Raw genomic sequence first — 57,671 nt, 5'->3', positions numbered from 1 at the left:
CTGGTGAATGACTTTATCTGCCCTGATAAAAAGTAGTCGCCCGCGAGGCACTGTCTAGCCGCTCGCATGCAAATAGCTAGTACTCACAGCGCACCAGGCACAAACTGGTCAACCAATTTCCGTAGAAATTCCTGAAATTTACAGTTTTCACCCGGCGATGATGCAAAAATCGGTGCCTCAGATTTTCTATCCAGGCGCTCATATAAACCGGGCGCTCAGTCTGAATACCTGTAATCTGATATCGGTCGATGTAATGCTAAAAACTCAATACTATTTTTCCTCCGTCACTTCTTCACTCAAGTTCACCACCATTGCCGCCAGCTGTATGTTGTTGTCCGCCTGCCAGAGCGAGCCGCAGCATCCCGACACGGCCCGCGACGATGCCGTACACAGTGCCCAAGTTGTTCCAGGTTCACTGATCGACCTGAGCCACTGGAAAATCACCCTGCCCATGGACAGCAACGGTGATGGCAAAATTGACGAAGTAGGCCCGCCACAGATTTTGCGCCTGTATGAGCCGCGTTTCTTTTACGGAAACGACAGGGGTGAGGTCGTATTTACCGCCCCCAACAAGGCCATCACCACAGCCAACTCCACCAATACCCGCAGTGAACTGCGGCAGATGATTAACCCGCAAGGCGCCAAGACCAAAGCGCCGGGAAACAACTTTGCACTGGCCGCGCACCCTCAGGCAGCGAATTTTGGTGCGGTGGGTGGACATCTTTCCGCGACTCTCGCGGTCAATCACGTCGCGGTGAATGCCGCGCATCCCGACAAGCCCCCTGCGTATTCTGTCGTGGTCGGCCAGATACACGCGGGCAAGGATGAAAGCCTGCTCAGCCAAGGCTTTGGCTACGGCAACGAGCCACTGAAGATCTACTACAAAAAATTCCCCAACCACGCGTACGGCTCGGTTTTCTGGACCTATGAGCGCAACCTGGCAAAAGACGATCCCAACCGCACCGATATCGCCTATCCGGTGTGGGGCAACACCTGGGAATCCGCGGAAAACCCGGGTCAGAAGGGCATCAAGCTCAACGAGTCGTTCAGCTATACGGTCAACGTGGTCGGCAATATCATGCAGCTGGTATTTGAGGCACCCAACAAACCGCGGGTGGAGTACGCCATTGACCTGTCGAGCAATATGGATGCATTCGGCAAGGTCGATAGTCTGGACAACCCTGCAGGCTACAGCGGCGACTGGTTTTACTTCAAGGCGGGCGCCTACAACCAGTGCAGCAGCAAAGATCAACAGGGCATGTGGTATGCCGGCTGCGCCGGTTCAGGGATATGGGAAGAAGATTTCCGAGAGGGCAATTACGCCCGGGTGAGTTTTTCCTCCATCGTACTGAAGTAGACGATTATCGCCTCCTTCCAGAAACGAAAAAGCCGGTGGGGTTACCACCGGCTTTTTCGCGTATCGCATTTGCTTTAGTAGGCCGCTCTCCGGCGCCACAGACCGCCCAGGGCCAGCAGAGAAAGTAACCAGAAGGCGACACTACCGCCACTGGAACCACCACCACTGCTTCCACCGTTATTTACCGGAGTCTGGCCGCCGGTGCTGATGCCGTCAGAAGAATCGTCGTCACCGCCGTTGTCGGTATCGCCGTCACCCTGGTCGCCACTATCCGAACCACCGTCATCAGCTCCTCCATCGTCGGGAGCTGCGGCTTCCTGCAAGGTAAAGGTGAAGATCTCTTCTTCGGAAGACAGCATCGGATTGCCGTCATCGGTTACCACAACGCGTGCGCTGTACTCACCGAGAGCCATCGATACCGGATCAAAGGAGAAGGAAGCCTGATCGCCGGGTGTTACCGGCAGCTCCTCGGTATACCACTGATAGCTGTGGCTATCGCCACCATTTACATCTTCAACAACGGCGGTCAGCGTGATCTCTCCGGCGTCGTTAATAAATACCGTGCCGTTCTCTCCTGCCTGGGATCCCGTTACCTGCACTGTGGGTGCCACATTATTGTCCGTGACCGTCATGCGGTGGTTGCTGCGCGAGTCGTCAATTGGCATGGCAAAAGCATCGGCGCTACCTGCGATTGCCGAAACCAGCGCGATTGAGAGTACCTCGTCCGCTTCTTGCAGACCGTCGCCTACCACTGGAATTCGCACAGCAGCGTTTTCCAGTGCGTCCGCAGAATCGATGGTGACGAGCAGCTCACTCAGGTTTACACCGTTTTCGCCTTCGGTCACGACATCTGCAGCTGTCGCGGTGCTGTCTGCTTCCACCCAATGGACCAGTATCGAAACCGGATAGGCCGGGGAGGGGCCCGACAGCTCCACAGCCACCGATGCCTCGCGATCTTCACCGGTCGTGGACTCATCCAGAGTAAAGCGCACCTGCGGGTATACATTGACCGTTTGTGACAGGGGCTCAGAGCGATTCCCCGCGTCGTCGACCGCAAACCAATCCAGACTCAGGGCACCACTTGGCACAGACACCTGCTGATCGTCATTGATCGCAAGCAATTCGCCATTCAGCTCTACCTGGTAGTCGAGCTCGTTGTCGAAATTATCGATGGCCTGAACTTCATTCACATTCAGGGTGACCAGAGTGCTTTCGCCAGTGGCCGCTACGCTGATTGCCGCCGGTGCCTTTAGTATTTCCGGAGCGTCTTCGTCTTCGGCGCGCGCGGGGTCCGTTGGGTACGCATCGTCAGCGTTGGCTACACCATCATTGTCGTTGTCATCATCCAAGATGAGCCCGGAGGTAGACTGACAGGCGCTGTCACAATTATCGTTCCAGCTATCTGGCTGGCCGTCGCCATCGGTATCAACCGACGCTGCCGGGTTAGCTGGCAATTCGTCGATATCGTTGGTGACACCATCGTTGTCCGTGTCGTTCAGGGACATATCCAGTGTGAGACTGGAAGCAGACTGACAGACGCTATCGCAGGCGGCCAACCAAGCGTCTGGCATGCCATCGTTATCCGCATCCTCAGCTGCGGCGGCATCGAGCGGGAAGGCGTCTTGTGTATTGGCCACACCATCGTTGTCGTTGTCGTCGTCCAGAGTGAGGCCGGAGGCGGACTGACAGGCCCTGTCGCAATCGTCGTTCCAGATATCTGGCATGCCATCGAGATCGGTATCGATAATGGCCGCGCCACTATCCGGGAATCGATCGAGTACCAGACCACTGGCTGTGCGGCAGTCGACTTCGCAGCCGGCTTTCCAGAAGTCCGGAGCACCGTCACCATCGCTGTCTACGCTAGCAGCGAACTGCTGAGGGAATGCGTCATCGTCGCCCAGTGCGCCGTCACCATCGCCATCTCGATAAACCGCGCCGTTCAACACCAAAGCGGGTAATTCTGTATTGGAGCCAAAGTCCCAATAGCTATTACCGTTATCACTGATTGCATTTGACCACTCAGAATAAAGAGTAACTTCTGAGCAGGTCGAGCTGTCAGCACTGGTTGGGCACTGCAATTCGGCGAGAGTAGCCGAAGTGCCTCCTTGGGAACTGTAGTTTATACCCGAGGTATCTGTTGCCCAATAACTGTTGTTTATCTGATTTTTAATTCCGGAACCTATTAACCCACCTCTAGATGAACGTGCGGACACTTGCGCTGTGCTCAAGATGCCGCCAAGTTGACTGTATATAGCTCGGCCGACCAGACCACCTACATCGTCATCCCCAGCTAGGGATCCCGTCACATAACTATTACGGATCTCGGAGTAGTAGCTATAGCCGACCACACCACCAATATAATCGTCGGTGCCTGCAACAGAACCGGCGATATACACCGCTTTGAACTGACTGTAACTCCCATAACCTGCAAAGCCACCGACGAAATCGTCACCGTGAATAGACATCAGCGGTCCGGTTAATCCAAGCTCCTTAATATTCGCTTTGATTGCATAGCCAAATAGCCCCTGATAGTCCGAGGTTGGGCGAGCGATCATCAGGTTGCGGATTACATGACCGTTACCCTGAAGCAATCCGCTGAATGCGTTACTAGAACTGCTGCCAATCGGTTGCCAACCCTGGCCCTCATTCCAATGAGTATCGTTGCTGTCGAGGGCGCCGTCGCCGTTTGTATCAAAATCCAGATCGGCAATAAGTTCATACCCTTGGCAGTGCTCTTCGAACAGGCCATTTACCAGAATTTTAGGGCAGCCCGATGTATCCAACTCACCTTCAGCCGTGAGCTTCTGGCCTATGCCGTCGAGGCTATAGCGAATGGCATCCAGTTCTGCCCAGTTAGCTACATCAATCAAGCCATTGGAATTCGAATCCGCATCGACAATACCATCGTTGTTGTCGTCATCGTCGATATGATTTTCGATACCATCGTTGTCGGTATCGCTGGGGAAGCTATCCAGTGTCAAACCGGAATCGGATTGGCAGGTGCTGTCGCAACCTTCGGTCCATTGATCGGGTAAACCATCCCAGTCGGCGTCGACTATGGCTGCTGTAGAGTCTGGGAACTGGTCCAGCACCAGGCCGCTGGCGGTACGACATTCGGCATCACATCCAGCCGTCCAGCGGTCAATGGCGCCGTCGCCATCGCTATCGACGCTGGCCGCAAAGAGATTGGGAAATTCGTCATCAGTGTCCAGAGCCCCATCACCATCGCCATCGCGATAAACGGCTCCGTTTAAATACAAACCGGGAAGCTCTTTCACAGTACCAAAATCCCAAAGGCTGTTCACGTCGGTATCCCGATAACCGGACCAGCCTTCATAGAGTGTCTCAGTAGCACAGCCGGTGTCGTCAGCAGTGGTGGGACACTGAAGCTCCACCAGGGTAACCCCTGTGCCACCGTCGCTAGTAGTTATTCCCGATACGTCTTTCGCCCAATAGCTGGTAGTGACAGGAGTTTGATATGCGTCCCCAATCAGACCACCAGCATGGTCACGTGCGGTCACAAATGCGGTGGAAAGACTGCCTGCGACGTGACTATTAGTGCTTACACCGACTAAACCACCAACCTTTCCATTGCCAAAAGCGGAGCCCGTTGTGTAACTGGCGGTAATCCTCGTGTAATCACTATCACCAATCAAACCGCCAACACGTTGATCACCAGCAACGGAGCTAGTAGTGTAGCTTCCCGTGATTTCAGTGTAGAAACTACCACCAACCAATCCACCGACCAAATCACCAGTGCCTGTAACAGAACCATTGGCATAGGTCGCAAAGATCTGACTATATTGGGCGAAGCCCGCCAAACCACCCACAACGCCCCCCCCTTCAATGGCCATTAACGACCCGCTTAGGCCCAGCTCGTTGACGGTAGCATTTTCGAGAACGCCAAATAGGCCCTGATCATCCTGGTTGGGGCGCGCGATCATCAGATTCTGGATCCGGTGACCGTTGCCTTGAAACAAACTCTTGAATGGATAGTCCCAATCGCCAATAGGCTGCCAGCCCTCACCAGAATTCCAGTAGGTATCATTGCTATCGAGTACACCATCGCCATTGGTATCGAAATCCAGGTCGGCAATAAGCTCATATCCCTGACAGCGCTCTTGTAACAGACCGTCCACTATAATTTGCGGACAGCCCGTTTTATCCAGTGCGCTTTCAGCTGTAAGTTTCTGTCCGACTCCGTCCAGACTATGTCGAATGGCATCCAGTTCGACCCAAGAAGCTACATCGATCAAGCCGTTGGAATTCGCATCCGCATCCACAATACCGTCATTATTGTCATCATCGTCGATGTCATTGGTGATGCCATCGTTATCAGTATCATTGGGGAAACTATCCAGCGTGAGGCCGGATGCAGATTGGCAGGTACTATCGCAGTCGTCATTCCATCGATCGGGTAAACCATCCCAATCCGCATCAACAATGGCTGCTGCACTTTCGGGAAATTGATCCAATACCAGACCGCTGGACGTACGGCAGTCGGTATCACATCCCGATGTCCAATGATCGATAGCGCCATCACCATCGCTATCACGACTCGCGGCAAATAGCGTGGGAAACACATCGTCCACCTCATGTGCTCCGTCGCCGTCACCATCTCGAAAAACTCTGCCCTTCAATCGCAGGCCTGGAAACTCGGAATCGCTGCCGAAATCCCAATATGCGCTGCCTTCGGAATCCGTATAACTAGACCAGCCTGTATACAATGTGGTGCTGGCGCAGTCATTGTTATCAGCACTTGTAGGACAGCGAAGCTCAGCGAGCGTAACCCCCGAACCACCACCACGACTTCGGTCTGCACCGGAGGCGTCGGTAGCCCAATAACTGGCACTGGTGGAGCCCCAAATGCCTACCAATCCACCGACGAAGGAGTCTCCTGACACATAGGCCGTGGAAACGTTAGCTACAACCTCGTTACGAGAATCGCTATTCCCCAGTAGACCGCCAACATATTTTGTTCCGCTTACCGACCCGGTGACGTAACTGGCGGTAATCTGAGTGCCATTAGCTGAACCAACCAATCCGCCAACGCTAGATTCAGTGCTATTAACCGAGCCGCTAACATAGGTAGCAGTGATCTGACTGTAGAGAGCATGTCCCGCAATACCACCTACAGAATACCGTCCTTCGATAGCCGTTAACGGTCCGGATAATCCCATCTCCTTGATAGTGGCATTATTGAGATAACCAAATAGCCCCTGATAATCAGTATCAGGGCGAGCAATCATCAAATTGCGGATGACATGGCCATTGCCGCGGAAGACCCCGCTGAATGCATTGCTGGAATTAATACCAATCGGTAACCAGCCTTCTCCCGCATTCCAGTAGGTGTCATTCCCATCGAGTAGACCATCGCCATTGGTATCAAAATCCAGGTCGGCAACAAGCTCGTATCCCTGACAGCGATCATTTAATAGACCGTCCACTATTATTTGCGGACAGCCCGATTTATCCAGTCCACTCTCAGCTGTAAGTTTCTGGCCGACTCCATCCAGACTATAGCGAATAGCATCCAGTTCATCCCAGGAAGCTACATCGATCAAGCCGTTGGAATTCGCATCCGCATCCACAATACCGTCATTATTGTCATCATCGTCGATGTCATTGGTGATGCCATCGTTATCAGTATCATTGGGGAAACTATCCAGCGTGAGGCCGGATGTAGATTGGCAGGTACTATCGCAGCCGTCATTCCATTGATCGGGTAAACCATCCCAATCCGCATCAAAAATGGCTGCTGCACTTTCGGGAAATTGATCCAATACCAGACCGCTGGACGTACGGCAGTCAATATCGCAACCTGGCGTCCAGCGATCAATGGCGCCATCGCCATCGCTGTCGACACTCGCCGCAAATAACACGGGAAATTCGTCAGCAGCATCCAGGGCACCATCACCATCACTATCGCGGTAAACGGTGCCGTTTAAATACAAACCGGGAAGCTCTACCCCGGTGCCAAAATCCCATAAGGTGTTGGCGGTGCTATCCTGATGGCTGGACCAGCCTTCATACAGGGTCTCAGTGGCACAAGAGGTATTGTCGGCGTTGGTGGGACACTGAAGCTCCAACAGGGTAACCCCTGTGCCACCATCGCTAGCAGGTATTCCCGATGCGTCTTTTGCCCAATAGCTCGTAGTGACAGAGGTGCGAGATGCCTTCCCTATCAACCCACCTGCACTTGTGCCTGCGGACACATATACCGTGGAAAAACTGGCTGCGACCTGACCACCGAGAGCATCACCAATCAAACCACCGACATTAACATCACCGAAAACGGAGCCTGTTGCAAAACTGCTACTGATCTCAGAGTCTTTACTGTGACCGACTAAACCACCAACATTATAACGACCCAATACGGTACCCGTGGTGTAACTGGCTGTGATCTCCATACTGAATCCGATACCAACCAATCCGCCCACATTAGCATCAGTACTTGTTACAGAACCACGAACGTAGATCGCAACGAGCAGGCTCTCGTGTACCTGACCTGCCAGGCCACCCACTCTTTGACGCCCTTCAATGGCCATTAATGGCCCGTCGAGGCCCAGATTCTTAACGATAGCTGTATTGAGAGTGCCAAATAAACCCTGCTGGTTGTCATTAGGGCGTGCAATCATCAAGTTCAGAACACGATAGCCGTTGCCGTGAAATATACTGGTAAACGCGTTTTCGTAGCTACTTCCAATTGGCTGCCAGCCCTCACCCTCATTCCAAAAAGTATCACTGCTATCAAGCACCCCATCCCCATTGGTATCAAAATCCAGTTCCGTGGTTAGCTCGAAACCAATGCACCCTTCTGCAGGGCAGCCTTCGCTGCTGCCGTAAAGTGATGTGCCATCGAGGTTGTTGCGGATTTCATCCAGGTCGGACCAGTCGTCGATCTCGATCAGGCCGTCGTCATCGAGGTCGTAGTCTGCGCGGCCATCGGCGGACCAGGCTTGCTGGGCTGAAAGCAGCAGGGAAACGCTTAGGGAAAAGAATAAGAAAATAGCGCGTGGCATTGCACTCTCCGTGTAGGCAGCTATTGGGCTTCCAGCCCGACCAGATGTGATTTCTATTACCGCATGGGTGAGGGCGGTACAAAACAGCTGGCGACCTTAACAGAAATGGCTGTGACGCAGAAAGTTGCACCAGTGGATTTACTGAAAATTGCTTAAATTACTGGCGCGTATTTATTCCTTGATATTTTCACCCTTATTTTTAAGGTGAAAATTACACGAAATTACGCCTAGTTAGCACCAGAGTACTTATTATTTTTTGATTAATTATCGAGAATAATCAGAAGGCAGAAGCATCTATTTTTGAGCGAATATAGGCTGAAATAAAATAAATGGAACGATGGTTTCATTCTTTTATTTTGTAAATTGTAAAACGAATATGGGCCGCAATAGCGACCCATATTTCACGAAATAAATTTTTGAATTATTCCACCGTAACCGATTTAGCCAGATTTCGCGGCTGATCCACGTCGGTACCTTTCAGCAGGGCCACGTGGTAACTCAATAATTGCAGTGGAACCGTATATAAAATAGGAGACAGGCTTTCCGGCGCTTCCGGGACTTCCACTACGGTTACGCCTGCCTCACTGTTGAAGCCCGATTGTGGGCTGGCAAATACAAACAGTTCGCCACCCCGAGCACGTACTTCCTGCAGGTTGGATTTCAGTTTTTCCAGCAGTTCATCGTTTGGTGCAACGACGATGACCGGCATGTCTGCATCTACCAGGGCCAGCGGGCCGTGTTTAAGTTCGCCGGCGGGGTAGGCTTCGGCGTGGATGTAGGAAATCTCCTTTAGCTTTAGGGCGCCTTCGAGGGCGATTGGGTATTCGACGCCGCGACCTAAAAAGAGTGCGTGATTTTTTTCCGCGAAGGCTTCACTGGTGGCTTTTACCAGAGCGTCGAGGCCGGTGAATTTTTCCATCAGTTTCGGAAGCTGGTGCAGGGCATCAATGAGTTCCGCTTCGCGCTCGCTGCTCATGCCGTTGGCTTTGGCCAGTGCAATACAGAATATCTGCAGGGCGACCAACTGGGTGGTGAAGGCTTTGGTAGAGGCGACGCCGATTTCCGGGCCGGCTTCGGTCATCAGGTGCAGTTCGGATTCGCGCACCAACGAGCTGTTGGGTACGTTGCAGATGGTCATGGAGGCGAGGTAGCCGAGCTCTTTGGCCTGCCGCAGTGCGGCGAGGGTATCGGCGGTTTCGCCGGACTGGGAAATGGTGACAAACAGAGTGCCCGGGCGCACGGCAGTTTTGCGGTAGCGGATTTCGCTGGCGACTTCGACCGAGCAGGGGACGCCGGCCCAGTCTTCGATCCAGTAACGGGCAACGAGGCCGGCGTGGTAGCTGGTACCACAGGCGACGATCTGTACCTGTTTTACCTGCGGCAGAATTTCGTTGGCGGCGGTACCGAGGGCCTGGGACAGTACCGAATGTTCGCCGATGCGGCCGGCCATGGTGGCTTCGACCACTTTAGGCTGCTCGAAAATTTCCTTCTGCATATAGTGGCGGTAGCGGCCCTTGTCGGCGGCGTCGTGGCCGCCCTGCAGTTTGTTCACCGGGCGGCTGACCTCTTCGCCAGTCTTGTCCCAGATGGCGATGCCGTCGCGGGTGACTTCGGCAATGTCACCCTCTTCCAGAAAAATAAAGCGGTCGGTGACCTGTTGCAGGGCCATGGGGTCGGAGGCGATAAAATTTTCGTCATAGCCGACGCCGATCACCAGGGGACTGCCGAGGCGGGCGCAAACCAGGCGCTCGGGTTCGGTGGAACAGACCACCCCGAGGGCGTAGGCGCCGTGGAGTTTTTCGGTGGCGGCGGAGACGGCCTGCAGCAGGTCGCGGTTGTCTTTGGCGAGCTCGTGGATCAGATGGACGACGACTTCGGTGTCGGTCTCCGACTGGAATTCATAGCCTTTGCTGATGAGTTCGTCACGCAGTTCCTGATAGTTTTCGATGATGCCGTTGTGCACCAGGGCGAAGTTGCCGGAGGCGTGCGGGTGGGAGTTTTTATCCGAGGGGACGCCGTGGGTGGCCCAGCGGGTGTGGGCGATACCGAGCTGACCGGCGGTGGGGCTGTCGTCGAGGGCGGATTCCAGGTCGGCGACCTTGCCCTGGGTTTTGCGCAGTTGCAGTTTGCCGTCGCCGTTGACGAGACACACACCGGCGGAGTCATAGCCGCGGTATTCCAGTCGGCGCAGTCCTTCCAACAGGATTCCGGTTACGTTTCTTTGGCCCAGGGCACCTACGATTCCACACATAATCTTTAACCTCTTTTGTTTGTGCCTCCGGGTTTTAGTCCGGTGGCGGCGGCGCTGCCGGGTAAGGGTGGGCGAGACACGCCGTGAACCCGTCCATGGGGGCTCTTCTAAAACATCCCTGTTTTAGAAGGTCTCGCCCACCCTTACCCGGCATCGCCGCCTTCTCGTCAAATTTCAGAGTATTTAATAATCTCTGTTTTCTTTAATTCACTTCCGCGCAGATGACTCGCAGTCCTCTGCTTTCGAGTTGCGCACAAACTTTTTCGTCGATGCCGCTATCGGTCACTAATGTGCCGAACATTTCCCAGCTCAATTCCAGATTCGGAATCCGTCGCCCCACCTTGCTGGACTCCGCCATCACCACCACTTCGCGGGCGACATCGGCCATGACGCGGGACAGGCCGATCTGCTCGTTGAAGGTGCAGGTGCCGCGCTCTAGGTCGATACCGTCGGCGCCGATAAAGGCCTGGTCGAAGTCGTAGCCGCGCAGGACCTGTTCGGCGACCTGGCCCTGGAAGGCTTCGAAGTGGGGATCCCAGGTGCCGCCGGTCATCAGCAGGGTGGGTTCGTTTTCCAGTTCCCGCAGCTGGTTGGCGACGTGCAGGGAGTTGGTCATGACGACAAGGCCGCGCTTGTGGTTGAGCTCGGGAATCAGGCCGGTGGTGGTGCGGCCGTAGTCGATGACGATGCGGTTGTGGTCGCGGATCAGCTCGGCGGCGGCGCGGCCAATGGCGCGTTTGGTCTGGGACAGGGGATCTTCGGCCACCAGTTCCCGGGGCAGGGGGATGGCGCCGCCGTGGCGGCGCAGCAGCAGGCCGTTGTCTTCCATGGCCGCCAGATCCTTTCGTATCGTAACTTCTGAGGTTTCGAACTGGCGCGCCAGTTCTTCGACACTGGCTTCACCGGCTTCGTTGATCTGGCTGAGTATCTGATGGCGGCGCTGTTGGGTATTACGCTTGGACATGAGCGTTTGGACATGCTCGCTTAAGTTTCGTTTCGTAATTTAAGCATAGCAAACCGAAACTGAAGTTCACACCTGACTTTTGCTGAGGTGGGCTTTTACGGCTTTCAGGAATCTGGCCAGTTCACCGCCGGTAACCGCGCGATGGTCGGCGGTTATCGACAGGGGCAACAGTTTGCGCCCCCGGGCCTTCCCTTTGTGGGGCAGTACCGCCTTGTGAGCGCGGCCGGCGCCGACGATACACACCAGTGGCGGCACCACCACCGGGGTGGCGAAGCGGCCCGCCAGACTGCCAAAATTGGAGAGGTGGATGGTGGCGCCCTGTAGATCCTGCTGCGGGATGGCACCTTCATTGGCCTGCTGTTTGAAGCGGGCGATGGTTTCCAGCAATTTCTCTTCACCTAGGGCGCCGACGTCTTTGATCACCGGCACGAACAGGCCCTTGGGGGCGTCCACCGCCAGACCTACGTTGACCGGAGATTTCGGCTCCAACACATCGTTTTCAAAGTGGGCATTGAGGTTTGGCTCGTCCGCAGCGGCGAGCGCGATTGCCTTAAGCAGGCGCAAGGTGGCACTGGTTCCCTTGGGCCAGTCGGATATATCCACTTCGTCGAACAGGGTCATGGGGCAGACCTGGTCGCGGGCGCGATTCATGGCCAGCAGCATAGCGCGGCGAGCGGGGGCCATTTCACTGGATTCGGTTGGGGATTTTTTGCGCTCTTTAACGACGGTTTCGTCGCTTTTATCCGCTTTTTCGCTCCAGCGCGGCAGGTTTTCACCGCGCGCCGCGGCGCGTACTTCCGCTTCACTGAAGCGGGCGCCGGACGGATGCAGATCGGCCAGATCAACCTTGAGCCGGCGGGCGAGGGCGCGGATCGCCGGGGTGGCGCAGCGGGGGCGGTTGGCGATGGGGCGCTGTTCTACAGCCAGAGCCTCGCTGCCCTGTTCAATCTTGCCCACCACGGTGCCGCTGTCGCTGTTGAGTTCACTTGCAGGTTTGCTTTCCGGCTCTGGCGCTGAACCCGGCTCCGCACCGGCAAATCCGATCAGCGGCTGGCCGGTTTCCAGTGTCTCGCCTTCCGCGGCAAACAGGATTTCCACTGTGCCGGAATAGGGGGAGGGAACCTCTACCAGTGCTTTGGCGGTTTCCACGGTCACCAGGGTCTGATCCGCTTTGACGCTGTCACCCTCGTCCACATGCCATTCGCGAATCACCGCATCCGGCAGGCCTTCACCCAGGTCGGGGAGCTTGAAGATCTTCATCGGCCTCCCTCCGCTCCGGTTGCGCGAACACCGTCACGAACCCCATCACGGACATAGCCGAGCGCAGAGCGGGCGCCCGCCAGGATGCGCTCGACGCCGGGCAGATAGGCATTTTCCAGCTGGTAGTACGGCATCACCGTGTCGTATCCGGTAACCCGCTGCACCGGTGCATCAAGCAGGTCGAAGGCGTATTCCTGAATTTGTGCAGCGATCTCCGCCCCCAGACCACCAAAGCGCGCGGCTTCGTGGACCACCACGCAGCGGCGGGTTTTCTCCAGGGAGTCGATGATGGTGTGGATATCCAGCGGTTTCAGCGTGGAGGGGTCGATGACTTCCGCCTCTATGCCGTCGCGAGCCAACTGTTCAGCGGCAGCGAGAGTCTCGCGGACGCTTGCGCCCCAGGCCACCAGGGTGAGATCACTGCCCTCGCGCAGGACAAAAGCGCGATCCAAGGGCAGGGCCTCGCCGTCGTCCGGTACCGGCTGTCTGGCCGCGCGGTAGATGCGCTTGGGTTCGAGAAAGATCACCGGGTCCGGATCGCGGATGGCCGCCAGCAACAGGCCATAGGCCCGCGCGGGAGACGAGGGCACCACCACCCGCAGACCGGGAATATGCGCAAAAATCGCCTCGGTACTTTCACTGTGATGTTCCGGCGCGTGAATGCCGCCGCCGTAGGGCGCGCGGTAGACGATGGGACAGCTAAGGCGGCCGCGAGTGCGATTGCGCATGCGCGCGGCGTGGCTGAGGATGTGATCGAGGCCGGGGTAGATAAAGCCCATAAACTGGAACTCGGCCACTGGGCGAAGTCCCTGGGTGGCCATGCCCACGGCAATGCCGGCGATCATGGTTTCGGCCAGTGGGGTGTCCAGCACCCGGTCTGCACCGAAGGTTTTCTGCAGTCCGTCCGTTGCCCGGAATACGCCGCCGTTCGCACCAATATCCTGCCCGAATACCACCACTTCCGGGTTATTTTTGAGCTCGTAGGCCAGCGCTTGGGTGACCGCTTCCACCAGGGTGATCGCACTGTTTTGTTCCGCCATCTAACCCTTTCCCCCAATCACCGTGCCCTGCTGTTCGTCACGCAACTGGTCGTACTGCTCGTACAGCCCTTCCGGCAATTGCGCGTAGAGATGATCGAAGATGGCGGTCACCGGTTCCGGCGCGCGGGATTCCCAGTTATTCAGCGCCGCTTCCATAATCTGTGCCAGCTCGCGGTCCAGGTCCTGCTGCTTGGCATCGCTCCACAGGCCCTGATCCCGTAAATAGGTATCCAGCCGCTTGACCGGCTCCCACTGCCAGGCCTGCTCCAGCTCTTCGGCACCGCGGTAGCGGCTGGCGTCATCAGCGGTGGTGTGGTCGCAGAGTCTGTAACTAATAGCCTCAATCAGCGCCGGACCTTCCCCTTGCCGCGCCCGCTGCATTGCGTCCCGCACCGCCCAGGCAACGGCCACCACGTCGTTGCCATCCACTTGCAGCGCCGGAATACCGGCGGCGATGGCTTTCTGGGCGATGGTCTGGGTACCGGTTTGCGCGGCGCGCGGCACTGATATGGCCCATTGGTTGTTGTTCACCACAAACACCATGGGCAGCTTCCACGCCCCGGCGAGGTTCATGGCCTCGTAGAAGTCCCCCTTGGAAGTGGCGCCTTCGCCGGAGCTGGCAACCGCTACCTGTAGAGGAATGCCCTGCTGCTGGTGGCGATATTTCAGGGCAAAGGCCACACCGGCCCCGTGCAGCATCTGGGTGGCGATCGGTACGCAGATGGGCAGATCCTTCGGCGCGTGCTGGAAATTCTGCCCACGCTCGTCGCCGCCCCAGTTGGCGAGGATTTCTTCGATTGCCACGCCGCGCTCGAGCAGGGCGCCGGTTTCCCGGTAGTAGGGGCAGTAGACGTCTTCGGCCATCAGCGCATTGCCGGTGGCGATGCCGATGGCTTCCTGGCCGAGGGTGGAGGGATAAGTGCCGAGGCAGCCGGTGCGCTGCAGTTTTACCGCGCGATCATCCACCAGCCGGGCCAGCTGCATTTGCCGGTGGCAGTGGGTGAGCCAGTCGGGGGTGGCGAACTCGGGCAGGGGCTGTGTCTCCCGGCCCTGTTTGTCCAGGTACTGGAGATAGGCGATATCGAAGGAAGCCTGGAGCTGCAGGCGAGGTTTATGCATCGGCGGGGTTCCTTGGATTCCGATGCTTTTAGTGTAGTTGGGGGTTTTCGGGGTCTTTGGGTTGTGGGGTTCGTTTTATTCTTCGGCCGTGGCGGCAAATCACCGGGTATTCGTTTTCGAAACCGCTGTGAACCCATCCCTGGGCGCTGCGGCGGCGACGTCCTGTCGCCGACGCTTTCGAAAACGAATACCCGGCACTTTGCCTTCTCATGACCCATGGACTTCGTTAGTGGACCAGGAAAGTTCTTACGAAGTGAATTGGGTTCGAAAGAAGGTGGAGTGCTGGGTGCGGCTTTTCAGGAGCGTCGCAAACAGGATGTTTGCGCCGCAGCGCCCAGGGATGGGTTCACAGCGGTCCTGAAAAGCCGCACCCAGTGATCCACCGCCACCGGGCCAGCTTCAGAGCACCATTCTGCGGGCTTAACTTTTTTTCGTAGGCCGTTGCCAACCACTGATATTGCGCTGCTTCCCACGGGCTACAGCCAGTTCGTCAGCACTCACTTCGTGGGTGATGGTTGAGCCAGCACCAATGGTCGCGCCGGCGCCGATTTCTACCGGGGCAACCAGCGCAGAGTTGGAGCCAATAAAGGCGCCGTCGCCGATTACGGTTTTGGACTTGTTCACGCCATCGTAGTTACAGGTGATTGTGCCGGCGCCAATGTTCACGCCTTCGCCCACTTCCGCATCTCCGATATAGGAGAGGTGGTTTACCTTGCTGCCAAGGCCGATCCTGGCCTTTTTGGTTTCGACGAAGTTGCCCACCTTTGCACCATTAGCCAGCTCAGTGCCCGGGCGCAGGCGTGCAAAGGGGCCGATGGTGCAGGTTTCGCCGACGATGGCGTCTTCGATAATGGAGTTGGCTTCTACCACTGTGCCCGCGGCCAGCTGGCAGTTTTTCAGCAGACAATTCGGGCCGATCTGCACGTTGTCGCCGAGGGATACTTCGCCGTCGAAAATACAGTTGATATCGATGGAGACGTCAGCGCCGCAGGTGAGATTGCCACGCACATCAATACGAGCGGGATCCAGCAGGGTGACGCCGGCAGTCATCAGCGCATTGGCAGTGTCCGCCTGCAGCGCGCGCTCCAGTTCCGCCTGTTGGGCGCGGCTGTTGACGCCGGCCACCTCAAAGGGATCGTCGGCGATCACGCCGGTAATGGCGATGTTCTCGCTGACCGAGCGCGCGATCACATCGGTAAGGTAGTACTCACCCTGGGCATTGTCGTTCGAGAGCTCCGGCAGCCACTGGGCCAGCAAATTGCCCGGTGCGGCGAGGATGCCGGTATTGATCTCGCGGATGGTGCGGATGGCGTTGTCGGCGTCCTTTTCTTCCACAATCGCCTGAACCGCGTTGAGCGAGTCGCGCACGATGCGGCCGTAGCCCTTGGGATCATCCATCACTACCGACAGCAGGGCGGGGCCATTTTCCGATGCCTGTAGCAGATCCTGCAGGGTTGCGGTTTTTACCAGAGGGACGTCGCCGTAAAGCACCAGCACCGTGGCGCCTTCGCGGAAATTCGGTATGGCCTGGGCCACCGCGTGGCCGGTGCCCAGCTGTTCAGTCTGCTCCACAAACTGCACGCCGCTGTCGGCAAATCGCTCACGCACCAGCTCGGCACCGTGGCCGATCACCACGGTAATCGATACATCCCCCAAACCTTTCGCGGCGTTAATCACCCGCCCCAGCATGGGCACTCCACCGATGGGATGCAGTACTTTGGGTAGATCGGAGCGCATGCGGGTGCCTTTGCCGGCGGCGAGAATAACGACATCGATGGTCATGAGATTACCTGAAGGAGTGACAGTTCTTTTGATCGGGCCCGGATTGTCCCGAGTTGCACAGCTTATCGCAACCCGGCACAGGCACTCGGCCGGTCGCCAATCGGCTCAATGGCTATTGTGAATGGAGCTGTACTTGACCCGTCCAACAAATACCGAACCGCCGATGATATTGCCGGCGGTTGCGATGGCGAGAAACTGGAGTACATCAAGCATTCCAATAACCACCAGCATGAAACCCACGGGATAGCTCATTGCTGCCAACAGATACATCAGCTGATGAGATATACCGGCGTGAAGGTGGCTGTAGAACGCCGCGATGAGAAACACACTGAAGCCAATCTCCATGCCCGCTCCGATTGAAGAGAGCAACAGTGACCGGTTATTGCGGTTATATTCCTGCAGGCTCTCGTCCATTTGCTCCGAGAGAATCTGGCGATCACTCTTGGGACGGTCGCGGTGCTTGTAATGACTCATTGGGGGTTCCGAATTGTCTGTGTGCGCCGTTGCAGCACCCATATAACCCAGTTTAGTCAGCGCAATTCCAGGTCAGGACCCGCGCAATCCCCTGTATTACTGCGAATATCACCTGGAGGTTTACAGGTGATAATCCTGCGACTGCTGGATATCCCGAGTTTTCTCCCATTCGACGCAGTTTTATTGCCACGCGGCAATATTTCGGTAATTTGGCAGGTAGTTTTTTATTCGGCGCCGCTCTACCCGGGCGCGACCGACCTCAATGCCCGCAACTCCAATTACCCAGGGAGCCCAAATGATAAAAATGAAAATGCGCAAGCTCGCGCGCCTGATCGGCGGCGCCAGCCTCGCCATGTCCCTGCCGCTGGTAGCGGTGGCGGAAGAAGCCAAAAAAGAAGTAGACAAATGGGATGTGAACAAGCCGCCGTTCGAGTTCAAGGCCATCTCCCTGGATACCCGCGAGACCACCTGGAGCAACCTGGATATCAGCCCCGACGGCGAGACCATCGTCTTCGATATGCTGGGCGACATCTATGAAATTTCGGTAAATGGCGGCGAAGCCACTGCGATCACCAGCGAAATCGCATGGAACATCCAGCCGCGCTTCAGCCCCGACGGCAAGTCCATCGTGTTTGTCAGCGACCGCGACGGTGCTGACAATATCTGGATCATGGACCGCAACGGCGAGAATCTGCGCCAACTGACCACCGAGAAAGAAAACCTGGTACACGCCCCCAACTTCAGCCCGGATGGCCAGCACTTGGTGGCGCGCAAGGGCTTTATGAGTGGCCGCAGTATCCCCGCCGGGGAAATCTGGATGTACCACTACGGCGGCGGTGAAGGTCGGCAGATCAAGGCGCGCATCGGCGGCGATATCGCGCAGAAGAATATCTCCGACGCGGTTTTCTCCCCGGATGGCCGCTACATCTATTACGCCATCGACACCACCCCGGGCACGGTCTGGGAGTACAACAAGAACTCCACCCAGCAAATCTTCGCCATCAACCGCTATGACCTGCAGGACGGCAAGGAAGAAACCTTTGTCTCCGGCCCCGGCGGTTCCATCGCCCCGGTACCGTCACCGGATGGTGAAAAGCTGGCGTTTATCCGCCGCCAGGACGACCAGACCTCCATGTTTGTGAAAGACCTGAACAGCGGCCTGGAAAAACCCATCTATACCGGCCTCGAACGGGATCTGCAGGAGACGTTTGGCTCCCACGGCAACTACGTGCACTACGACTGGATGCCGGACGGCAAATCCCTGATCGTGTGGAGTGGCGGCAGGTTCCTGCGCATCAACGCCGATGGCAGCAGCCTCGAGCGGGGCGCACGCGAGATAGTCGCGCATATCAAGACCGAGAAGAAGGTGGCCAATGCGGTGCGCTTCCCGGTGGATGTAGCCCCGGAACAGTTCGACGTGAAGATGATCCGCTGGGCGCAGAAGTCTCCGGACGGCAAGCAGATCGCCTTCCAGGCCCTGGGTAAAATCTACGTTCAGGACATGAACAGCGGTGAACGTCGCCGACTGACCCGCCAGGATGAGCACTTCGAGTTCTACCCGAGCTGGTCACGCGACGGCAAGCAGATCACCTACGTGACCTGGGACGATGAGAAACTCGGGCAGGTGCGCGTGGTATCCGCACGCAGTGGTCGCGGCAAGACCATCACCGATGAACCCGGCCTGTATGTGGAGCCGAGTTTCTCCCCGGATGGCGAAACCGTGGCCTTCCGCCGCTTTACCGGCGGCTACCTGCTGAGCCCGGAATACTCCCTTGAGCCCGGCATATACCTGGCGGACGCCGACGGCGACTGGCAGCGCCGCATCAGTAAATCCGGCTACGAGCCGCACTTCGGCGCCGATGGCGACCGTATCTACTTCTCCGAGTATGTCTACGGCGATGGCGGCAAGCGCGTGTTCAAGAGCGTCGATGTCAACGGCAAGGACGAGCGCGAGCACTTGCACGGCGCCGAGATCACCTCCTTCCGCCTGTCCCCGGACGGCCGCTGGGTCGCCTTCACTCAGGACTTCAAGGCCTTTGCCGCACCGTTTATGCACACCGGCAAATCCGAGTCCATCGGTCCCAACGCCACCGCCGTAAAAGTCACCCAGGTGTCCAAGCGCGCCGGTGAAAACCTGCACTGGTCCGGCGACAGCGAGACCCTGGGCTGGGCCCACGGACCGAAGCTCTATGAGCGCGAACTGAAAGACGCGTTTGATTTTGTCGCCGGCGCCCCGGAGCAATTGCCGGAGCCGGTGAGCGAAGGTATCGATCTCAGCTTCAAGCAGCCGTTCTTCAACAGCGACAAACTGGTGGCGCTGACCGGCGGTACCGTGGTGACCATGCGCGATGCGGAGTCCGCCCAGGAAGTGATCGAAAACGGTGTGGTGCTGTTCCGCGGTAATCGCATCGTGGCAGTGGGTGCGCAGAGTGAGGTGGAAATCCCCACCGGTACCCAGCGTATCGATGTCACCGGCAAGACCGTTCTGCCAGGGCTGGTGGATGCCCACGCCCACGGTGCCCAAGGCCGCGAGGAGATCATTCCGCAGCAGAACTGGAACCTGTATTCCAGCCTGGCGTTCGGTGTGACCACCATTCACGACCCGTCCAACGACAGCAGCGAGATCTTCTCTGCTGCGGAAATGCAGAAGGCCGGCATCATCAATGGCCCGCGTATTTTCTCCACCGGCACCATTCTGTACGGCGCCAAGGGCCCCGGCTACAAGGCCAAGATCAACAGCCTGGAGGACGCCGAGTTCCACGTGAGCCGCCTGAAGGAAATGGGTGCGATTTCCGTGAAGAGCTACAACCAGCCGAGAAGGGAGCAGCGCCAGCAGGTACTGGAAGCGGGCCGCAAGCACGGCATCATGGTGGTGCCGGAAGGCGGCGGTAAGTACCAGCACAACATGAACATGATTGTGGATGGCCACACCGGTGTGGAGCACTCCCTGCCCATCGCCAATATCTATTCCGACGTGGAACAGATGTGGAGCCAGACCAGCGTGGGTTATACCCCTACGTTTGTGGTGGCTTACGGCGGCCTCTCCGGTGAGTACTACTGGTACGACCGCACCGAAGTGTGGAAGAACGAGCGCCTGACCAGCTTTACTCCGGACTTTATCGTCAACCCGCGCTCCATCCGCCGCCCCACCGCGCCGGATCACCACTACAACCACGTGGACGTAGCCAATCACGCAAAACAGCTGCGTGACAAAGGCGTCACCGTGCACATTGGCGCCCACGGCCAGCGCGAAGGTCTCGGTGCGCACTGGGAAATGTGGATGATGGCACAGGGCGGTTTCACCCCGTGGGAAGCCTTCCGCGCCGGCACCATCGATGGCGCCCGCTACCTGGGTATGGATAAGGACATCGGCAGCCTGGAGCCGGGCAAACTGGCGGACATCATTGTGGTGGACGGCAATCCGCTGGAGGACCTGCGCCTGTCCGAGAAGGTGAAATACACCGTGATCAACGGCAAGGTGTTCGACGCGGCCACCATGAACGAGGTGGAAGGCGACGAGCGACTGGCGTTCTTCCACGAGCGTTTGCCGGTGAGCGCCATGCCCACACCGACCGCGGAAGCGATTCAGGAGAAGCAGGAACGGCACCACTGGGTGCACTGATTGTTCGGATCGGTTTATCCAACAAAAAGCCCGCCGTGAAAACGGCGGGCTTTTTTATTTTCGTCGCTCGAGCAGCGCTTCTGCACGTGCGCGAAGATCTTCAGAGTGACTCCAGGCCACAACCCGCTCCAGGTATTCCCGGGCCAAAGCGTCCTTTTCAAGATGCGCAAGGTAAAACCCCAGTGTGGCGTTCAGGTTCAGGTGACTGGGTTCCTGGTGATAGGCGCTCAGCATGATCTGCAGGGCGTCTTCGCTTTCACCTTTGAGTTGGTATGCGGTCCACAGGGTGCGATAGCCGGGCAAATAATTGGGACCCATCTGCACGGCGATTTTTCCGTACTTCACCGCCGACTCATAAAAGTCCTCATCCCATTCGCGGGTCCGCGTCAATGCCTGCAAGCGCAGCAAATAGAATTGCGCGAGATTGGCGGCGGTGAGGTGGCTGATCTGGCCGTGCTCGCCAATTTCCTCCACCACTTTTTCACCGAGTTTGTAGTTCTTTTTTTCCGCTTCAATCACCGCCATGGCGGTCAGGTTTTCCGACCAGCCCAGGCCCTGTTGCTCGCTGCGCTTCAGATACTCCAAGGCGAGCTGTGGTTTGTCGAAATCCATGGCCTCGGCGGCAAGCAGAAACAGCTGCTCGTTTTCGGTCAGTTCGCGGCGCGGGATGGAGTAGGTGTACTCGGGGATCTCCAGTTGGTAGCGCTGAATATCATCACGCATATAGGCGAGCATTTCCCGTCCAATCACTTCGATAGATTTCCCGAAATGTTCTTCGAAGATTGCAAAAGGATTTTCACCTGCGGCCACCGCCTTGAGGTAGCTCGTAGTAGCGGCCCGGTAGTCCGGGTGGCCAGCGGTGTGGCCTAACTGTAAATAGTGAGTAAGCAGCCAGGCGCTGGCGTAGTAGTTGTTCCTGTAGCGGCTGTTGTCTTCGCCATTTTGCGCAGCAAGCGGAGGAGGGGCCAGGAGCTGCTCGATGGTCAGGGGATCATTTTCTGCCCAGGCGCTCAATCGCCACTCCGGCAGCCCCCCGACCAGTACGGTTTTTTTATGCAGTTCCGCACTGGCCAGCAGCTCGGCGAATCCTTCGGAGTACCAGCGCGGGTAGGTCATGCCACTGCGCTCGCGCATCAGATGGTGGACGTATTCGTGGAAGATCAATCCGGAGCGGGAAATGCCATGGCCGCCGTCGCGGGAAAAGATAATCGGTCCCTCCCAGGTTTCCCGGTAGAGACCGGCGATCTTGCGATCCCCGGTAAACCGCTCGAACTCGCCGGAGTCGCGGAAGTGGAACACCCGTAATTTCTGGTTTTCCGGTGTTTCTTCCTGGCCGGTAAATGACAGGGCGGTACGGCGAAAACGCTCCAGATCTCGCATCAGTTCATAGACGCGACGCTCGGGCACATCGGAATACACGGTAAAATTTTCAGACTGGTATTCGTACCAAGCCCCTGCACTGGCGCCCACACTGACAAGCAGGGTCAGGGCGCCAAACAGTCGAAGCAGAGTGCGCAATCGCCAGTGTTCGAACATTTCGTTATCCCTGATCCACCATATCTTCGATCCAGGTGCGCAGACGACGGGCTTCTATTTCACCGGCCTCAATGGCCTCGGTCGCGCGGGAAAATTCCATGCCCCCCACTTCACCCACCTTGGGCATTACCAGTACGTCCGGAGGTGAACCCATCATACGGGTGCGCTTATGGCGTCGCTCGAGAATCGCCATGGCCTGGTGCATGGTGTCGAACATACCTGGCGGTGCGATTTTCGGGCGCTTGCGCAGCTCTCGAAACTGGGTCAGCTGCTCTTTACCCTGTTCCAGTAGTCTCGCCAGTCCGTTGGATGGGTTGCTCTGCTCAGCCTCCGCGAGTGCCTTATCCTCATCATCACCAGCCTCCGGATGAGACATTTCTGCGCGCTCCTGCTGCAGAGAGGGCATGTCTTCCACCGTGGATTTCTCACTCACGATGCTCGCCACCTCCCGGTGCTCCCGATTCAGCAGCGGGGCGCCATCTTCCATCACATCTATGGCGATTACGCGAGTGGCGCCCATGGCGCGGCAAACGTCGACTGGCACCGGGTTGACCACCGCACCGTCCACCAGCCAGCGGCCAGACAGTGCCTTTGGTGATAGCAGCCCTGGTATGGAACAGGAGGCACTGACCGCGTCCTGAAGGTTACCCTGCTGTAACCAGATTTCCTGACCACTGTGTAAATCGGTGGCGACAGCGGTGAAGGGAACCGGCAAATCTTCGATGTTGTCGAAATCGAATCCCTCGAAGAAGGTGCGGAATGGTTTGATACCACCAATCACACCGCCGCTCAGGGTCCAGTTGATATCCAGCAGGGAGAACACCTTCCAGTTATCCAATTGGCGTACCCACTCTTCCAGCTTGTCGAGTTTGCCGGCGGCAAAGGCGGCCCCAACAAAAGCGCCCATAGAGGTACCGGCAATCACATCAGGGCGAATGCCCATTTCGCCCAGCACCTTGAGTACGCCAATATGTGCAAAACCTTTGGCCGCTCCGCTGCCGAGCGCCAATCCGATGACGGGTTGTGGGGCATTCACGAATTCGATTTCCTGTTTCTGATGGGTCGAGATGTCCTAAGCAAAACACACGGGCACAAAAAAAGCAGCCGAAGCTGCTTTTTTTGATTGCCTGTAATATACAGGCTCCTACAGAAAGTAGGTTACTTGCCAGCGGCGCGGCGAATCGCCTGCATGGTGCGCAGACGAGCTTCGGCTTCGGCAAGTTGCGCGGAGATACGGGCATAGTCGATATCCGCCGGGGCGCTGCGCAGGGCGTGTTCCGCCTCTTCGCGGGCCTTTTTGGCTGCATCTTCGTCGATTTCGCGCTCGGCGAGATCGGCGAGGATGGTCACCATGTTCGGCTGGATTTCGGCATAGCCGCCGCTCAGGAACAGCACCTCTTCATCACCATTGTCTTTGATGATGCGAACCGGGCCGGGCTTGAGGGCGGTGAGCAGCTGTGCGTGACCGTAGGAGATACCGAGTTCCCCTTCGACGCCGCTGACAATCACCATCTTCACCAGACCCGAGAAGAGGGATTCCTCTGCGCTAACGATGTCGCAATGTACTGTCATAGCCATAAGGCTACCTCAATCTCATTTGTTTGCCTTGTGGCATCGCACAAAATCTACTGTACGCCTGCCTGACGGCGTCCGGCGGTGCTCGGCTGCTCATGTATTTATATACACTCCGCTGCCTGCGCTCCGGCGGCCACCGCCAGCCAGCCGCTCGCTACGATTTTGAGCGAGCCATGATCCCCAGACACCTGGGGATCTACGTGCGTGCCTTACTTCTTGTTGGCTTTCTCGACGGCTTCGTCGATGGTGCCGACCATGTAGAAGGCCTGCTCCGGCAGGTGGTCGTAATCGCCGTTCAGGATGCCCTGGAAGCCACGGATGGTTTCTTTCAGGGAAACGTATTTGCCCGGCGCACCGGTAAATACTTCCGCAACGTGGAAGGGCTGAGACAGGTAACGCTCGATCTTACGCGCGCGGGCTACGATCTGCTTGTCTTCTTCAGACAGCTCGTCCATACCCAGAATCGCGATGATGTCCTTCAGCTCTTTGTAGCGCTGCAGTACAGACTGTACGCCACGGGCGACAGAGTAGTGCTCCTCACCAATCACCTGCGGATCCAGCTGACGGGAAGTGGAGTCGAGCGGGTCAACGGCCGGGTAGATACCCTTGGCGGCGATGTCACGGCTCAGTACTACGGTGGAGTCCAAGTGGGCGAAGGTGGTCGCCGGAGACGGGTCGGTCAAGTCATCCGCCGGTACGTATACCGCCTGGATGGAGGTGATGGAGCCGGTCTTGGTGGAGGTAATACGCTCCTGCAGAACACCCATCTCTTCCGCTAGGGTCGGCTGGTAACCTACCGCAGACGGCATACGGCCGAGCAGTGCGGATACTTCGGTACCGGCCAGGGTGTAACGGTAGATGTTGTCCACGAACAACAGTACGTCACGACCTTCGTCACGGAATTTCTCGGCCATGGTCAGGCCGGTCAGGGCTACACGCAGACGGTTACCGGGCGGCTCATTCATCTGGCCGTAAACCATCGCTACCTTGGACTTGGAAAACTCTTCGACGTTAACAACGCCGGCTTCCTGCATCTCGTGGTAGAAGTCGTTACCTTCACGAGTACGCTCACCAACACCCGCGAACACAGACAGTCCGCTGTGCTCGGTGGCGATGTTGTTGATGAGTTCCATCATGTTTACGGTTTTACCTACACCGGCACCGCCGAACAGGCCAACCTTACCACCCTTGGCGAACGGACATACCAGGTCGATTACCTTGATGCCGGTCTCCAGCAGTTCCGTGGAGCTGGACTGCTCTTCGTAGGTGGGTGCCGCGCGGTGGATAGAAGAGCGCTCTTTCTCACCGATCGGACCACATTCGTCAATTGGGTTGCCCAGTACGTCCATGATGCGGCCCAGGGTCTCGGTACCTACCGGTACGGAAACTGGAGCGCCGGTGTTCTTTACCGGCAGACCGCGGGAGATACCCTCGGAAGAACCCATGGCGATAGCACGTACAATGCCGTCGCCCAGCTGCTGCTGCACTTCCATGGTGAGGTCTTTACCCTCAACCACGAGTGCATCGTATACATTCGGTACGGCGTCGCGCGGGAATTCCACGTCGATGACCGCGCCGATAACTTGCACAATTTGCCCGTTACTCATTTCCCGATCCTCAAAGTTCAAATCTTTCTGCGGTGCTCTGATTACTCGAATCAGACCGCCGCGGCGCCGCCAACAATCTCAGACAGCTCTTGGGTAATCGCTGCCTGGCGCGCCTTGTTGTAAACCAGCTGCAGTGCGTCGATCAGCTCACCGGCGTTATCGGTGGCGCTCTTCATCGCAATCATACGTGCCGCTTGTTCACAGGCCTTGTTTTCAACCACCGCCTGATACACCTGGGATTCGATGTAACGGGTCAGCAGACCGTCGAGAAGCTCGACCGGCTCTGGCTCGTACAGATAGTCCCATTCGTGCTGCAGTTGCTCGTCTTCGTCTTTTTTCAACGGAAGCAGCTGCTCAACCTGCGGCTTCTGGGTCATGGTGTTCACGAATTCGTTGGACACCAGGAAAAGACGGTCGATTTCGCCATCGGCGAACTTGTCGAGCATCACCTTGACGGAGCCGATCAGCTGCTTGGCCTGAGGCTGGTCGCCCAGGTCGCGCACTGCGGCTACGACGTTGCCGCCGATGTTGTTGAAAAAGCTGGCCGCCTTGTTGCCGACTGCACAGATATCCACGCCTACACCCTGCTTATCCCAGGAGTGCATGTCGCGGATCGCTGCCTTGAACACGTTGATGTTCAAGCCACCGCAGAGACCGCGATCGGTAGATACCAGGATGTAGCCCACACGCTTCACTTCGCGTTCCTGCATGTAGGTGTGCTGGTATTCCGCGTTGGCGTTGGCTACGTGGCCAATCACCGCGCGAATGCGGCTTGCGTAAGGGCGCCCCAGTGCCATGCGATCCTGAGCCTTACGCATCTTGCTCGCCGCAACCATTTCCATGGCCGAGGTGATTTTCTGCGTGCTCTTGATGCTGGCAATTTTTGTGCGTACTTCTTTTCCGCCTGCCATAGTCAGTTACCTTTTTGCCGGAAGTTAACCTGCAGGAACAAATCGTCAGACCTGCTCCTGCACATGGGTACTTACCAGCTACCGGTAGCGACGAACTTCTCGATCGCGGCCTTGAAGGCGTTGTCGATTTCGTCGTTGTAGTTACCGGTGCTGTTTACCTGTTGCATCAGCTCTGCGTGTTCGCTGTTCATGTAAGCGAGCAGGGCGGATTCGAAGTCCAGCACTTTGTTAACTTCTACGTCGTTCAGGTAACCCTTGTCCGCGGCGTAAACGGAAACAGCCATGTCCGCGATAGACAGCGGGGAGTACTGCTTCTGCTTCATCAGCTCGGTTACGCGCTCACCGTGGTCCAGCTGGGCTTTGGTGGCTTCGTCCAGGTCAGAGGCGAACTGGGAGAAGGCCGCGAGCTCGCGGTACTGGGCCAGGGCGGTACGGATACCACCGGACAGCTTCTTGATGATCTTGGTCTGGGCGGAACCACCAACGCGGGATACGGAGATACCCGGGTTGATCGCTGGACGTACACCGGAGTTGAACAGGTCGGTTTCCAGGAAGATCTGACCATCGGTAATGGAGATTACGTTGGTCGGTACGAATGCGGAAACGTCACCCGCCTGGGTCTCAATGATCGGCAGTGCGGTCAGGGAGCCGGTTTTGCCTTTCACTTCACCGTTGGTGAACTTCTCTACGTACTCGGCGTTTACACGCGCGGCGCGCTCCAACAGACGGGAGTGCAGGTAGAAAACGTCACCCGGGTAGGCTTCACGGCCCGGAGGACGCTTCAGCAGCAGGGAGATCTGACGGTAGGCCCAAGCCTGCTTGGTCAGGTCATCGTAAATGATCAGGGCGTCTTCACCACGGTCGCGGAAGTACTCGCCCATGGTGCAGCCTACGTACGGCGCCAGGAACTGCATCGCTGCCGGGTCGGCAGCACCGGCGGCAACCACGATGGTGTGGTCCATTGCGCCGTGCTCTTCCAGTTTGCGTACCACGTTGGCAATAGAGGATTGCTTCTGGCCTACGGCAACGTAGATACACTTAATGCCGGTACCTTTCTGGTTGATGATCGCATCGATCGCAACCGCAGTCTTACCGATCTGGCGGTCGCCGATGATCAGCTCACGCTGGCCACGACCGATCGGAATCATGGTGTCGACCGCTTTCAGACCGGTCTGTACCGGCTGGTCAACGGACTGACGGGCAATTACGCCGGGGGCTACTTTCTCAACTGCGTCGGTCAGCTTGTTGTTCAGCGGACCTTTACCGTCGATTGGGTTACCCAGTGCGTCTACCACGCGACCCAGCAGCTCCGGTCCAACCGGGGCTTCCAGGATGCGGCCGGTACAACGGCACTTCTGGCCTTCGGCCAGGGATTTGTAGTCACCGAGAACGATGGCACCAACGGAGTCGCGCTCCAGGTTCAGTGCCATACCGGTAACGCCGCCTTCGAACTCGATCATCTCACCGTACATCACGTCGGCGAGGCCGTGGATGCGGATGATACCGTCGGATACGGAAACAATGGTGCCCTCATTCTGGGCTTCGGTGCTCACATCGAGATTGTCGATGCGGCTCTTGATAATTTCACTGATCTCAGAGGGATTCAGTTGCTGCATGCTCTGTTCCTCGAATTCCCCTCAACCGCGTGCGGAAGAGGGGACGATAATTTAGGAGTTCATCGCCTCGGCGAGTTTGGCCAGTCGACCGCGCACGGTGCCATCAATAACCGTGTCGCCAGCGCGAATGATCGCGCCGCCCAGCAGGGTTTCGTCCACCGCGCTGTGCAGGTGCACCTCGCGGGAGAACTTCTTGCTGAGAGCCTGGGTGAGGCGTTGGGACTGTTCGTCGCTGAGCGGGCGGGCAGAAATGACTTCCACTTCGAGGGTGGCTTCTGCCTGGGCCTTCAGGTCTTCGAACAGTTCGGAAATTTCCGGCAACAGCGGCAAGCGGTGGTTTTCCGCCAGCAATCTGATGAAATTCTGTTGCGGCCCATCAAAATCGCCACAAACAGTCAGAAATTTATCCGCACGCACCTCACTGGTCAGCTGCGGGTTATCCAGCAGCTCGCCAATTTTTTCGTTCTGGCTGACCACCGCTGCGGTTGCCAACGCCTGACTCCAACCGGAAAGGTCGGAGGCCTGCTGGGCGTGGGCAAAAGCCGCTTTTGCGTAGGGCCGGGCCAGTGTGCTGAGTTCCGCCATGGGTTCCTCGCTTACAGCTCGGCTGCCAGTTTCTCGATCATGTCATCGTGCGCTTTGGCATCGATATTGACCGAGAGAATTTTCTCGGCGCCGGCAACAGACAGGGCAGCAATACGCGAGCGAAGCTGTTCTTTCGCACGGTTTACTTCCTGTTCGATTTCCGCCTGGGCGGCAGCTTTCAGGCGATCGCCTTCACTGCGCGCGGCCTCTTTGGCTTCGTCAACGATCTGATTGGCGCGCTTGTTGGCGCCATCGATGATTTCCGCAGCCTGGGCTTTGGCTTCTTTCAGTTGCTCGACAGCTTTGCGTTGAGCCAGCTCAAGATCTTTCTCCGCACGCTCGGCTTCTTGCAGACCGGTCGCAATTTTTTGCTCGCGCTCTTGCATAACACCCAGCAGGGCCGGCCAGACAAACTTCCAGCAGAACCATACGAAGGCGAGAAAGGTGATCGACTGGCCGATCAGAGTCAGGTTGATATTCACACCGACACCTCTTGCTCTTTCAAAAATGGGTTAAAGGGCAATTGGAACGGGGAATTAACCAGCCAGACCAGGAGCTACCGCGAAAATCAGGTACATAGCGATACCAACACCGATCATCGGAACGGCGTCGAGCAGACCAGCCATCAGGAACATTTTGCCCTGCAGAGCCGGAGCCTGTTCAGGCTGACGTGCAGAACCTTCCAGCAGTTTTCCACCCAGGGTGCCGAAACCGATAGCAGTACCCAGTGCGCCCAGACCGATCAGCAGTGCAGCAGCTACGTAAACCAGACCTAATGCTTCCATTGTTTTCTCCAAAAGTAAGTTAAGAGTTGTTGAAGTTGAAAGTGAGTGAAGAAAGTCAGTAAACCGACAGAAATCGTTGCCCCCGGCCAGGCCGGGGGCGGCGCGACCTTAGTGGTCGTGCGCGTGTTCATCTTCCCGGTCGTGCGCCATGGCCATGTACACGGTGGTCAACACCATGAATACGAAGGCTTGCAGGGTAATTACCAGGATATGGAAAATGGCCCAGCCCATCTGCAGCAGACCGGCGCCGATAAAGCCCAGAACACCAACGCCAAAGACGATGGCGATCAGGATAAAGATCATCTCACCTGCGTAGAGGTTACCGAACAGACGCAGGCCGAGAGACACGGGCTTGGCGATCAGGGAAACCGCTTCCAGCAGGAAGTTGAACGGGATCAGGAAAATATCGATGTACCACTTGCCGGAATGGAAGGGGTGCAGGGTCAGTTCTTTGACGAAGCCCACCAGGCCCTTTTCTTTCACGCTGAAGAAAATCATCAGCGCGAACACCGCCAGCGCCATACCGAGGGTGGCATTCAGGTCGGTGGTGGGAACGACTTTGAAGTACACGTGATGAGGATCAGCACCGGTCAGCGCGGACACCCCCTGGGCGTACGCCATCGGCAGCCAGTCCACCGGAACCAGGTCCATCAGGTTCATCAGGAACACCCACACGAAGATGGTCAGCGCCATCGGGGCGACCATGCTGTTGCGGTGGGGGAAGGTGTCTTTAACGGTCTTGTCGATGAAGTCGACAATCACTTCCACAAAGCTCTGGAAACCGGTGGGAACGCCGGCAGTGGCTTTCTTCGCGGCGCGCGCGAACAGGAAGCAGAAGATCATTCCGAGACCAATGGACCAACCGAGGGTGTCCAGGTGCACGGCCCAAAAGCCCATATCGGCGGCTTCCTGACTGCTGTGCGCAATGGTCCAAGTGGATTCGGAGAGTACGGTTCCATCGGCACGGGTGTAACCCCCGGGAAGTTTACCGTAAGCCAGATTTTGCAGGTGGTGCTGGATATAACCCGTCGCGGTTTGTTCGGCAGCCATAGTTCCTCAACACGTTTTAAGATAAAAAATCTGTTTCGCGGAACCTCTCGTCTGCGCGGCCGTCTATTTTCCGGCTCACTCAATCAGCGCAGATCCAATCGGAGGCTCCCCGGCCCCTGCTACTTCGTTGCATGCAGTCGGGCCACGAGAATCCAGTGCAAAATCACGCACAAGCCGTAGCTGATAAACAGCGCCGCGGGGTTCAGCGTTTTGACGCTGGCAAATACCACCGCAAACCCCACTAGGGTCATTACGAACTTGCCGGTTTCGGCGCGGTAGAAACTTCCTACCGCGCGCTGGCTCGCGCGGGCACCGCGAACCTTGCCGCGATTCGGCCCCAAAAGCTCAAAGGCGCGCAGGCCAAAATACAGATTGGGCAGCGCACACAGGACGCCGCCGAGCAGGGCGGAGAGGGCAACCACGCGCCCGATCGCAAATTCGAGACTCAGCGCAGCGAGCAAAATCACTGCCAGCTGGATCAGCGAAATCTTTACTACCGGGGGATTACGCATAGGCGGGAGCAGTCCGGCCAGAATTAATTCTCCGCCCAAATTTTGGGCGTGCGAATTATGTCTGAACCCGCCTGCCGGTTCAACTGGCAAATCTAGTCAGTTGGTATGGCGTTCGCGTTCTTTCGCCACAGGATAGGGCGATAGTGAGCACTCACTTTTACCTCGCAATTACCCCTGCCAGATATAAAAAATGCGCCAAAACGTCGCACTGTTTTGGCGCATTTTTTACAGAAACGTTGCAATAGTAACGTTTCCAGCGGGGTGTGTTATTTCGGAGGTCAGTCTTCACTGTACCCCATATGCGCGAGAATACCGTCCAGCTCATCGAGACTGGAGTATTTCAGCACCAACTTTCCGGCGCCCTTTTCTCCGTGATCGATAGCGACCGGCACGCCAATTTTTTCCGCGAGACGCTCTGTGAGACGACGAATATTCGGGTCGACTTCCGGTTTTTTCGGCTTCGGCTTGCCCGCCTGTTCCTGGATACTGCGCACCAACGCTTCCGTCTGGCGCACGGTGAGGCCGCGATCCACCACCTGGCGGGCGGCGGATTTCTGGCTTTCGCCGGCAAGGCCGAGCAGGGCCTTGGCGTGGCCGGTCTCGATATCACCGCGCTCTAGGAAGGTACGCACTTCCTCGGTCAGGCTCAGCAGGCGCAGCAGGTTGGTGACTGCGGTGCGGGACTTGCCCACCGCTTCCGCCACCTGCTGCTGGGTGAGTTCGAACTCATCCTGCAGGCGCTTAAGGGCAATGGCTTCTTCCACCGGGTTCAGGTCTTCCCGCTGGATATTCTCGATCAGCGCCATGGCGATGGCGGCTTCGTCGGACACCTCGCGGATCAGCGCGGGGACCTTGTCGAGCTCCGCAATCTGTGCCGCACGCCAACGGCGCTCACCGGCGATGATCTCGTACTTGCGCTCGCCGATAGGACGCACCACGATGGGCTGCATAATGCCCTGGGCGCGGATGGAGTCGGCGAGTTCTTGCAGCGATTCCTGCGGGAAGTCGCGGCGCGGCTGGTAGCGGCCGCGCTGCAGGTATTCGATAGGCAGCTCCTTGAGCTCGCCGTCGACGCGCTCGACAATATCGCCGTTGCGCTCACCGGTGGCCACGGCAATGGCTTCACTGGCGTTATTGCTGATCAGGTGGGAAAGTCCTTTCCCGAGGCCCTTGCGTTTGCCGGCCATAAGTCTATTACCTCAGTCTTAAACCGCTTCCGCTACCGGGCGAGGTCCGCTGCTTTGATTGCTGTTGTTCTGTTTGGCCGCACTGTCGCGACGGGTGATCTCGCCGGCGAGTGCGAGATAGGCAATGGCGCCCTTGGAGCTGCGATCGTAATCCAGTGCAGGCTTGCCGAAGCTGGGAGCCTCCGCCAGGCGCACGTTGCGCGGGATACAGGTGCGATACAGACGCTCGCCAAAGTACTCGTTCAACTGCTCCGACACATCGCCGGTGAGGCTGTTGCGCGGGTCGTACATGGTGCGCAGTATGCCTTCGATTTTTAAGCTTGGGTTGGCCGCCTGCTGCACCTGGGTAATGGTGTCGATCAGGGAGGACAGTCCCTCCAGCGCGTAGTACTCGCACTGCATAGGAATCAGCACGCCGCCGGCAGCACACAGGGCGTTCACCGTAAGCATGTTCAGAGACGGCGGGCAGTCGATAATGATGTAGTCGTAATCGTCGGCGATCTGTTCCAGGGCCTGGCGCAGGCGCGACTCGCGCCCGTCCATTTCCAGCAGCTCGACTTCTGCGGCAGACAGATCGATGTTGGCCGGCATCAGGTCGTAACCGCTGTCGGTGGGCACTATCGCCTTGCGCGGCGGCAGCAGGCTGGCGAGCACGTCGTAACTGGAGAGTTGCAGCTCGCTCTTGTCCACGCCGCTGCCCATGGTGGCGTTGCCCTGGGGATCCAGGTCGATCAGCAGCACCCGTCGCTTGTTGGCGACGAGGGACGCAGACAGGTTGACGCAGGTGGTGGTTTTACCGACTCCGCCTTTCTGGTTGGCTACCGCAAAAATCTTGCTCAAGGTTCTGATCCTGTTGTTCCCGGTGGCGCAGTTCCTCTGGCGGTCCGGGCTCGCCGCTAGGCCGGTGTCACCGGAAGATGCGGCAGCAAAAGCACACCCGCGAACATCGGCCCGGTGTGCTGTTATCGAATTCGTATATTGTCGTCGATCCCGGTGAGGGGAAGGATGGCCTGAGGCTCAATCCTCACGCTGGAGGACGATCAGATGGCGCTCGGCGTCGCACCCGGGTACACGCAATGGGTGAAGCTGTTCGACCTTAATGCCTTTTGGCAATGCACTCAACTCATCTTCCGGGATCTTGCCCTTCATCGCATAGAATCGGCCGCCGGGTGCGAGTAAGTGCTCACTGCCAGACACCATATCCTGCAGCGACGCAAACGCCCTCGAAACTACACCGGCGTACAGGTTCTGCGGCTCATAGGCCTCCACCCGCTGGTTCACCACGTTGATATTGGCGAGCTTGAGCTGACTGGCCACCTGGAACTGAAAGCGGGATTTCTTGCCGTTACTGTCCAGCAGGCTGATGGGGCGCTCGGGGTGGATGATCGCCAGGGGAATCCCCGGCAGGCCGCCGCCGGAGCCCACATCGATCAGCGGGGACTGATCCTCGGCACTGGTGCCGCACAGGTTCACCACGCTCAGGCTGTCGACGATGTGACGCTCGAGCATTTCTGCCGGATCGCGCACTGCGGACAGGTTGTACGCGGCGTTCCAGCGGGCGAACAGATCGAGATAGGCGAGCAGCTTGTCCTGCTGCGCATCGGTCAGATCCAGATCGAGCTGCGCGGCCGCCTGCTGCAGCCGGGTGCGAAACTGTTCCATGGCCTCAAACCGCCTTTTTGCGGTTCAGAAGACCACGTTTTTTCAGCTGGATCAGCAGCAGGGATACCGCCGCAGGTGTGACACCGGGCACGCGGCCGGCGCGGGCCAGGGTGTCCGGGCGCGCATCACTCAGTTTCTGGATCACCTCGTTGGAGAGGCCGGAAACGCCGGCGTAATCGAAATCCACCGGCAGCGGGGTGTCCTCGTAGGCCTGCAGGCGCTCGATTTCATCGCGCTGGCGGTCGATGTAGCCGGCGTACTTGACTGAGATCTCGACCTGTTCGGCCACCTGATCGTTGGTGACTGGCTCGCCTTTGAGACTGGCCACATCCGCGTATTCGAGTTCGGGGCGCTTGAGTAGATCCAGCAGGCTGTATTCCCGCGCCAGTGGCTGCGGCAGCTTCTGTTCCACGTTCTTGGCGGCGTCGGATCCCGGCTGGATCCAAGTATCTCTGAGACGCTGCTGCTCCAGGGCGATAGCCTCGCGCTTTTCACAAAAAGCCTGCCAGCGCACATCGTCCACCAATCCCAGCTCGCGGCCCTTCTCGGTCAGACGCAGGTCGGCATTGTCTTCCCGCAGCAGCAGGCGGTATTCCGCACGGCTGGTGAACATGCGGTACGGCTCTTTGGTGCCGCTGGTGATCAGGTCGTCCACCAATACGCCAAGGTAAGCTTCGTCACGGCGCGGGCTCCAGGCGTCTTTGTCCTGGGCCTGCAGGGCCGCATTGGCGCCCGCCAGCAGTCCCTGGGCAGCGGCTTCTTCGTACCCGGTAGTGCCATTGATCTGGCCGGCAAAATACAGTCCACCGATAAATTTGGTTTCCAGCGACGGCAGCAGATCCCGCGGATCGAAAAAGTCGTATTCGATGGCGTAGCCCGGGCGGGTGATATGCGCGTTCTCGAAGCCCTTGATGGAGCGAACCAGGTTCATCTGCACGTCGAACGGCAGGCTGGTGGAGATGCCGTTGGGGTAGAGCTCGTTGGTGGTCAGGCCCTCGGGCTCGATAAAGATCTGGTGGCTGTTCTTGTCCGCAAAGCGGTGCACCTTGTCCTCGATGGACGGACAGTAGCGCGGGCCAATGCCCTCGATCACCCCGGAATACATGGGCGAGCGATCCAGGCCGCCGTGAATGATCTCGTGGGTGCGTTCGTTGGTATGGGTAATCCAGCAGCACACCTGATGCGGGTGCTGTTCGCGAGTGCCGAGGTAGGACATCACCGGAAGCGGCTCGTCGCCCCACTGCTCCTCCAGCCCGGAGAAGTCTACGGAGCGGGCATCGATGCGCGGCGGGGTACCGGTCTTCAGGCGCTCTACCCGGAATGGCAGCGAGCGCAGGCGCTCGGCTAGGGCGATGGAGGGCGGATCCCCGGCGCGGCCACCGGAATGGTTGTCGAGGCCGATATGAATGCGCCCGCCGAGGAAGGTACCCGCGGTGATCACCACGGTTTTGCCGAGGAAGCGCAGCCCCGCGTTGGTGACTACCCCGCAAACGCGGTCATTTTCGACAATCAAATCGTCCGCGGCCTGCTGGAAGATATCCAGATTGGGCTGGTTCTCGAGAATATTGCGAATCGCCGCCTTGTACAGGGCGCGGTCGGCCTGGGCGCGTGTGGCGCGCACCGCCGGGCCCTTGCGTGCGTTCAGCACACGAAACTGGATACCGCCGAGATCCGTTGCGGTGGCCATGGCACCGCCGAGGGCGTCAACCTCTTTCACCAGGTGACTTTTACCGATACCGCCAATGGCTGGGTTGCAGCTCATCTGCCCCAGGGTCTCGATGTTGTGCGTCAACAGCAGTGTGCGGCTCCCCATGCGCGCCGCCGCCAGGCACGCCTCGGTGCCAGCATGTCCGCCGCCAATCACGATCACATCATATTGGGTGGGGTAGTCCATAGGGTCCAGCTCTGAGGCCAGCGCGTGCTATTGGCGCCACTGGCTTGGTTGGACCGGCAAACGCTCGGTTTGGCCGGTAAACGATGAGTCACTAAAAATTTGGCCGCACATTATAGGCCTGTTGAGCTGTGCAAAAAAGCGGCATTTGGAAATTTCGTTTTCCGTGTTCTTTTTTATACATAATTAAAGTTATACATATCTCATGTATATGTACGTGATTATGTTTAATGTAATTATAGGGGGCTTCAGTTTTATGTATTTCTCCAAAAAAATCTTTAAAAACAACAGGTTAGGTCTAGGATAAGCAGGGGGGAAAACCTTGCTTGCGAGGGGGGACAAGCATGGTAGGCGGATGTGGATGAACGGGATAACTTCCGCCCTTACGCGGCCATTCGCAGTTTGTCCCCGGATTCGTACCGGCTTAGGCACCCACTCCCCCATCTACTTGTCCACAGATCGATTTTTAGTACGCTCATATATTGAGTTTGTGCATAAGTCTGTGGTTTTTCGGGATAAATAGCTGTGTGGGAAGCTTGGATAGGTGGTCGATCTGGATAACCTTGTGGATTTTTGTGGGCAACTCTTGTGGTTTGAATGGGGGAGACCTGTGTTGGAGAATGCGCTCCCCTCTATTCGGCCATTGTTCTCGGGCCAAAATTAAGTGGTGCAGGAAATCCGAACCTCTTTTCGTAAAGCTCACCCATTCCTGTTTATTGCGGGGCTGGTGCTCATGGCGGCCTGTCTTCGCGCGCCGGTAACCGGGGTCGGGCCCCTTGTCGGTACGCTTCAGTCCGATCTCGGTCTGGAAGCTTCCACCGCAGGCCTACTGACTACCCTGCCGTTGCTGATGTTCAGCGCGGGTTCATTGTTCGCAGCCTCCCTCGCGCGACGCTGGGGACTTACGGTGACCATTTTTATTGCACTAGTCGGCATTTTTGCCGGCATATTGTTGCGTTCAATGGGTTCCACATCGACGCTGTTTGCCGGAACCGCGGTGATTGGGGCGGGGATTGCCCTGGGTAACGTATTGTTGCCGAGCCTGGTAAAAGCGGATTTTCCCGAGAGTGTGGCGCAGGCCACCAGTGTCAGCGGCGTGTCCATGGGGACCGCAGGGGCGCTGGTGTCGGTATGTGTGGTCCCGCTGGCTTTATGGCTGGGCTGGCAGGGTGGCCTGGTTGCCGTAGCGTTGCTGCCGCTATTGGCGATTGTGGTCTGGGCCGTGCGTGTGCGGCGAGTGGGGTGGGGCTCTGGAGCGGCCGCCGCGGCACAGAGTTCTCCAATGATCGGGCGTGCCTCGAAACCCTTGTGGCGATCCTCCATTGCCTGGCAGATCACACTGTTTCTCGGGTTCAACTCGGTGATGTTTTATTCCATGGCGAGCTGGCTGCCGGCGATTCTGACCGATGCCGGTTTCTCAGCGGTGGTTGCCGGCTCGCTGCACGGCGAGATGCAGTTGGCATCAGCGCTCCCCGGCCTGTTTCTCGGGCCGGTGATCGCCCGTTTCGGTGACCAGCGGCTGATGGCTGTGGGGATGGCATTGCTGATGACGGTTGCGCTTTTCGGCCTGCTCTATCAGCCTGGAGTGGCGGTGCTGTGGGTGGCGCTGTTTGGGTTCGGTTCCAGCGGCTGTTTCCTGCTGGCGATTATGTTCATGGCGTTTCGCACCCATAGTGCCGGGCAGGCGGCAAGCCTATCGGGTATGGCGCAGTTTCTCGGTTATCTGGTGGCGGCCTGCGGCCCGACTCTGAGTGGAGCCATGAAAGAACAGTGGCAAAGCTGGCAGGCGCCGCTGGTGGTGGGGGTCTGCCTGACGCTGGTGATGGCGATCTGTGGTGCGCTGGCCGGGCGCAACCGAAAAATCCAGTAGGAAGGCCTCTCACCTGGCCGTTATTTACCGATACAGAAACTGCCGAAGATCTTGCCCAGAAGCTCGTCGGCGGTCATGGCTCCGGTTATCTCGCCTAATGCCTGTTGCGCCTGGCGCAAATCTTCGGCCAGGAGTTCACCGGCTCCCGTGGCACTCAGCTGTGCCTGTCCCTCTACTATGTACGCGCGCGCTCTTGCCAGGGCATCCAGGTGACGGCGTCTGGCACTGAAGGTACCTTCATTACCCGCTTGATAGCCCATGCATTGCTTCAGGTGTTGCTGCAGTTCCTCGATACCCGCACCAGTGCGAGCGCTGATGGCGATGACAGGCACGCCATCGCTGTGTGCCTGTAGACCCGCGGTGTAGTCGGTAAGGTCGATTTTATTCAGTACCAGAGTGAGCTTTTCCGGGTCCGGTAGTTGCCCGGTGAATGCCGGCCAGACTTTTTCCGGGTCCAGCTGGTGTACTTCCGCTGCATCCACCACCAGCAGTACACGGTCCGCGCGGCGGATTTCGTCCCAGGCGCGCTGCATACCGATCTGTTCCACCTGATCCGGGGACTCGCGCAAGCCGGCGGTGTCGGCGATGTGCAGGGGCATGCCGTCAATATGAATATGCTCCCGCAGCACATCCCGGGTAGTTCCGGCGATGTCCGTTACGATTGCCGTGTCTTTTCCCGCCAGCGCATTGAGTAGACTGGACTTGCCGGCGTTCGGTTTTCCGGCAATTGCCACCTGCATGCCCTCCCGCATGATGGTGCCCTGGCGCGCCTGGGCCTCCACCCGGTCGAGCTGTGCGAGCAGTGCCTCCACATCCGCCGCAACCTTGCCGTCGGCGAGAAAATCGATTTCTTCTTCTGGAAAATCGATCGATGCTTCTACATAGATACGCAAATTGGTTAGTTTAGTGGCTAATTCTTCGATTTTTTCGGAGAAAACGCCCTGCAGTGAACGCAGGGCATTTTGTGCGGCCTGGGCGCTGCCGGCGTCAATCAGGTCTGCTATGGCCTCGGCTTGCGCCAAATCCATCTTGTCATTCAGGAAAGCGCGCTCGGAAAACTCTCCGGGGCGCGCCTGCCGCGCGCCGAGCTCCAGCAGTGCAGACATCAGCGTATCCAGAATCACCGGCCCGCCGTGTCCCTGCAGTTCCACCACATCTTCGCCGGTAAACGAGTTGGGGCCGGGGAAGTACAGCGCCAACCCTTGATCCAGCAGCAGCTCCCGGTGGGTGAAATCACAGTAGTGGGCGAAGCGCGGTTTGAAGGGGCGGTTGCTCAGCTGTTCACCGATCTCTTTTGCCCTGGGGCCGGAAAGGCGAATCACGCCGATACCACCGCGGCCCGGTGGGGTGGCGACAGCGGCAATGGTGTCTTTGCTGAGGCTTTGCTGGGACATACTTTTGAGTCTATCCGGGTTTCAATTGTTCTGGTGCAAATGTACGAAGGGCCGCTCAGTGCGGCCCAACGTGAAGCATCGGATTCGAAGTAGTTTACGCGGATGTGAAGGAAACCCGGTGTTTTCCCGCCACCGGGGTATTTCGAACCTATTCGCTTACTGTTACTTGCCGGCGCCTGCCGCTTCTACCTGTTTATTGATAAACCAGGTCTGGGCGATGGAGATCAGGTTGTTCGCAATCCAGTACAGAACCAGGCCAGCCGGGAACCACAGGAAGAAGAAGGTCATCATGATCGGCATCAGCTGCATGATCTTCGCCTGGGTGGGGTCGGTGGGCTGGGGCTGCAGTTTCTGCATCAGCCACATGGTGGCACCCATGATTACCGGCAGAATAAAGTAGGGGTCTTTCACTGACAGATCGTGAATCCACAGAATCCATGGTGCGTGGCGCAGCTCCACGGTTTCCATCAGCATCCAGTAGAGACCGATAAACACCGGCATCTGCAGCAGAATGGGCAGGCAGCCACCGACCGGGTTAATCTTCTCTCGGCGGTACAGCTTCATCGTCTCTTCCGCCAGTTTCTGGCGATTATCCTTATATTGCTCCTGCAGCTTCTTCATCTGCGGCGCAAATTTGCGCATGCGCGCCATGGACTTGAGACCCGCTGCGGACAGTGGGTACAGCAGTGCCTTGATGAATACGGTGAGCAGAATGATGGCCCAGCCCCAGTTAGCCACCAGGTGTTCGTGAATCCAGTGCAGAACACGGAACATGGGTTTGGCGAGCCACCACAGCCAACCGTAGTCCACGGTCAGGTCGAGGTAGGGCGATATCTCTTCGAGGCGGTAGACATCTTTCGGGCCCACGTAGAATGAAGCTTCGACGGTGCCCTGTTGGCCAGGTTCAACACGCAGCTGCGGGCTGGAAAAGCCCATGCTGTACAAGCCATTGCCGATCGGCTCCAGTTTAAAGGTGTTGCGTTCCTGCTGGTTGGGTACCCAGGCGCTCAGGAAATAGTGCTGCACCATGGCCACCCAGCCACCTTCGATGGTTTCGGCGGTCGGTTTTTTGGCAATGTCCTCGAAATCCTGTTTGTAATAGTTCTCCTCGCTGGTGTGTAACGCGGCACCAAGGAAGGGGGACATACCGATGCCCATATCCACTGGCGGTTCCAGGCTGTCACGTACAATTTCGCCACACATGCCGGCGAGCAGCGGTTTGTCGCGGCCGTTGTCCACCATATAGGAAACTTTGATCAGGTAGTCGCCGCGAGTAAAGGTGTAGCGCTTGGTAAAGCCGATACCGTTCTGGGATTGCTTCAGGTCCACGGTCAGGGTGTCTTTTCCTTCCTGTAGAGCGTATTCGCTGGCGTCACTGGTAAATACCGGGCGGCCGGCGGAACAGTTGCCCTTGCCGCCCACCAGGCCGCTTTTTGCCACATAGGTGTGACTGCGGGTCTGGTTGAGGAGAATGAGGGGTCGGTCCGGAGTGTCAATTTCCTCGTAAAACTCGCGCAACGCGACTTTGACGATATCGCCACCGTGGGGGTCGATCAGCAGGCTCAGGGTATCGGTGTTGACCGTAATCAGTTTTGGTTGGGCGCTGTGGCCCACTTCCGGCATCGCGCCTTCCGGCAGGTCGTTACCTGCACTGTTTGCGCTGGACTGGGCCTGGCTGCTGGGAAGGGTTTCCGTATCGGCGCTCTGGTGATGCACCACGGTTTTCTGGTCAATGGCGGGGGTGTGTTGCTCTTTGTAAGCATTCCACTGATAAATCAATGCCAGAAGGACCGCGGCGATGCCGCCGACCAGCGTATAGCGTTGCCAATCCATTATGTCGTTAGCCTTGTTGCTTGGGCGGCGCCTCGACGGTCGCCGGTGATTCGGGTGCGTGGTTTGCGGGGGGAACATGGTCTAGCCCCCCCGGGTGCCAGGGGTGGCATTTTATAAGGCGTCGCAGGGTTAAATAACCCCCTTTGCAGAATCCGTGCGTCTTTAATGCTTCTTCAGCATAACAGGAGCAAGTGGGGTAGAAGCGACACTGGTTGCCAACCCAGGGACTGGCGATCAGTCGATAGAGATGGATGAGCTTGATGGCCAGCCAGGTCACTGGTCGCTGCCCGTGGGTTTTGATGGTGTTTGTGGCGAGGTTTGGCTGGAGGACGGGTCTGGTCCGGGCCCTTTACCGGCAGATTTTCCTCGTTGGGACTTGCCGCGACCGCGATTTCGCCCACTAACCTGCTGTGGCTGTGGATCCCGCGCGCGTTGGTCAAGCTTGCGCCACAGTTTGTTGAAGATTTTGCCTAGAGCGGCATTGTCTAAATCACCGGCTCCGCCACGGGCCAGGACAACGGCATCCAGTGGAAACAGTTCGTGCTGACGCAGGCGAAAGGTTTCCCGGGCAATACGCTTGATACGGTTGCGGTCGGTAGCGTTGCGAACGTGTTTTTTGGCAATAACGAGGCCGAGCCTGGGATGTTCCAGCTCGTTAGGACGGGCGAGGATCAGGAATTGAGGTTGCGCGGCGCGGACCGGCGCAGAATCAAAAACGGCGCGATACTGCGCCGCATTGAGCAGCCGCAGCGGCTTGGCGAAAGCGAAGTCGCTGCGTGAGCACTGCATAGTGATTCAGTGGCAAGTATAAGGTTGCTCGCTGGGCGGCAATCTTACGCGCACAGAACCTTGCGGCCTTTGGCGCGACGACGAGCCAGAATCTTACGGCCGTTTTTGGTGGCCATACGGGCACGGAAGCCGTGGGTGCGAGCGCGCTTCAAGTTGCTGGGCTGAAATGTACGTTTCATCGTTTTACTACCTGGATAGTTGTCCTGGAGCCATGTCCGGGAAGTTTGGGTAATTCTTTACCGCGTTTGGCTATAGCCCGTATGCGGTGCGTCCATTCGCAATCAGCGGACAGACTTCGGAGCGGGCTATGCGCTGCGAAGGCGGCGGATTGTATAGAAAGAAGCCAATCAAAGCAACGCTTGCGGCGATTATTCGCTGCGCCACCGCCGTTGTATCACCGTTGTCTTGGGTGAGGGAATTCGTCAGTGGGGCATACCCTGCGTTTGTGTGTTTGATCTGTGCGGTATTGCTCCCTGTTTCTTTATCTGGAGGCAGATTGTCTCGCGCAGTTTAGGCGACCGTTCTGTTGTTTTTGGTGTCATTTTCGTAAGTGGTTGTATTTCAGGCGTTATTTGCGGGAGTGCACCGGTTTGCCCCAAGATATTCACAAGCATTTGTGGATAACTGTATTGTCGTGCTAGTCAGTTGGCGATTACTAAGTAGACAAGTGATTGATATTTCAAGGCTTTCCTCAGCAAAACTTGTCCCCAAAACCTGCTGAATTGTGGATAACCCCTGGCCTAACGGATATACTGTCGCCCTTCTTTTGAGGTGATGCCCGGCGTATTTGGGGTGGCCCACATAGAATGTGGCGCCGGTTTTATTCGGGCGCAGTTTCACCTCGTTCCGTCGTTTTTAGGGGGTTCCTTGTCTGATTCCGTCTGGAAGCAGTGTGCTGCCTGTTTACAGGATGAGCTGCCACCACAGCAATTCAGCACCTGGATTCGGCCGCTTCGCGTCAGTGATGACAGCTCTGAAGGTGAGTTGCGCCTCGTGGCGCCTAACCGTTTTATCCTCAACTGGGTGAGCGACAAATTTCTTGATCGTATCCGTGAGCTGGTTCAGCAGTTTTCCGGTCGCTCCGTACCGGTAGAGGTTGTGTCTCTGGACAGGCGCACCTCACGCTTTCGTCGCAGTCTGAACGGGGATGGGGCCTACACCGGGCAGTCTCAAGCGCATAGTCAGGCCGCCGGTTTTGGCGGATACGTGCGCTCCGGTGCCGCTGGGCGCAGCGGTACCGATAACTCGCCCTCAGTGTATGGCGGTGCGGCCCCGGTTGGCTCCGGTAGCACATCGGTGCGCCAGCAGACCGCGCCCGCTGGCGAGCGTATGCCTGTCGCACAGCCCGCAACACAATCTATCCCTGTTAACCGCAGCCTGCCCGGTATGGAAGCTCATAGCAATCTCGCGGCGGAAGAGGCCGGTGCCGATGCGCTAACGCCCGCGGAGCAGTTGCCGGCAGATTTGCACGGCGGCGAAGCGGCGGTACCGGTGGTGCCCGCGGCCGGCGCGCAACGCAAAGTCGAGGTGGAGGGCGCGATTAAACACGGCAGTGCGTTGAATCGCGGTTTTACCTTCGCTTCTTTTGTTGAGGGTAAATCCAACCAACTCGGCCTGGCGGCAGCGCAGCAGATTGCCGACAACCCGGGGGGGGCCTATAACCCGCTGTTTATTTATGGCGGGGTGGGCTTGGGTAAAACCCACTTGATGCATGCGGTAGGTAATGCGCTGGTCGAGCGAAACCCGAACGCGAAGGTGGTTTACCTGCACTCCGAGCGATTTGTGGCGGATATGGTGAAGGCGCTTCAGCTGAATGCGATCAGTGATTTTAAGCGTTACTACCGCTCGGTGGATGCACTGCTGATTGACGACATTCAGTTTTTTGCCGGCAAAGAGCGCTCCCAGGAAGAGTTTTTTCACACCTTTAATGCCCTGCTCGAGGGTGGGCAGCAAATAATTCTTACCTGTGATCGCTACCCGAAGGAAATCGACGGGCTCGAGGAGCGCCTCAAGTCGCGCTTTGGTTGGGGGCTTACCGTCGCGGTTGAGCCGCCGGAACTGGAAACCCGGGTTGCTATTTTGATGAAAAAGGCGGAGCAGGTGGGTGTTGATCTGCCCCATGACTCTGCTTTCTTTATTGCACAGCGGATCCGGTCCAACGTGCGTGAACTGGAGGGCGCGTTGCGCCGCGTGATTGCGAACGCCCAGTTCACCGGGCGCGCAATTGACGATATTCTCGTGCGAGAGGCGCTCAAAGACCTGCTGGCCCTGCAGGATCGGTTGGTCAGCATTGATAATATCCAGCGTGTGGTCGCGGAGTACTACAAGATCAAGGTGGCCGACCTGTTGTCCAAACGCCGCAGTCGTTCGGTAGCCCGTCCGCGTCAGGTGGCCATGTCGTTGGCGAAAGAGCTGACCAACCACAGTCTGCCGGAAATTGGCGACGCGTTTGGTGGCCGCGACCACACGACGGTGCTGCATGCGTGCCGCAAGATCAAGGAGCTGCAGGAGTCCGACGGAGATATTCGTGAAGACGTGCGGCTGCTGACCCGGTCGTTGACGACCTGATACTCTAACGTATTGATATTTAACGAATTTTCGCGGGTGTCCGACGTAGCAACCGCGTCACAACAAGAATGACCTAACGTAGATCAAGGCGATATATATGAAATTCAGCGTAAGCCGTGATGCCCTGGTAAAACCCTTACAGCTGGTTGCCGGCGTGGTTGAAAAGCGCCAGACATTGCCCGTGCTGGCTAATGTTCTGATGCAGCTGCAGGGACAGGAATTGTCGCTGACCGGTACCGATCTGGAGGTGGAAATTGTCGGACGCCTGCAGCTTGAGCAACCCGCCGAACTGGAAGGCGAGGTTACGGTGCCGGCGCGCAAGCTGCTGGATATCTGTCGTTCCCTGCCCGATGGTTCCGAGTTGAAGTTTGAGCGCGATGGGGAGCGGCTCGTGTTGCGCAGTGGGCGCAGTCGTTATCAGCTGTCGACGCTGCCGGCCAGTGATTTCCCCAATCAGGAAGAGACCACCGCCCAGAGCCGTTTCTCCATTTCGCAGCGAGAGATTCGCCGTTTGATTGATGCCACCGGTTTTGCCATGGCACAGCAGGATGTGCGTTATTACCTGAACGGTTTACTGCTCGAATGCCGCCCTCAGCAGCTGCGTGCGGTAGCCACCGATGGCCATCGTCTGGCGCTTTGTGATCGCGATGCGCCCGGTCTGAATGTGGATGCTCCGGTACAGGCCATCGTGCCGCGCAAGGGTGTTCTGGAATTGGCGCGTCTCCTTGAGGATACGGATGCCAGTGCCGACGTTGTGCTTGGCAACAACCATATTCGTGTTGTTTGCGGCCAGTTCACGTTCACTTCCAAACTCGTGGACGGTAAGTTTCCCGATTACGAGCGCGTGTTGCCGCGTGGTACCGGTAATGAAGTATTTGCCGATCGCCTTGCGCTGCGCCAGGCTTTCCAGCGCGCCGCGATTCTCTCCAATGAGAAGTACCGCGGTGTGCGTCTGCAATTGTCCGAGGGGTTGTTACAGATTGTCGCGAACAACCCTGAGCAGGAAGAGGCGGAAGAGCAGTTGATGGTGGATTACCACGGTGATCCGCTCGAGATCGGCTTTAACGTGGGTTATCTTCTGGATGTGACCGGTGCCATCCACAGTGATCAGATTCGTATCGGCCTGGGGGATGCGAACAGTAGCGCACTGTTGCAGCAGCCTGAGCAGGGTGATGCGGTGTACGTGATTATGCCAATGCGGCTTTGAGGCGCCGGTGGGAGCGCCAGATAGCGTGTGCAAGGCTTGAGCCATTTTAGAGTGTTTCAGATAAAGACCGCCCTCCATTTTGGAGGGCGGTCTTTTCGTATTTGCGTGTCTTTGGCGTTTTTCTGTTTCTGTGGTTTGCCCTTGAGGAGGGCAGTTGTCGCTTGCTCAGTGGGGGTAACCCCTTGTCTGTGAGTCGACTCGTTTTGAGCAACTTCCGCAATATCGCGCACGCCGAGCTCAATCTTGCGGGTCAGGTAAGTCTTTTTTGTGGGGCGAATGGCAGTGGTAAGACGTCGTTGCTTGAAGCCGTACATATGCTCGCCAGTGGGCGATCTTTTCGCTCCCGTCAGCACCAGGCAGTAATTCGCTATGAGCAGGCCGCGCTCGCGGTTTTTGGGCGTCTCAATAGTGGTGTGACCCTCGGCGTCGAGAAGCGTCGAGACGGGCAGGGCAGGATTCGGATCAATCAGATGGCGGCTGAATCCAGCTCTCAGCTTGCCGCATGCCTGCCATTGCAGGTGATCAACAGCGAGAGCTTCGCTGCTCTGGATGGGGGCCCTGGGGTGCGTAGACAGTTGCTGGATTGGTCGGTGTTCCACGTGGAACACTCGTTTTCTTTGCACTGGAAGGTCTATCAAAGCGCGCTAAAGCAACGCAATGCACTGCTTCGTCGTGGTAAAATTGCCTCCAATTTGCTCGCACCTTGGGAACAACAGTTGTTACTTAGTGGCGAGGCGGTGGATACCCTGCGCCGCAGGGTTTTCGAGGATCTGAAGCGTGAGTTCGATTCACGTCTTTCCGATTTGCCGGCTGATGTATTCGGCGATCTCAAAGTTAGTTACCGCAGCGGGTGGAAGAGTGATCTCGCTCTTGCGGATGCGATTGATTTGGCCCGTGATGGAGATGCTGAACAGGGGTTTACCCGTGTGGGCCCCCATAGGGCCGATCTGCGATTCACTATTCACGGGCAGCCGGCACACGCCATTTTGTCTCGTGGGCAGCAAAAAATGGCAGTATGTGCTTTGCGCACGGCGATGGCATCGGTGGTTGCTGGCGCTGATAAACCCGTGTTCCTGGTCGACGATTTGCCGTCAGAGCTCGACCAGGATAATCAGACGCTGTTTGCCCGCTGGTTGAGCCGGTGCGCCAGCCAGGTTCTCGTAACGGGTATCGAGCCTCAGATAACCGCGGCGCCCTGGCTTCAGTTTGAGGGCCCCTGGGGTAAGCCGAGAATGTTCCACGTGGAACATGGTGAGGTGACCAGTATCGCGCAGGCAGGAGACTGACAAAGGCCTCGGAATATATCGAATACCAGGCAACAACGGATTGGTGGTTGGAAAGCAAGCCCGTAGTAGAACGCGGCGAGCAAAAAATTACCGGAATGACTGATCAAAGCAGGCCCGGCCTATGGCCGGCGCGAATGGAGCAACAGAATGTCGCAAGAGAATAACTACGATTCCAGTAGCATCAAGGTACTCAAGGGCCTGGATGCGGTGCGCAAGCGCCCGGGAATGTATATTGGCGATACCGATGATGGCACAGGCCTGCACCACATGGTGTTTGAGGTGGTGGATAACTCCATCGATGAGGCGCTGGCAGGGCACTGCGACGAAATTCGGGTGACTATTCACCCGGACGAGTCCGTGAGTGTTTCCGATAACGGTCGCGGTATTCCCACCGAAATGCACCCGGAGGAGGGGGTTTCCGCCGCTGAAGTGATCATGACCGTGCTCCACGCTGGTGGTAAGTTTGATGACAATACCTACAAGGTATCCGGTGGTCTGCACGGTGTCGGTGTGTCCGTGGTAAATGCACTGTCAGAAGAACTGAAGCTGACCATCCGCCGCGGTGGTAAGATCCATGAGCAGGTATATCGCCACGGCGTGCCGGATGCACCCTTGACCATCGTTGGGGATAGTGAAACTACCGGTACCGCGGTGCATTTCAAGCCTTCCGCAGACACCTTCTCCAATATCGAATTCCACTTTGAACAGCTGGCCAAACGCCTGCGGGAACTGTCGTTCCTGAACTCTGGTGTACGTATCGTGCTGCGTGACGAGCGCTCCGGTAAAGAAGAAGTCTACGAATATGAAGGTGGCCTGCGGGCGTTTGTGGAGTTCCTGAACCAGAACAAGACCCCGATCAACAAGGTCCTGCATTTCCAGAATCAGCGCGAAGACGGCATCGCGGTGGAAGTGGCCCTGCAGTGGAATGATTCCTTCCAGGAAAACATCTACTGTTACACCAATAATATTCCCCAGCGGGATGGCGGCACCCACCTTGCAGGTTTCCGAGCGGCGTTGACCCGCGGTCTGAATAACTACATCGAAAAAGAAGGTGTGGGCAAGAAAGACAAGGTCAGCACCACCGGTGATGACGCTCGCGAGGGTCTTACGGCGATCATTTCCGTGAAAGTGCCGGACCCGAAATTCTCATCTCAGACCAAAGACAAGCTGGTTTCCTCCGAGGTGAAACCGGCGGTAGAGCAGGAAATGGGGCAGTCGTTCAACGATTACCTTCTGGAAAACCCACAGGAAGCCAAGGCTGTGGTGGGTAAAATGATAGACGCCGCCCGGGCGCGGGAAGCCGCGCGCAAGGCCCGGGAAATGACCCGGCGCAAAGGGGCGCTGGATATCGCCGGACTGCCCGGCAAACTGGCAGACTGTCAGCAGAAAGATCCGGCATTATCCGAACTCTACCTGGTGGAGGGTGACTCCGCCGGTGGCTCTGCCAAACAGGGACGCGACCGCCGCACCCAGGCAATCCTGCCCTTGAAAGGTAAGATCCTGAACGTGGAAAAGGCGCGCTTCGACAAAATGCTGTCCAGTGCCGAAGTGGGTACCCTGATTACCGCACTGGGCTGCGGCATCGGTAAGAGCGAATTCAACCCGGACAAACTGCGGTATCACTCCATTATCATCATGACGGATGCCGACGTGGATGGTGCGCACATTCGGACCCTGCTGTTGACCTTCTTCTTCCGTCAGATGCCAGAGCTGATCGAGCGCGGCCATATATTTATCGCGCAGCCTCCACTCTACAAGATCGGCAAGGGCAAGCAGGAACAGTACCTGAAGGACGAGGCGGCGCTGACCCAGTTCCTCACCAACGCGGCACTGGAGAGCGCCACCCTGTTTGTGAATCCGGAAGCCCCTGGCCTCTCCGGAACCGCGCTCGAATCTCTGGTGAAGGAATACCGCGCGGTGATGGCAACCATCGACCGCCTGTCGCGCCTGTATCCGCAGGAAGTACTGCAGAGCATGGTTTACCTGCCGAGCGTGAAACCGGAAGACCTGCAATCCAGTGAAGCCATGGCGCAGTGGGCGGAAAAACTGCAGGCGCGCCTGGAGCAGGAAGGTGAGGGCGGTGGCCGTCGTCACACCGTCTCCGTGACCGAAGACAGTGAGCGCAACCTGTATCTCCCCACGGTTGATATAGTGGCACATGGTGTCAGCAGTCGTTACACCGTTAACCACGAATTTTTTGACTCGGCGGAGTATCGTGCTATCTGTCAGTTGGGTGAGAAAATGCAGGACCTTCTCGAAGAGGGCGCCTATATCCAGCGAGGCGAGAAGCAGCAGCCGGTATACAGCTTCCCGGAAGCGCTGACCTGGCTGATGAATGAGAGCCGTCGTGGCTACAGCATCCAGCGTTATAAAGGGTTGGGTGAGATGAACCCGGAGCAATTGTGGGAAACCACCATGAACCCGGAAACGCGCCGTATGCTTCAGGTAACCGTGGAAGATGCGATCGCTGCAGACCAGATCTTCACCACCTTGATGGGGGATCAAGTCGAGCCCCGTCGCGAGTTTATCGAGAGCAATGCCCTGGCGGTGGAAAACCTCGACGTATAAGTCCGCCCTCACTAATCGTAAGCCCGCCCGATACACCCCAAAGGTAATATCGCGCGGGCTCTTTCGTATCTAGATGTGTATCAAGAAATACCAAAGCCACTCAGGCCACCCGGCAGTGCATGGTGATTTCATCCTGATTGGCGGCGGTATTGAACATGCGTTCCGCCTCGCTGAAGCCATGCTGCTGTAAAAAATAGCGGCCGCGCAGATTTTCCTCCAACACCCGGGTTTCCAGCTGAATACGGCCGAACTTGGCCTGCGCCATCAGTTCGCTGCCGACTCCGTGCCCCTGCTCCCCTGGAGATACGAAAATCGTATCCACCTGGCGGTTCTGTGTGATTGTGACCAGGCCCTCGGGTGTTTCGCTCCCGGGGCGGGTATAGACCCAGTGGCTGCTCGTCCCAAGATCTGAGGGCGCGCCGAACCGGCATTGTTCTTTGAGTTTCCGCCGCATGGCGCGGCCCGTGTCAGCCCAGTAGCTTACCGGCAGGCTCGGGTGACTACTGCAGGCCAAGTGGAGCCAGAGTTGCAGCAGACGCTCGATATCCGATTCCTGTATCGGTCTCAGCATAAGCTCTCCCATGTCGAACAGGGGTGTAACGGCCCATAGTAGTCTGATTGCTCGGTGCCCCAAAATGTCGCCAGCTTTTCTTGAACACATGTATAAGTAAAAGTCCAGGTCCTTGATGACAAAGTTGTGTTAAAGAAATATAATCGTTCTCATTAATAATATTGATGAGAGATCTGGACTAAGGAGAGCCAATGGCCCGTTTTTACCTCACCCCACTGACCCTTGCGCTGTGTGCGACCTTGAGCAACCAGGGATTCGCCGCTGACGACTACCAGCCGCTGGAAACAATTTCCGTACTGGGCAACGGTGAACAACTGAACCGATTGCCGGGGTCTGCTCACCTGGTAAGCGCCGAAGACCTGGAAAAGTTCGAGTTTGTGGACATCAACCGCATGATGCGCAATGTACCGGGGGTATACCTGCGGGAAGAAGACGGCTACGGACTGCGCCCGAATATCGGTATCCGGGGTGCCTTTGGTGAGCGTTCCGGAAAGATCTCCCTACTGGAGGATGGTGTACTGGTTGCCCCTGCACCTTACTCCGCCCCCGAAGCCTACTATTTTCCCACTGCCGGTCGCCTGCAGGCGATCGAGGTGCTCAAAGGTCCAGGCACTCTGAAGTACGGCCCTTTCACCGTAGGTGGCGCTGTCAACATGCTGAGTACCCAGATCCCCGAAGGGAGTGCGGGTAAGGTGCAGCTGGAAGCTGGCCAGTATGGCGAAAACCGTCTGCATACTTATTATGGCGCCGGCAGCGAAACCAGCGGGTGGCTGATTGAAACCCACCAACAGCAGGCCGATGGCTTCCGCGATATAGACCGTGCTGGTAGCGCCGACATCGCCAAAGAAGATTATCTGATCAAGGGGCGGCTGAATTCCGCGGAGGGTGCCAGCTTCGCCCAGCAATTGGATATCAAGCTGCAGTACTCCGAAGAAGAGTCCGGCATGAGTTATCTGGGCCTCACTGACTCGGATCTCGCAGAAGACCCCAATCGTCGTTACGGCATCAGCGCTCTAGACGAAATGGAAAACCGCCACAGCACCGTGCAGCTGAATCACACAATTGCGCTAGGTGACGACTTCAGCCTGAGCACTCAGGCCTACTACAACAAGTTCAAGCGCGACTGGTTCAAGGTGAGCCTTGGAAGCCTGATCGATGCGGCAAATGCTGGCGATGGGGATGCTCAGGCTGTTCTGGATGGCACCCTCGACTACGCAGATGTCGGTATCAAACACAACGATCGCACCTATGTCTCTCGCGGTGTGCAGGTGAGCGCTAACTTACGCTTGGATACCGGCAGTATCGAGCATGACCTGGAATTCGGGGTTCGTGACCACTACGACGATGTGGACCGCTTCCAGCCGGTGGAAAACTATAGCCAGATCGATGGTGCGCTGGTGTTTCAGGGCATTGCGGATCCCAGTGCCAGCAATAACCGCGTCGGCAAAGCCGAAGCCACGTCACTGTTCGTGTACGATCAGATACAGTTGACCAGTGCGCTGGCGGTGACTGCCGCGCTGCGCTATGAAGACATGGAAACCCGCCAACAGCGTTTCGAGAACAATGAGCGCACGGAAGAGGGCAGCAGCCGCGCCAACTCCCTGAGCGAGTGGCTGCCGGGACTGGGTGTGACCTACTCGATAAACGAAACGGTGACACTGCTGGCGGGTGTTCACCGTGGCTTTGCACCTCCGGGCAGCGGTTCCTCCGAGGGTGAAGCGGGTGACCTGTCCACAAACTATGAGGGCGGCTTCCGTGTCCACAGCGGCGACCTGCAACTGGAAATGATCGCCTTCTACAGCGATTATGAGAGCACAGTGCAGAACTGTTCCGTCGCCCAGCCCTGCGCCAACGGCCAGGACAGCGGAAACTATGCGCTCGGTGAATCGGAAATCCGCGGGTTGGAAGCCAGCGTCAGTAGCGAGTGGCAAATGACAAACGGTTGGCTGATTCCACTGCAGGCGAGCTACACCTTCACCGACGCCGAAATCAGTAAAGATAGCCTGGAGTACATCAGCTCCAATGGCGAAGACGGCTTGGCGGCAGGGGACAACTTTGCCTATCTCCCGGAAAATGTGTTTGCCCTGACTACCGGTGTCGACAGTGGCGCCGCGTGGCGGATCAACCTGACAGCCGCATATCAGGATGATATGTGCGTCAGTAACTACTGCAACCGCGGTGATACGGACCGGTTCGATGTCACCGAATCTTTGTGGGTGCTGGACGCCGCCGCGCACTACGACTTCAGCAGCGATCTTGCAGGCTACCTCAAGGTGGACAACCTGCTGGACAAGCAGGCCATTATCAACCGCGCACCGGATGGCGCGCGCGTCAACCGCCCTCGCACCGCGTCCCTGGGAGTGAGTTATCGCTTCTGATCGATCATCGGATAGTGCGTAAAAACCCGGCACTTGCCCAATGATGTCCACTTAATGTAGCTGAAGGCGAAGGTGACGATACCGGGCGCGGTCTTGTGAGACCTTCACCGCCAGGGATGGCGGTGCAGAGCCCCAGGGATGGGTTTACGGCGTGTCTCACATGACCGCACCCGGTAGCGGCGCCGCCACAGAATTACTTAAGTGATCAGTATTAGGCAGTTGCCGGGGTTTTTACTGGGTGGTACCAGTCAGGTGCACGAAATGCGCCTTCAGATAGCGGGTTTCAGGAATGGCGGGGTGGACGGGGTGATCCGCACCTTGTCCGCCACTGCCGATAATACTGATGTTCTTGTCCAGGTGGCGTCCCGCGCCACGCAAAATTTCCAGTAGCGTATCGGACTCAAGGTGCATTGAGCAGGATGCGCTCACCAGCAGGCCGTTCTTTTCCAGCAAGCGCAACGCCAGCTCATTAATATGGCGATAGGCCGCCTCACCGGACTTTTGATCCTTGCGGCGCTTGATAAAGGCCGGCGGATCCAGAACGATGGCGTCGTAACGCTCGCCGCTGGCGATCAGCTCTTTCATCGCATCGATGGCCTTGCCCTGAATGGTGATCAGGTCGCCCTTGCGATTGTTCAGTGCTGCGTTCTCCTCACACCAATCCAGCGCTTGGTCCGAAGCATCCACGCAGGTGACCTCACTGGCGCCGTGAGCAAGCGCTTGCACACCCCAGCCTCCAGCGTAGGAGAATAGATCTAACACCCGCTGCCCCTTGACCCACTGATTCAGTCGCGCGCGGTTGTCCCGATGATCGTAGAACCAACCGGTTTTCTGCCCCTGGTAAACCGGTGCCAGCAGTGACACGCCGTTTTCCTCGAACGGCACCATCTGTGGTACTTCACCGAAGGCCACTTCACAGAGATCCGGCAATTCTTCCACCTTGCGCCCCTGGTGGTCATTGCGCAGCAAAATACCGGCAGGCTTCACCAGCGTGGTCAGCGCTTCGACAATATCCTGAATCAGAGTTTCCATTCCCCAGCTACTGACCTGGACCACCAGGTATTCACCAAAACGGTCGACCACCAGACCGGGCAGGCCGTCGGAATCTCCGTAGACCAACCGGTAGCTGGGGTGAGAGTAGTAGCGCTCGCGCAGTGCGAGGGCATTCTCGAGGCGACGCTTCAACTGCTTGGGAGTAAATGGTCCCTTGCGGGATACCAGCCTTGCGCAAATGAGCTGATTCGGGTTTACCAGCGCAAACCCCAGGCTTTTACCGTTGCTTTCTAGAATTTCACACTGACTACCCGGCTGGATTCCTTTGAGCGGACTGCGCTTGGTGTCCACTTCATTGCTGTAGATCCACAGGTGGCCCAATTTTAATCGGCGCTCGGCGCGGGGGTTGAGAATGAGTTGTTGCACGGGATAACTCCGCTTCGTCTGGGGGGCGCCATTGTTTGATTGTGATGGGCAGATTACAAGCATAAATAATCTGCCGTGATACACCCACTAACCATAGCGAAACGGCGGAAACCCCTGGGCAAAAAAAAAGCCCGGCAACCGTTACATTCTCCGGCGCCGGGCGGGTGCTTTTTTCCAGGTGGTGTTCAGACAGCCCCTTAGCGCGTACTGATGGATACCTCTGTGGTCGCTATGACACCACTGCCATCCTGGTGAGCTATAAGACCGAGTGCGCGGGTGTCGCTGCCGAGTCCCATCCATTCGAGGTGCAAGGTGCCCGTACCGCCAACGGTGGCGGTGGCAGGGGCTTCGAGTAGTGTATTGCCACTGTCACCCTGCAGGTTGAAATTAAACAGGGTGTAGGGCGTCGGACCTGGCGCTGATGCGTAATCCACAACGAACACGGCGTAGAGACCGGGTTCCGGATTCTGCATATCCACCTGTTCCGCGGAAGTTGGCGTACCGCTGGAGCCCACCAGCGGCCACCCGGCCGACGCGGGACCGAGTACCTGTAGATCCAGATCGTCGGAACCATCGCCCGCGCCAACGTCTTCATCAAACAGTGCGAAGCGGCTGAAACTGGTGCCAGCCGGGACCTCGAAGAAGATCAGGTCATCGAGACCGTCATCCACCGCACCATCCGCAGGGATACCTTCGACCAGTCCATTCATTGCGGCGCTATAGGTGCCGGAGTAGCCAAACGCGAGCGGTAGCGACAGGATACCTTCACTACCCGTACCCCGTACCGCAGCGGCTGTGGAAATGGGCACCGGACGAATGGCGATAGGGCTACGTACCTTGCGGAAGCCCTGTGACCAGCTGACGGCGCCAAACGCCCATTCGCCAAGCGCAGCTTCCTCAGTCGCGGTAAACGTTACCTGATAGGTAGCAGTCTCGCCTTCCCGCAAGCGCAGAATACGCGGTGTGATTTCCACGTCGATACCTACTGGCGCATCGACTTCCGCCCAATACCAGCGCACACCTTTTTCCACGCTGGTTACCCGGCGAGTCACCGTCTGGCTGCCCACCAGTTCGGCGATTCCTATCGAAGGCAGGTTAAGGTCCGAAGAATCCGTGGAAAAGCCACTTGCCTCGAGATAATCGCAGTCGCCTGCGGGCACGATGGGGGTCTGCAATTCAGCTCCGCAGAGAAATGCCAGGTAATCGTAAAAACCAGCGTCATATACCAGGCCCGGGAAAAACGCGTTGGCCGGCTGCACCATGCCCGCTCCCAAGTCGAAGGGATCGGCACCGTCGTCGCCAAAGGACTTTCGCAAATTCTGACGTGCGCTGGTCATCATGGCAGAGCGCGCCATTGCCGGGGTCCACTCCGGATGCGCCTGCTTGAGCAGCGCCATGACACCGGCTATATGCGGACTTGCCATAGAGGTACCACTGAGGGCGCCATAAATATCTCCGGAGCCCACCGGCGAAATACCCGCGATGATTCCCACTCCCGGTGCCGCAATGTCTGGTTTGATGATATCGGGCGCGCCCGCGTTGGCACCGCGGGAGGAGAAGCCGGCGATGCGATTGTTCCGGGGAACCTGAATTTCAGGGCTTAGAGTTCCGCTGGGTGAAGACGCGGCAGCAAGCACTGCGCCATCGGGGTAGCGAATCATGATGCCAGGAATCGTAGTGTCCGGGGCCGACATGGTGATGGGATCGATACGGTCCGACGCAGTGCCGTCGTTATACACGATAATGGCACGTGCACCGGCAGCGGCGACCTGGTTGTACTTGTCACTGAACGCGCAGCCGCCGCGTACCACCAGAGCGATATTTCCCGCCATGGACTCTGCGTTAGTGAGGGGGGCACAGGCTTCCAGCGGCTCTGCGTTGATGATCGAGGAGGAAATGGTACCGCTATCGCTGAGCTGTACCGGCCCCGACCCCTGCAACCCTTCAAAGATACCGGCGAGTGCTGTGGGAGAGTCTATTTCGACACCAGTACCGAAGCTTTCGTTGTCTTCACTGGCCGCCACGGAGGTGATCCAGGGGACGCCGGAGGGCGTGCCAATAGTTTCACTTCCGGGGCCCGCATTACCGGCGGAAGTTGCCACGAAAACACCGGCATCGGCAGCGAACAGAAAGGCGATATCATCGGGGCCGGTAAACTGGGTGCTGGCACCACCGACGGAATAATTGATGACATCTACTCCATCGGCAACCGCCTGATCGATGGCGGCCATGGAATCGGAAGAAAAACAGCCACTGTCATCCGGGTCGGGCGCGTCCCAGCAGACTTTGTACACCGCAACCCGCGCACGAGGGGCAACCCCGCTCAGAGTACCGGTACTTTTACCATTTAGTGTTCCCTCAACACCGTAATTACCTGCGGCGGTAGTTGCGGTATGAGTACCGTGCCCATCCGCATCCCGTGCGGAAAGAAATTCATAGTCCGCCAGAACATTTGCCGAAAGAAAACCTTCAGAAAAGGCCTGTGCCTTCACCAGCTTATTGTTGCAGTCGAAGGGTAGATCATTCGGATTGAAATCCAGGTTTCCGAACTCGCAACCTTCCCCGGTGAAGGATTCCGGAATCGCATCATAGAGTATCGGTCGTCCCATATGCCCGCGCTTGGGTGTACGCGTATCTTCAAGGCTGGGGTGCTCCGGGTGAATCCCTGAATCAATTACACCGATCACCACATCCTCTCCTGTAGCACCGAGTAACCAGGGCCCGGGAAAGTGGTTGAGGCGTAGATATTGATAGGTTGAATTGGTCTGGGGTTTCATAAGCTGATCTTCCCAGACACCGAGTACATCCTTACGGTTGCGCAACTGATCGGCCTGCTTTGCTGACATCTGCGCAGCAAATCCATTAAACGCGACTTCGTAGTTGTGCAGTGTGGGTGCGCCACCAATGGCGGAAAGCGCTTCACTTTTTCGCTGACGTAAATAGTTTTTGTACTGCTTTGCTGCGGCACTGGAAAAATCAATTTTCCGATTGTTCTGTGGCTTGGTGGCAGCGAGCCCCTGGATTGTTCCCTCGTAGGCGATCAGTGGTTTATCGGTAAATTGTACGATGTAGGTTTTTTTTGACACTTCCTGGCGAACCGGCGATTGGGTGTCATCAGTTGCTTGAGCGTGAAGTGAAAACAGCAAGCCTGCTATCAAGGCGCCCAGAAAACCGGCGCTCTTGGCTGCGGAATACCGGCCTTGAGATTGACCAAAAGAAATCATAGAAATTGTGCCCCGTAAAATACAAAGCCCGACCTTGCTCACTTGTGGCGAGCTGGTACGGGCGTTTCCGTGAGATAAGAGGAAAAGGTAGAGAGTGGAGCGTGTCGCGCCTGGTTATTTTCTTCCTTGAACGCTGCGGCACCAGGTCCCTCTCGTTGGTTTCTACGGAAACCAATCTAAGCGAGCAATAGGGTGGCGCCACATTCCTGTTAAGGGCAGCGCAGTATGCGAGCGGTCACAAAAGTGTCACCGGGATCATTCGAATACGGGGAATACAATTGGTACAGGAGATCCAGTCAGGTTTGCATCCGACACGGGAATAACGTCGGATATCTGAGGGTACTGTACGTGGCCATACTTTTCGTATTCACGACGAAAGAATATAAGGGGGAATAACGCGACGAAAAAATTAGCGCAAAATAAATTCTGAAAACTCGGCGAGATCTCGCATGACCCGAGTTTCTATCAGATGCGGGTCGGGATGTGCGATCAGTGTTGCCAGCGTCTGCTCACCAAAACCCGTTCTTACCAGTACCGGTTTGCAACCTTTCGTAACCGCACACTGTAAATCTCTGACCTGATCGCCAACGAAATAGCAGTCGTGCAGGCTGGTATCAAATTCGGCTTCGATCGCATCCAGCAGGCCCGTCTTTGGCTTGCGGCAGCGACAATTATCGTCGTCACTGTGGGGGCAATAAAAAATGCCGGCCACTTCACCACCGGCGTCTTCTACTAGTGCGCGCAGCTTAGCGTGCA

General features: G+C 57.4%; 40 protein-coding genes (1 of these 40 only partly in view). 8 read left to right on the top strand and 32 right to left on the bottom strand.

What is annotated here, in order from left to right; translation table 11 throughout:
* Positions 1-253: 253 nt before the first annotated feature.
* The gene (locus AAFH99_RS02775) at positions 254-1,357 is read left to right on the top strand and encodes a polysaccharide lyase family 7 protein (protein ID WP_406828591.1); all 1,104 of its coding nucleotides are present in this window, start codon (positions 254-256) and stop codon (positions 1,355-1,357) included.
* A 74-nt stretch (positions 1,358-1,431) separates the two neighbouring features.
* Here AAFH99_RS02775 and AAFH99_RS02770 read toward each other — a convergent pair whose 3' ends face one another.
* From AAFH99_RS02770 to AAFH99_RS02735, 8 genes are all read right to left on the bottom strand, one after another.
* Positions 1,432-8,379, bottom strand: a complete 6,948-nt coding sequence (locus AAFH99_RS02770; RefSeq protein WP_406828590.1) for a GLUG motif-containing protein — start codon at positions 8,377-8,379, stop codon at positions 1,432-1,434.
* Positions 8,380-8,800: 421 nt separating this feature from the next.
* Positions 8,801-10,630, bottom strand: coding sequence for a glutamine--fructose-6-phosphate transaminase (isomerizing) (gene glmS / locus AAFH99_RS02765; protein ID WP_406828589.1), 1,830 nt, complete (start codon positions 10,628-10,630; stop codon positions 8,801-8,803).
* Between the two features lie 202 nt (positions 10,631-10,832).
* Positions 10,833-11,594, bottom strand: a complete 762-nt coding sequence (locus AAFH99_RS02760) for a DeoR/GlpR family DNA-binding transcription regulator (protein WP_406828588.1) — start codon at positions 11,592-11,594, stop codon at positions 10,833-10,835.
* 66 nt (positions 11,595-11,660) lie between these two features.
* Positions 11,661-12,854: a dihydrolipoamide acetyltransferase family protein gene (locus AAFH99_RS02755; RefSeq protein WP_406828587.1), complete on the bottom strand. Its 1,194-nt coding sequence runs from the start codon at positions 12,852-12,854 to the stop codon at positions 11,661-11,663.
* The gene (locus AAFH99_RS02750) at positions 12,851-13,894 is read right to left on the bottom strand and encodes an alpha-ketoacid dehydrogenase subunit beta (protein WP_051687257.1); all 1,044 of its coding nucleotides are present in this window, start codon (positions 13,892-13,894) and stop codon (positions 12,851-12,853) included. Before AAFH99_RS02750 ends, AAFH99_RS02755 begins: the two co-directional genes overlap by 4 nt.
* Complete coding sequence (gene pdhA, locus AAFH99_RS02745) at positions 13,895-15,013, bottom strand: pyruvate dehydrogenase (acetyl-transferring) E1 component subunit alpha (RefSeq protein WP_406828586.1); 1,119 nt, start codon at positions 15,011-15,013, stop codon at positions 13,895-13,897.
* A 420-nt stretch (positions 15,014-15,433) separates the two neighbouring features.
* Complete coding sequence (glmU, locus tag AAFH99_RS02740) at positions 15,434-16,795, bottom strand: bifunctional UDP-N-acetylglucosamine diphosphorylase/glucosamine-1-phosphate N-acetyltransferase GlmU (protein ID WP_043319875.1); 1,362 nt, start codon at positions 16,793-16,795, stop codon at positions 15,434-15,436.
* 105 nt (positions 16,796-16,900) lie between these two features.
* Positions 16,901-17,269 carry a formate/nitrite transporter family protein gene (locus AAFH99_RS02735; protein WP_406828585.1) on the bottom strand — a complete coding sequence of 123 codons (369 nt, stop codon included), beginning with the start codon at positions 17,267-17,269 and terminating at the stop codon, positions 16,901-16,903.
* A gap of 295 nt (positions 17,270-17,564) precedes the next feature.
* On the opposite strand from AAFH99_RS02735, the gene AAFH99_RS02730 reads away from it, so the two are divergent.
* Positions 17,565-20,891: an amidohydrolase family protein gene (locus AAFH99_RS02730; protein ID WP_406828584.1), complete on the top strand. Its 3,327-nt coding sequence runs from the start codon at positions 17,565-17,567 to the stop codon at positions 20,889-20,891.
* A gap of 54 nt (positions 20,892-20,945) precedes the next feature.
* Here AAFH99_RS02730 and AAFH99_RS02725 read toward each other — a convergent pair whose 3' ends face one another.
* The 15 genes from AAFH99_RS02725 to mnmG all read right to left on the bottom strand — a co-directional run bounded on the left by AAFH99_RS02725 (position 20,946) and on the right by mnmG (position 35,811).
* Positions 20,946-22,427, bottom strand: coding sequence for a tetratricopeptide repeat protein (locus AAFH99_RS02725; protein ID WP_406828583.1), 1,482 nt, complete (start codon positions 22,425-22,427; stop codon positions 20,946-20,948).
* Positions 22,428-22,431: 4 nt separating this feature from the next.
* Positions 22,432-23,463, bottom strand: a complete 1,032-nt coding sequence (locus tag AAFH99_RS02720; RefSeq protein WP_043319872.1) for a patatin-like phospholipase family protein — start codon at positions 23,461-23,463, stop codon at positions 22,432-22,434.
* Between the two features lie 122 nt (positions 23,464-23,585).
* Positions 23,586-24,005: a F0F1 ATP synthase subunit epsilon gene (locus tag AAFH99_RS02715; RefSeq protein ID WP_043319871.1), complete on the bottom strand. Its 420-nt coding sequence runs from the start codon at positions 24,003-24,005 to the stop codon at positions 23,586-23,588.
* 206 nt (positions 24,006-24,211) lie between these two features.
* Positions 24,212-25,609: a F0F1 ATP synthase subunit beta gene (atpD, locus tag AAFH99_RS02710; protein WP_043320548.1), complete on the bottom strand. Its 1,398-nt coding sequence runs from the start codon at positions 25,607-25,609 to the stop codon at positions 24,212-24,214.
* A gap of 50 nt (positions 25,610-25,659) precedes the next feature.
* Positions 25,660-26,520, bottom strand: a complete 861-nt coding sequence (atpG, locus tag AAFH99_RS02705) for a F0F1 ATP synthase subunit gamma (protein WP_043319870.1) — start codon at positions 26,518-26,520, stop codon at positions 25,660-25,662.
* A 71-nt stretch (positions 26,521-26,591) separates the two neighbouring features.
* Positions 26,592-28,136 carry a F0F1 ATP synthase subunit alpha gene (gene atpA / locus AAFH99_RS02700; RefSeq protein ID WP_043319869.1) on the bottom strand — a complete coding sequence of 515 codons (1,545 nt, stop codon included), beginning with the start codon at positions 28,134-28,136 and terminating at the stop codon, positions 26,592-26,594.
* 51 nt (positions 28,137-28,187) lie between these two features.
* Entirely contained in the window at positions 28,188-28,721 is a 534-nt protein-coding gene (locus AAFH99_RS02695; RefSeq protein WP_043319868.1) for a F0F1 ATP synthase subunit delta, read from the bottom strand.
* An 11-nt stretch (positions 28,722-28,732) separates the two neighbouring features.
* Positions 28,733-29,203: a F0F1 ATP synthase subunit B gene (locus tag AAFH99_RS02690; protein ID WP_043319867.1), complete on the bottom strand. Its 471-nt coding sequence runs from the start codon at positions 29,201-29,203 to the stop codon at positions 28,733-28,735.
* 54 nt (positions 29,204-29,257) lie between these two features.
* A complete protein-coding gene (gene atpE / locus AAFH99_RS02685) occupies positions 29,258-29,506 on the bottom strand; it encodes a F0F1 ATP synthase subunit C (protein ID WP_010131056.1) in 249 nt (82 codons plus the stop codon).
* Positions 29,507-29,614: 108 nt separating this feature from the next.
* Entirely contained in the window at positions 29,615-30,556 is a 942-nt protein-coding gene (atpB, locus tag AAFH99_RS02680; protein ID WP_406828582.1) for a F0F1 ATP synthase subunit A, read from the bottom strand.
* A gap of 119 nt (positions 30,557-30,675) precedes the next feature.
* Positions 30,676-31,068, bottom strand: a complete 393-nt coding sequence (locus AAFH99_RS02675) for an ATP synthase subunit I (protein WP_043319865.1) — start codon at positions 31,066-31,068, stop codon at positions 30,676-30,678.
* A 278-nt stretch (positions 31,069-31,346) separates the two neighbouring features.
* A complete protein-coding gene (locus tag AAFH99_RS02670) occupies positions 31,347-32,255 on the bottom strand; it encodes a ParB/RepB/Spo0J family partition protein (RefSeq protein WP_043319864.1) in 909 nt (302 codons plus the stop codon).
* An 18-nt stretch (positions 32,256-32,273) separates the two neighbouring features.
* Positions 32,274-33,095 carry a ParA family protein gene (locus tag AAFH99_RS02665; RefSeq protein ID WP_043319863.1) on the bottom strand — a complete coding sequence of 274 codons (822 nt, stop codon included), beginning with the start codon at positions 33,093-33,095 and terminating at the stop codon, positions 32,274-32,276.
* 177 nt (positions 33,096-33,272) lie between these two features.
* A complete protein-coding gene (gene rsmG, locus AAFH99_RS02660) occupies positions 33,273-33,917 on the bottom strand; it encodes a 16S rRNA (guanine(527)-N(7))-methyltransferase RsmG (protein ID WP_043319862.1) in 645 nt (214 codons plus the stop codon).
* A 4-nt stretch (positions 33,918-33,921) separates the two neighbouring features.
* Positions 33,922-35,811, bottom strand: a complete 1,890-nt coding sequence (gene mnmG / locus AAFH99_RS02655) for a tRNA uridine-5-carboxymethylaminomethyl(34) synthesis enzyme MnmG (protein ID WP_043319861.1) — start codon at positions 35,809-35,811, stop codon at positions 33,922-33,924.
* A gap of 730 nt (positions 35,812-36,541) precedes the next feature.
* Between mnmG and AAFH99_RS02650 the strand changes: the two genes are divergently transcribed.
* Entirely contained in the window at positions 36,542-37,678 is a 1,137-nt protein-coding gene (locus tag AAFH99_RS02650) for an MFS transporter (RefSeq protein WP_081848190.1), read from the top strand.
* A gap of 20 nt (positions 37,679-37,698) precedes the next feature.
* Here AAFH99_RS02650 and mnmE read toward each other — a convergent pair whose 3' ends face one another.
* From mnmE to rpmH, 5 genes are all read right to left on the bottom strand, one after another.
* Positions 37,699-39,072 carry a tRNA uridine-5-carboxymethylaminomethyl(34) synthesis GTPase MnmE gene (mnmE, locus tag AAFH99_RS02645; protein WP_406828581.1) on the bottom strand — a complete coding sequence of 458 codons (1,374 nt, stop codon included), beginning with the start codon at positions 39,070-39,072 and terminating at the stop codon, positions 37,699-37,701.
* 162 nt (positions 39,073-39,234) lie between these two features.
* Positions 39,235-40,905, bottom strand: a complete 1,671-nt coding sequence (yidC, locus tag AAFH99_RS02640; protein ID WP_043319859.1) for a membrane protein insertase YidC — start codon at positions 40,903-40,905, stop codon at positions 39,235-39,237.
* Between the two features lie 7 nt (positions 40,906-40,912).
* A complete protein-coding gene (gene yidD, locus AAFH99_RS02635) occupies positions 40,913-41,182 on the bottom strand; it encodes a membrane protein insertion efficiency factor YidD (protein WP_231491928.1) in 270 nt (89 codons plus the stop codon).
* Entirely contained in the window at positions 41,179-41,694 is a 516-nt protein-coding gene (gene rnpA / locus AAFH99_RS02630) for a ribonuclease P protein component (RefSeq protein WP_406828580.1), read from the bottom strand. Before rnpA ends, yidD begins: the two co-directional genes overlap by 4 nt.
* A gap of 44 nt (positions 41,695-41,738) precedes the next feature.
* Entirely contained in the window at positions 41,739-41,873 is a 135-nt protein-coding gene (rpmH, locus tag AAFH99_RS02625; protein WP_043319858.1) for a 50S ribosomal protein L34, read from the bottom strand.
* Between the two features lie 688 nt (positions 41,874-42,561).
* Between rpmH and dnaA the strand changes: the two genes are divergently transcribed.
* From dnaA to gyrB, 4 genes are all read left to right on the top strand, one after another.
* Positions 42,562-44,262: a chromosomal replication initiator protein DnaA gene (dnaA, locus tag AAFH99_RS02620; protein WP_406828579.1), complete on the top strand. Its 1,701-nt coding sequence runs from the start codon at positions 42,562-42,564 to the stop codon at positions 44,260-44,262.
* A gap of 97 nt (positions 44,263-44,359) precedes the next feature.
* Complete coding sequence (gene dnaN, locus AAFH99_RS02615; protein WP_043319856.1) at positions 44,360-45,469, top strand: DNA polymerase III subunit beta; 1,110 nt, start codon at positions 44,360-44,362, stop codon at positions 45,467-45,469.
* Between the two features lie 188 nt (positions 45,470-45,657).
* On the top strand, positions 45,658-46,755 hold the full coding sequence (gene recF, locus AAFH99_RS02610) for a DNA replication/repair protein RecF (protein WP_231491926.1): 1,098 nt from the start codon (positions 45,658-45,660) through the stop codon (positions 46,753-46,755).
* Between the two features lie 147 nt (positions 46,756-46,902).
* The gene (gene gyrB, locus AAFH99_RS02605; RefSeq protein ID WP_406828578.1) at positions 46,903-49,323 is read left to right on the top strand and encodes a DNA topoisomerase (ATP-hydrolyzing) subunit B; all 2,421 of its coding nucleotides are present in this window, start codon (positions 46,903-46,905) and stop codon (positions 49,321-49,323) included.
* Positions 49,324-49,423: 100 nt separating this feature from the next.
* On the opposite strand, the gene AAFH99_RS02600 is transcribed toward gyrB, so the two are convergent.
* On the bottom strand, positions 49,424-49,894 hold the full coding sequence (locus AAFH99_RS02600; protein ID WP_043319854.1) for a GNAT family N-acetyltransferase: 471 nt from the start codon (positions 49,892-49,894) through the stop codon (positions 49,424-49,426).
* A 191-nt stretch (positions 49,895-50,085) separates the two neighbouring features.
* Between AAFH99_RS02600 and AAFH99_RS02595 the strand changes: the two genes are divergently transcribed.
* The gene (locus AAFH99_RS02595; protein ID WP_406828577.1) at positions 50,086-52,272 is read left to right on the top strand and encodes a TonB-dependent receptor family protein; all 2,187 of its coding nucleotides are present in this window, start codon (positions 50,086-50,088) and stop codon (positions 52,270-52,272) included.
* Positions 52,273-52,503: 231 nt separating this feature from the next.
* Here AAFH99_RS02595 and AAFH99_RS02590 read toward each other — a convergent pair whose 3' ends face one another.
* From AAFH99_RS02590 to gmhB, 3 genes are all read right to left on the bottom strand, one after another.
* Positions 52,504-53,691, bottom strand: a complete 1,188-nt coding sequence (locus AAFH99_RS02590; RefSeq protein WP_406828576.1) for a class I SAM-dependent rRNA methyltransferase — start codon at positions 53,689-53,691, stop codon at positions 52,504-52,506.
* Between the two features lie 197 nt (positions 53,692-53,888).
* A complete protein-coding gene (locus tag AAFH99_RS02585) occupies positions 53,889-56,777 on the bottom strand; it encodes a S8 family serine peptidase (protein ID WP_406828575.1) in 2,889 nt (962 codons plus the stop codon).
* 547 nt (positions 56,778-57,324) lie between these two features.
* Positions 57,325-57,671, bottom strand: partial view of a D-glycero-beta-D-manno-heptose 1,7-bisphosphate 7-phosphatase gene (gmhB, locus tag AAFH99_RS02580; protein ID WP_043319851.1) — the 3' portion only. It continues 202 nt past the right edge of the window; the window shows 347 of its 549 coding nt (coding positions 203-549); the start codon falls outside the window, past its right edge; it ends in the stop codon at positions 57,325-57,327.

This window comes from Microbulbifer sp. ARAS458-1, from assembly GCF_045348205.1.
Lineage (GTDB): Bacteria > Pseudomonadota > Gammaproteobacteria > Pseudomonadales > Cellvibrionaceae > Microbulbifer.
Note: the sequence above shows the minus strand (reverse complement) of the source record. Positions and strands in the feature narration are given on the sequence as shown.

Coding starts and splice junctions, on each gene's coding strand:
- gyrB (WP_406828578.1), top strand. CDS start 46,903: ATGTCGCAAGAGAATAACTACGATTCCAGTAGCATCAAGGTACTCAAG.
- AAFH99_RS02715 (WP_043319871.1), bottom strand. CDS start 24,005: ATGGCTATGACAGTACATTGCGACATCGTTAGCGCAGAGGAATCCCTC.
- yidC (WP_043319859.1), bottom strand. CDS start 40,905: ATGGATTGGCAACGCTATACGCTGGTCGGCGGCATCGCCGCGGTCCTT.
- AAFH99_RS02760 (WP_406828588.1), bottom strand. CDS start 11,594: ATGTCCAAGCGTAATACCCAACAGCGCCGCCATCAGATACTCAGCCAG.
- atpD (WP_043320548.1), bottom strand. CDS start 25,609: ATGAGTAACGGGCAAATTGTGCAAGTTATCGGCGCGGTCATCGACGTG.
- AAFH99_RS02595 (WP_406828577.1), top strand. CDS start 50,086: ATGGCCCGTTTTTACCTCACCCCACTGACCCTTGCGCTGTGTGCGACC.
- atpE (WP_010131056.1), bottom strand. CDS start 29,506: ATGGAAGCATTAGGTCTGGTTTACGTAGCTGCTGCACTGCTGATCGGT.
- AAFH99_RS02670 (WP_043319864.1), bottom strand. CDS start 32,255: ATGGCCGGCAAACGCAAGGGCCTCGGGAAAGGACTTTCCCACCTGATC.
- AAFH99_RS02770 (WP_406828590.1), bottom strand. CDS start 8,379: ATGCCACGCGCTATTTTCTTATTCTTTTCCCTAAGCGTTTCCCTGCTG.
- AAFH99_RS02600 (WP_043319854.1), bottom strand. CDS start 49,894: ATGCTGAGACCGATACAGGAATCGGATATCGAGCGTCTGCTGCAACTC.
- atpA (WP_043319869.1), bottom strand. CDS start 28,136: ATGCAGCAACTGAATCCCTCTGAGATCAGTGAAATTATCAAGAGCCGC.
- AAFH99_RS02730 (WP_406828584.1), top strand. CDS start 17,565: ATGATAAAAATGAAAATGCGCAAGCTCGCGCGCCTGATCGGCGGCGCC.
- mnmE (WP_406828581.1), bottom strand. CDS start 39,072: ATGTCCCAGCAAAGCCTCAGCAAAGACACCATTGCCGCTGTCGCCACC.
- AAFH99_RS02755 (WP_406828587.1), bottom strand. CDS start 12,854: ATGAAGATCTTCAAGCTCCCCGACCTGGGTGAAGGCCTGCCGGATGCG.
- AAFH99_RS02695 (WP_043319868.1), bottom strand. CDS start 28,721: ATGGCGGAACTCAGCACACTGGCCCGGCCCTACGCAAAAGCGGCTTTT.
- pdhA (WP_406828586.1), bottom strand. CDS start 15,013: ATGCATAAACCTCGCCTGCAGCTCCAGGCTTCCTTCGATATCGCCTAT.
- rpmH (WP_043319858.1), bottom strand. CDS start 41,873: ATGAAACGTACATTTCAGCCCAGCAACTTGAAGCGCGCTCGCACCCAC.
- glmS (WP_406828589.1), bottom strand. CDS start 10,630: ATGTGTGGAATCGTAGGTGCCCTGGGCCAAAGAAACGTAACCGGAATC.
- mnmG (WP_043319861.1), bottom strand. CDS start 35,811: ATGGACTACCCCACCCAATATGATGTGATCGTGATTGGCGGCGGACAT.
- rsmG (WP_043319862.1), bottom strand. CDS start 33,917: ATGGAACAGTTTCGCACCCGGCTGCAGCAGGCGGCCGCGCAGCTCGAT.
- atpB (WP_406828582.1), bottom strand. CDS start 30,556: ATGGCTGCCGAACAAACCGCGACGGGTTATATCCAGCACCACCTGCAA.
- AAFH99_RS02675 (WP_043319865.1), bottom strand. CDS start 31,068: ATGCGTAATCCCCCGGTAGTAAAGATTTCGCTGATCCAGCTGGCAGTG.
- AAFH99_RS02650 (WP_081848190.1), top strand. CDS start 36,542: ATGGCGGCCTGTCTTCGCGCGCCGGTAACCGGGGTCGGGCCCCTTGTC.
- atpG (WP_043319870.1), bottom strand. CDS start 26,520: ATGGCAGGCGGAAAAGAAGTACGCACAAAAATTGCCAGCATCAAGAGC.
- rnpA (WP_406828580.1), bottom strand. CDS start 41,694: ATGCAGTGCTCACGCAGCGACTTCGCTTTCGCCAAGCCGCTGCGGCTG.
- glmU (WP_043319875.1), bottom strand. CDS start 16,795: ATGACCATCGATGTCGTTATTCTCGCCGCCGGCAAAGGCACCCGCATG.
- AAFH99_RS02725 (WP_406828583.1), bottom strand. CDS start 22,427: ATGTTCGAACACTGGCGATTGCGCACTCTGCTTCGACTGTTTGGCGCC.
- dnaN (WP_043319856.1), top strand. CDS start 44,360: ATGAAATTCAGCGTAAGCCGTGATGCCCTGGTAAAACCCTTACAGCTG.
- AAFH99_RS02750 (WP_051687257.1), bottom strand. CDS start 13,894: ATGGCGGAACAAAACAGTGCGATCACCCTGGTGGAAGCGGTCACCCAA.
- AAFH99_RS02775 (WP_406828591.1), top strand. CDS start 254: ATGCTAAAAACTCAATACTATTTTTCCTCCGTCACTTCTTCACTCAAG.
- AAFH99_RS02735 (WP_406828585.1), bottom strand. CDS start 17,269: ATGAGTCATTACAAGCACCGCGACCGTCCCAAGAGTGATCGCCAGATT.